This window comes from Flagellimonas marinaquae (assembly GCF_003992675.1).
Lineage (GTDB): Bacteria > Bacteroidota > Bacteroidia > Flavobacteriales > Flavobacteriaceae > Flagellimonas > Flagellimonas marinaquae.
In genome coordinates this window covers 115343-173013 of record NZ_RZMZ01000015.1, presented here as the reverse complement: position 1 = coordinate 173013, position 57671 = coordinate 115343, and the positions used below count along the sequence as shown (strand labels likewise).

The 57671-nt window shown below is 42.3% G+C and carries 57 protein-coding genes (2 of these 57 running past the window's edge); 31 read left to right on the top strand and 26 right to left on the bottom strand.

The genetic code is table 11. The features are described 5' to 3' along the window. A protein-coding gene (locus tag EO130_RS10140; protein WP_127141401.1) for a lysylphosphatidylglycerol synthase transmembrane domain-containing protein crosses the window boundary here: on the top strand, positions 1-197 show its end. 676 nt of this gene lie to the left of the window's left edge; 197 of the gene's 873 nt are visible here — the last part of the coding sequence; its start codon lies beyond the left edge, outside the window; the stop codon is at positions 195-197. Here the strand turns inward: EO130_RS10140 and EO130_RS10135 are convergent. The 5 genes from EO130_RS10135 to mazG form a co-directional block, all read right to left on the bottom strand. Next, complete coding sequence (locus tag EO130_RS10135; RefSeq protein WP_127141400.1) at positions 194-1852, bottom strand: ArnT family glycosyltransferase; 1659 nt, start codon at positions 1850-1852, stop codon at positions 194-196. The genes EO130_RS10140 and EO130_RS10135 overlap by 4 nt on opposite strands. After that, a complete protein-coding gene (locus tag EO130_RS10130) occupies positions 1849-2418 on the bottom strand; it encodes a phosphatase PAP2 family protein (protein WP_127141399.1) in 570 nt (189 codons plus the stop codon). Before EO130_RS10130 ends, EO130_RS10135 begins: the two co-directional genes overlap by 4 nt. After that, entirely contained in the window at positions 2418-2645 is a 228-nt protein-coding gene (locus EO130_RS10125) for a hypothetical protein (protein ID WP_127141398.1), read from the bottom strand. Before EO130_RS10125 ends, EO130_RS10130 begins: the two co-directional genes overlap by 1 nt. Positions 2646-2779: 134 nt before the next feature. Continuing rightward, entirely contained in the window at positions 2780-4147 is a 1368-nt protein-coding gene (locus tag EO130_RS10120; protein WP_127141397.1) for an MATE family efflux transporter, read from the bottom strand. Positions 4148-4225: 78 nt separating this feature from the next. Next, positions 4226-4999 carry a nucleoside triphosphate pyrophosphohydrolase gene (gene mazG, locus EO130_RS10115; protein ID WP_127141396.1) on the bottom strand — a complete coding sequence of 258 codons (774 nt, stop codon included), beginning with the start codon at positions 4997-4999 and terminating at the stop codon, positions 4226-4228. A 173-nt stretch (positions 5000-5172) separates the two neighbouring features. Between mazG and bglX the strand changes: the two genes are divergently transcribed. From bglX to EO130_RS10100, 3 genes are read left to right on the top strand one after another with little or no spacing between them, the layout of a single operon-like run. After that, positions 5173-7362: a beta-glucosidase BglX gene (bglX, locus tag EO130_RS10110; RefSeq protein ID WP_241244337.1), complete on the top strand. Its 2190-nt coding sequence runs from the start codon at positions 5173-5175 to the stop codon at positions 7360-7362. A gap of 9 nt (positions 7363-7371) precedes the next feature. Further along, positions 7372-8010: a GDSL-type esterase/lipase family protein gene (locus EO130_RS10105; protein ID WP_127141394.1), complete on the top strand. Its 639-nt coding sequence runs from the start codon at positions 7372-7374 to the stop codon at positions 8008-8010. Between the two features lie 12 nt (positions 8011-8022). After that, complete coding sequence (locus EO130_RS10100; RefSeq protein WP_127141393.1) at positions 8023-9600, top strand: beta-N-acetylhexosaminidase; 1578 nt, start codon at positions 8023-8025, stop codon at positions 9598-9600. A 3-nt stretch (positions 9601-9603) separates the two neighbouring features. Here EO130_RS10100 and EO130_RS10095 read toward each other — a convergent pair whose 3' ends face one another. Genes EO130_RS10095 through ruvX form a run of 3 tightly spaced genes read right to left on the bottom strand, consistent with a single transcriptional unit; the run spans position 9604 to position 11107 of the window. Continuing rightward, complete coding sequence (locus EO130_RS10095; RefSeq protein ID WP_127141392.1) at positions 9604-10047, bottom strand: DUF5606 family protein; 444 nt, start codon at positions 10045-10047, stop codon at positions 9604-9606. 55 nt (positions 10048-10102) lie between these two features. Beyond that, entirely contained in the window at positions 10103-10693 is a 591-nt protein-coding gene (gene def / locus EO130_RS10090) for a peptide deformylase (protein ID WP_127141391.1), read from the bottom strand. Positions 10694-10696: 3 nt separating this feature from the next. Continuing rightward, positions 10697-11107 carry a Holliday junction resolvase RuvX gene (gene ruvX / locus EO130_RS10085; protein WP_127141390.1) on the bottom strand — a complete coding sequence of 137 codons (411 nt, stop codon included), beginning with the start codon at positions 11105-11107 and terminating at the stop codon, positions 10697-10699. 100 nt (positions 11108-11207) lie between these two features. On the opposite strand from ruvX, the gene EO130_RS10080 reads away from it, so the two are divergent. Together EO130_RS10080 and EO130_RS10075 are read left to right on the top strand one after the other, a co-directional pair. Then, the gene (locus tag EO130_RS10080) at positions 11208-12023 is read left to right on the top strand and encodes a 2,3,4,5-tetrahydropyridine-2,6-dicarboxylate N-succinyltransferase (RefSeq protein ID WP_127141389.1); all 816 of its coding nucleotides are present in this window, start codon (positions 11208-11210) and stop codon (positions 12021-12023) included. 129 nt (positions 12024-12152) lie between these two features. Then, on the top strand, positions 12153-13226 hold the full coding sequence (locus EO130_RS10075) for a glycosyltransferase family 9 protein (RefSeq protein WP_127141388.1): 1074 nt from the start codon (positions 12153-12155) through the stop codon (positions 13224-13226). Here EO130_RS10075 and EO130_RS10070 read toward each other — a convergent pair. Beyond that, entirely contained in the window at positions 13185-13862 is a 678-nt protein-coding gene (locus EO130_RS10070; protein WP_127141387.1) for a class I SAM-dependent methyltransferase, read from the bottom strand. The genes EO130_RS10075 and EO130_RS10070 overlap by 42 nt on opposite strands. A 209-nt stretch (positions 13863-14071) precedes the next feature. On the opposite strand from EO130_RS10070, the gene EO130_RS10065 reads away from it, so the two are divergent. Continuing rightward, entirely contained in the window at positions 14072-14875 is an 804-nt protein-coding gene (locus tag EO130_RS10065; RefSeq protein WP_127141386.1) for a glycosyltransferase family 2 protein, read from the top strand. Here the strand turns inward: EO130_RS10065 and EO130_RS10060 are convergent. Next, positions 14857-15690: a glycosyltransferase family 2 protein gene (locus tag EO130_RS10060; RefSeq protein ID WP_127141385.1), complete on the bottom strand. Its 834-nt coding sequence runs from the start codon at positions 15688-15690 to the stop codon at positions 14857-14859. The genes EO130_RS10065 and EO130_RS10060 overlap by 19 nt on opposite strands. 66 nt (positions 15691-15756) lie before the next feature. On the opposite strand from EO130_RS10060, the gene EO130_RS10055 reads away from it, so the two are divergent. From EO130_RS10055 to EO130_RS10030, 6 genes are read left to right on the top strand one after another with little or no spacing between them, the layout of a single operon-like run. After that, on the top strand, positions 15757-16584 hold the full coding sequence (locus tag EO130_RS10055; protein WP_127141384.1) for a zinc-binding alcohol dehydrogenase: 828 nt from the start codon (positions 15757-15759) through the stop codon (positions 16582-16584). Beyond that, positions 16577-17137 (top strand): L-threonylcarbamoyladenylate synthase, encoded by a 561-nt coding sequence (locus EO130_RS10050; RefSeq protein WP_127141383.1) that lies wholly within the window; start codon positions 16577-16579, stop codon positions 17135-17137. The genes EO130_RS10055 and EO130_RS10050 overlap by 8 nt, the downstream gene beginning before the upstream one ends. Positions 17138-17139: 2 nt before the next feature. Then, positions 17140-18570, top strand: coding sequence for a CCA tRNA nucleotidyltransferase (locus EO130_RS10045; RefSeq protein WP_127141382.1), 1431 nt, complete (start codon positions 17140-17142; stop codon positions 18568-18570). Beyond that, complete coding sequence (locus EO130_RS10040; RefSeq protein ID WP_127141381.1) at positions 18567-19580, top strand: COX15/CtaA family protein; 1014 nt, start codon at positions 18567-18569, stop codon at positions 19578-19580. Before EO130_RS10045 ends, EO130_RS10040 begins: the two co-directional genes overlap by 4 nt. Positions 19581-19623: 43 nt before the next feature. Then, positions 19624-20127, top strand: a complete 504-nt coding sequence (locus EO130_RS10035) for an IS1096 element passenger TnpR family protein (protein ID WP_127141380.1) — start codon at positions 19624-19626, stop codon at positions 20125-20127. Positions 20128-20173: 46 nt separating this feature from the next. Continuing rightward, the gene (locus EO130_RS10030; RefSeq protein ID WP_127141379.1) at positions 20174-21232 is read left to right on the top strand and encodes a nucleoid-associated protein; all 1059 of its coding nucleotides are present in this window, start codon (positions 20174-20176) and stop codon (positions 21230-21232) included. On the opposite strand, the gene EO130_RS10025 is transcribed toward EO130_RS10030, so the two are convergent. Further along, positions 21229-22305 (bottom strand): hypothetical protein, encoded by a 1077-nt coding sequence (locus tag EO130_RS10025; RefSeq protein ID WP_127141378.1) that lies wholly within the window; start codon positions 22303-22305, stop codon positions 21229-21231. The two genes, EO130_RS10030 and EO130_RS10025, sit on opposite strands and share 4 nt — an antisense overlap. Before the next feature lie 78 nt (positions 22306-22383). Here EO130_RS10025 and EO130_RS10020 point away from each other — a divergent pair, with 78 nt between their 5' ends. From EO130_RS10020 to uvrB, 4 genes are read left to right on the top strand one after another with little or no spacing between them, the layout of a single operon-like run. After that, positions 22384-23280, top strand: a complete 897-nt coding sequence (locus EO130_RS10020; RefSeq protein WP_127141377.1) for an ABC transporter ATP-binding protein — start codon at positions 22384-22386, stop codon at positions 23278-23280. A gap of 11 nt (positions 23281-23291) precedes the next feature. Beyond that, a complete protein-coding gene (locus EO130_RS10015) occupies positions 23292-24125 on the top strand; it encodes an ABC transporter permease (RefSeq protein WP_127141376.1) in 834 nt (277 codons plus the stop codon). A gap of 29 nt (positions 24126-24154) precedes the next feature. After that, a complete protein-coding gene (locus EO130_RS10010) occupies positions 24155-25885 on the top strand; it encodes a T9SS type B sorting domain-containing protein (protein WP_127141375.1) in 1731 nt (576 codons plus the stop codon). Positions 25886-25935: 50 nt separating this feature from the next. Beyond that, positions 25936-27924: an excinuclease ABC subunit UvrB gene (gene uvrB / locus EO130_RS10005; protein ID WP_127141374.1), complete on the top strand. Its 1989-nt coding sequence runs from the start codon at positions 25936-25938 to the stop codon at positions 27922-27924. Positions 27925-28014: 90 nt separating this feature from the next. Here uvrB and EO130_RS10000 read toward each other — a convergent pair whose 3' ends face one another. The 5 genes from EO130_RS10000 to EO130_RS09980 all read right to left on the bottom strand — a co-directional run bounded on the left by EO130_RS10000 (position 28015) and on the right by EO130_RS09980 (position 31706). Then, positions 28015-28440 carry an Hsp20/alpha crystallin family protein gene (locus tag EO130_RS10000; RefSeq protein WP_127141373.1) on the bottom strand — a complete coding sequence of 142 codons (426 nt, stop codon included), beginning with the start codon at positions 28438-28440 and terminating at the stop codon, positions 28015-28017. A gap of 115 nt (positions 28441-28555) precedes the next feature. Then, positions 28556-28957 (bottom strand): TerB family tellurite resistance protein, encoded by a 402-nt coding sequence (locus EO130_RS09995; protein WP_127141372.1) that lies wholly within the window; start codon positions 28955-28957, stop codon positions 28556-28558. A 116-nt stretch (positions 28958-29073) separates the two neighbouring features. Further along, positions 29074-29409: a hypothetical protein gene (locus EO130_RS09990; RefSeq protein ID WP_127141371.1), complete on the bottom strand. Its 336-nt coding sequence runs from the start codon at positions 29407-29409 to the stop codon at positions 29074-29076. A gap of 347 nt (positions 29410-29756) precedes the next feature. Continuing rightward, a complete protein-coding gene (gene sucC / locus EO130_RS09985) occupies positions 29757-30950 on the bottom strand; it encodes an ADP-forming succinate--CoA ligase subunit beta (protein WP_127141370.1) in 1194 nt (397 codons plus the stop codon). Positions 30951-31067: 117 nt separating this feature from the next. Further along, a complete protein-coding gene (locus EO130_RS09980) occupies positions 31068-31706 on the bottom strand; it encodes an LON peptidase substrate-binding domain-containing protein (RefSeq protein ID WP_127141369.1) in 639 nt (212 codons plus the stop codon). Positions 31707-31878: 172 nt separating this feature from the next. Here EO130_RS09980 and lysA point away from each other — a divergent pair, with 172 nt between their 5' ends. Together lysA and EO130_RS09970 are read left to right on the top strand one after the other, a co-directional pair. After that, positions 31879-33117: a diaminopimelate decarboxylase gene (gene lysA, locus EO130_RS09975; RefSeq protein ID WP_127141368.1), complete on the top strand. Its 1239-nt coding sequence runs from the start codon at positions 31879-31881 to the stop codon at positions 33115-33117. Between the two features lie 98 nt (positions 33118-33215). Beyond that, positions 33216-33731 (top strand): thioredoxin family protein, encoded by a 516-nt coding sequence (locus EO130_RS09970; RefSeq protein ID WP_127141367.1) that lies wholly within the window; start codon positions 33216-33218, stop codon positions 33729-33731. Positions 33732-33754: 23 nt separating this feature from the next. On the opposite strand, the gene guaB is transcribed toward EO130_RS09970, so the two are convergent. Both guaB and EO130_RS09960 read right to left on the bottom strand, forming a co-directional pair. Then, a complete protein-coding gene (gene guaB / locus EO130_RS09965; RefSeq protein WP_127141366.1) occupies positions 33755-35227 on the bottom strand; it encodes an IMP dehydrogenase in 1473 nt (490 codons plus the stop codon). An 85-nt stretch (positions 35228-35312) separates the two neighbouring features. Beyond that, the gene (locus tag EO130_RS09960) at positions 35313-35813 is read right to left on the bottom strand and encodes a hypothetical protein (RefSeq protein ID WP_127141365.1); all 501 of its coding nucleotides are present in this window, start codon (positions 35811-35813) and stop codon (positions 35313-35315) included. A 278-nt stretch (positions 35814-36091) separates the two neighbouring features. Here EO130_RS09960 and EO130_RS09955 point away from each other — a divergent pair, with 278 nt between their 5' ends. Further along, positions 36092-38314: a TonB-dependent receptor family protein gene (locus EO130_RS09955; protein ID WP_127141364.1), complete on the top strand. Its 2223-nt coding sequence runs from the start codon at positions 36092-36094 to the stop codon at positions 38312-38314. A gap of 51 nt (positions 38315-38365) precedes the next feature. Here EO130_RS09955 and EO130_RS09950 read toward each other — a convergent pair whose 3' ends face one another. From EO130_RS09950 to EO130_RS09935, 4 genes are read right to left on the bottom strand one after another with little or no spacing between them, the layout of a single operon-like run. After that, complete coding sequence (locus tag EO130_RS09950) at positions 38366-39229, bottom strand: hydroxymethylglutaryl-CoA lyase (protein ID WP_127141363.1); 864 nt, start codon at positions 39227-39229, stop codon at positions 38366-38368. 21 nt (positions 39230-39250) lie between these two features. Beyond that, entirely contained in the window at positions 39251-39907 is a 657-nt protein-coding gene (locus tag EO130_RS09945) for a LysE family translocator (protein WP_127141362.1), read from the bottom strand. A gap of 5 nt (positions 39908-39912) precedes the next feature. After that, entirely contained in the window at positions 39913-40953 is a 1041-nt protein-coding gene (locus EO130_RS09940) for a quinone-dependent dihydroorotate dehydrogenase (protein WP_127141361.1), read from the bottom strand. 56 nt (positions 40954-41009) lie between these two features. Next, positions 41010-41429, bottom strand: coding sequence for a hypothetical protein (locus tag EO130_RS09935; protein WP_127141360.1), 420 nt, complete (start codon positions 41427-41429; stop codon positions 41010-41012). A 102-nt stretch (positions 41430-41531) separates the two neighbouring features. Here EO130_RS09935 and pepT point away from each other — a divergent pair, with 102 nt between their 5' ends. The 10 genes from pepT (at position 41532) to EO130_RS09885 (ending at position 52585) form a co-directional block, all read left to right on the top strand. Further along, complete coding sequence (gene pepT / locus EO130_RS09930) at positions 41532-42761, top strand: peptidase T (RefSeq protein ID WP_127141359.1); 1230 nt, start codon at positions 41532-41534, stop codon at positions 42759-42761. Positions 42762-42763: 2 nt separating this feature from the next. Beyond that, positions 42764-43354 (top strand): YdeI/OmpD-associated family protein, encoded by a 591-nt coding sequence (locus tag EO130_RS09925; protein ID WP_164732916.1) that lies wholly within the window; start codon positions 42764-42766, stop codon positions 43352-43354. 244 nt (positions 43355-43598) lie between these two features. Continuing rightward, positions 43599-44561, top strand: a complete 963-nt coding sequence (locus tag EO130_RS09920; protein WP_127141357.1) for a 5'-nucleotidase — start codon at positions 43599-43601, stop codon at positions 44559-44561. A 1-nt stretch (position 44562) separates the two neighbouring features. After that, positions 44563-46269: a site-specific DNA-methyltransferase gene (locus EO130_RS09915; protein WP_127141356.1), complete on the top strand. Its 1707-nt coding sequence runs from the start codon at positions 44563-44565 to the stop codon at positions 46267-46269. Between the two features lie 24 nt (positions 46270-46293). Beyond that, entirely contained in the window at positions 46294-46677 is a 384-nt protein-coding gene (locus EO130_RS09910; protein ID WP_206513146.1) for a four helix bundle protein, read from the top strand. Between the two features lie 5 nt (positions 46678-46682). Continuing rightward, entirely contained in the window at positions 46683-47558 is an 876-nt protein-coding gene (rhuM, locus tag EO130_RS09905) for a RhuM family protein (RefSeq protein WP_241244336.1), read from the top strand. Between the two features lie 117 nt (positions 47559-47675). Beyond that, positions 47676-48740: a Fic family protein gene (locus tag EO130_RS09900; protein ID WP_127141354.1), complete on the top strand. Its 1065-nt coding sequence runs from the start codon at positions 47676-47678 to the stop codon at positions 48738-48740. Between the two features lie 144 nt (positions 48741-48884). Beyond that, positions 48885-51524 (top strand): DEAD/DEAH box helicase, encoded by a 2640-nt coding sequence (locus EO130_RS09895; protein WP_127141353.1) that lies wholly within the window; start codon positions 48885-48887, stop codon positions 51522-51524. Positions 51525-51591: 67 nt separating this feature from the next. Continuing rightward, entirely contained in the window at positions 51592-51879 is a 288-nt protein-coding gene (locus EO130_RS09890) for a hypothetical protein (protein WP_127141352.1), read from the top strand. 142 nt (positions 51880-52021) lie between these two features. After that, positions 52022-52585: a PepSY domain-containing protein gene (locus EO130_RS09885; RefSeq protein WP_127141351.1), complete on the top strand. Its 564-nt coding sequence runs from the start codon at positions 52022-52024 to the stop codon at positions 52583-52585. Positions 52586-52678: 93 nt separating this feature from the next. Here EO130_RS09885 and EO130_RS09880 read toward each other — a convergent pair whose 3' ends face one another. Next, complete coding sequence (locus EO130_RS09880) at positions 52679-54076, bottom strand: M20/M25/M40 family metallo-hydrolase (protein ID WP_127141350.1); 1398 nt, start codon at positions 54074-54076, stop codon at positions 52679-52681. After that, a complete protein-coding gene (locus EO130_RS09875) occupies positions 54073-54957 on the bottom strand; it encodes a PPK2 family polyphosphate kinase (RefSeq protein ID WP_127141349.1) in 885 nt (294 codons plus the stop codon). The genes EO130_RS09880 and EO130_RS09875 overlap by 4 nt, the downstream gene beginning before the upstream one ends. Before the next feature lie 181 nt (positions 54958-55138). On the opposite strand from EO130_RS09875, the gene EO130_RS09870 reads away from it, so the two are divergent. Then, the gene (locus tag EO130_RS09870; RefSeq protein WP_127141348.1) at positions 55139-55840 is read left to right on the top strand and encodes a hypothetical protein; all 702 of its coding nucleotides are present in this window, start codon (positions 55139-55141) and stop codon (positions 55838-55840) included. Here EO130_RS09870 and EO130_RS09865 read toward each other — a convergent pair whose 3' ends face one another. Together EO130_RS09865 and EO130_RS09860 are read right to left on the bottom strand one after the other, a co-directional pair. Beyond that, positions 55841-57004, bottom strand: a complete 1164-nt coding sequence (locus EO130_RS09865) for a sigma-54-dependent transcriptional regulator (RefSeq protein ID WP_127141347.1) — start codon at positions 57002-57004, stop codon at positions 55841-55843. Between the two features lie 10 nt (positions 57005-57014). Continuing rightward, positions 57015-57671: the 3' portion of a DUF6268 family outer membrane beta-barrel protein gene (locus EO130_RS09860; RefSeq protein ID WP_241244335.1), read on the bottom strand. Its footprint extends 201 nt past the window's final position; the window shows 657 of its 858 coding nt (coding positions 202-858); its start codon lies beyond the right edge, outside the window; its stop codon occupies positions 57015-57017.

Sequence of the window (57671 nt, the reverse complement as noted above, 5' to 3'; positions counted from 1 at the left end):
TCGTATCCGTAATTCCTTTGACCATCGGAGGCATTGGAAGTCGGGAAGTTACTTTTTTATATGGGGCCAAATGGCTTGGATTGGATGAAAGCACATCGGTTGGGATCAGCTTTGCTTTCTTTTTGATTACCGCCCTGATTTCTCTTTTTGGAGTCATCTATCATTTTAAAAAGCCAAAACTGGAATCCGTGGCCTAGTCCAAATGCACCAAATGCATATGGTTCAATTTTTCCTCCCTTGTGTTAGGGTTCAAAAATTTGATTTGTAAACGGGTAATTCGGAATTGATCTACCGTAATTTGATTATCCCATGTTACACCTTTTTGCTTCAACTGTTGCAGTTCATCGTCCGTGGCATAGACCCAAACATCACTTTTGTTGGCAATTTCGTCCAGCGAGGTGATTTGAACCGGTTTTTTGTTATAGAAATCCAGCGACCATGAATATCGTTCCGAAATCTTATAAATCCTGTCCACCGGAATCTGTTGCTCCTGAACAATGGCCGCCATATTGGAGCCACCTTGATATTCGAGCAGCTTGGGATAAAAATGGGCATTCATAAACCCGTTCAACAATACCGAGCTCAACAGGGCAACAGTAGCAATTTTCGTGTATGGGGCATCTTTTTGTGGTATTAGATAACCCACAATCCCTATTGCCAAAAGTAACAGTACATAACTGTACCAGTGTTCCAATTTGAATACTAAAAAACTGATCAGTAGTATGAAGACTACCACCAAGCCCAATATAAAATATTGAATGCCCAGTATCACCTTCGCCGTTCTCTTTTGTTCCTTTTGATGCAACATATATAAAAATCCTGCCGATAGGATGGCGTATAGCGGCATGAGGATATTCATGTAGTGGGGCAGTTTAAACTGGGCAAAACTGATGAGCAGGAACAAAATCGAAATACCGCCCACGGTCAAAAACTCCATATTCGGACGGTAGGTGAACTTGGTTTTCCAAAAAGCCTTGACCTTCATCCAATACCCCAATACCGCAAGTACGGTCCACGGTAGAAACACCCACAAAAAGGTATGGAAGAAAAAGAAAAAGTCGCTACTGTTCTTCCCTATTCCCTCTCCGCTCATCCGTTCGAAGCTCTGCTCCCAAAAAATAAAAAAGATTCCGCTGCGGTTGTCCTTGCCTCGAATGACTTTCTCGGGATGCAAATCAAATTGATGGTAATAAGCGTACAGCATTGGGGAAATGGTCACCGCGAATACCAAAATTGCGACCAAAACCTTCCAATGCAGCAATGATTGCCACTTTCGGGTATACGCCAAATGACAGAGTAGTGATATCCCGATGACCACTAAGGCAATCTGCCCTTTGGTGGAAAAGGCCATGCCTGCCCCAAAGGCGCCCAAAGCGATGCTTTTTAGGGTGTTTTTCTCCACATAGGTAACCAGTTGCCAAATGGAAAAGATGGCAAATCCGGTCAGGACAGCATCAGTGCGTACATCGATATTGGCCAATACAATGGTCTGGGCCGTCATAAAAATCAAGGAGGCCAAACGTCCCACATCCTTGTTGTACAATAATTTTCCCAGGCCATAGCAGCTGTAGGCAGCCAACAATGTTGATAAAATACCGGGAATACGGTATGCCCAATCATGAATGCCAAATAATTTATAGGAAAGTGCGGCCAACCAATAATGCATGTGAGGCTTGTCCAGGTACTCTTCGGGTCCCTTGAACAGGCTCAAAAAATCATTTTCCTGCACCATGCGCATGGCCATTACAGCAAATTGGGCCGAATCGTTTTCCATTAAGGTCACGAACATCCCAATGATGTACACCAAAACAATCAGTGCCAAGTAAAACCAGTATCGCGTGGTGGATATCATACCCCTGTTTTTTGGAAAGCAAATATAGCCAACTTGGCCCACAACCATCCGAAAAGGGAACCTACCAAAGCGCCAGTAAAAACATCCAACGGATAGTGAACGCCAATGTAAATTCGGCTATAAGCTACCACGCAGGCCCAAAGCAATAATACCCAAGAAATGTACTTTACCTTATTCCTGAACATCACCGTAAAGAAGACGGCAGGACCAAACGAATTGGCTGCATGGGCGGAAAAATAACCGAACTGTCCGCCACAATAGTTTTTGACCAATCGCATGGCAGGACTTACTTCTGGATCGTGACAGGGGCGCAATCGGCCCACACCATATTTGAAAAAGTTGGACAATTGGTCCGTACAGGTAATCAACAAGGCGATGGACACCAAAATTATCCCTGTTCCCTTCCAGCCAAAGTTTCGATACGACAAATAGAGCAATAGCAGATAGAGTGGTGCGGAATTTCGGGTGGTAGTCATGAACATCCAAAAGCCATCCCATGTTTCGGTCCCCAATCCATTGAGGAACAAAAACAGTTCTTTATCGTATTGCAACAACTGTTCGATCATCAATCGTCGTATCTGGAGACTTCCCGATCATAAAAAGCGGTAGCGGCCTCGATCAAGCTTTCTGCTTCTTCCATTAAATCGGCCTCGTCCTCTTTGGAGAACTCTTCCATCCATTCCACCTCATCATTTTCCAAATTGATGATAAAGCGCGGATATTCAGTATGGACAATAAAAATGGCATCAGGGTAATCCGTATTATCGGCCAATAAAAATTTAGGTAGTTCCATGTATTCGTATTTTGATTCCTAATATGAAATCTAATATTTTAAATTTTTTAATGCGTCATGTTGAACTTGTTTCAACATCCCATATGGATTTTCATTTTATGATGAGACCCTGAGACAAGCTCAGGGTGACGAAACTATTGCTCAATCAATTTCTTGGTCAAGAAGTTAAATCGAAGATACAACATTACAGCCGATGCGGTTAGCCCGGACAACAATCCAATCCAAATGCCCGCGCTTTCAAAACGGGTATGCAGCCCCAAGTAATAACTGATCGGAAAACCAATCAACCAATAGGCCACAAAGGTGATGAAGGTAGGTATCTTCACATCCTGCAATCCCCGTAATGCTCCCAAAACCACAACTTGAAGGCCATCGGAAATCTGAAAAAAGGCCGCTACCAAAAGAAGCTCAGCTGCAATAATGATTACTTCTGCGTTATCAGCTTGGTTAACGATATCGTCCACATCCAAATAAATGGTAGGGAACCAATGTCTTCCCAACAAGAAAATAGCCGCGAAGGCGACTTCCAAAATCAAGGTCAAGAAAAATATGGATTCTGCAATGCGCTTTAATTCCTTGTGGTTACGTAGCCCTTTTTGATTGCCCACACGAACCATAGCCGCCACGCTTAGGCCCATACCCACCATAAAGGTCATACTGCTCAGGTTCAAGGCAATTTGGTTGGCGGCCTGGGCATTTTTACCCAACACCCCGCTCAACCAAATGGCTGCCGTAAAAATAGCCACTTCAAAAAACATTTGCAGTGCTGATGGAAAACCGAGGCTTATGATTTTTTTCATCACCCTATTCTCAATTTCCTTAAAATTGAAATGGGTCACATAGGATTCAAATTTCTTTTTTCGCTTCAACAGATACCAAATAAAGGCTACCATAATCACCCGCGAGGCCAAGGTGCCTATCGCAGCACCTACAATACCCAACTTAGGGAATCCGAAGGAACCGAAAATGAACAGATAATTCAACGTAATGTTCACCACATTGGCCAATATGGTTGCGTACATGGGGTATTTGGTCTGCGAGAGTCCTTCCGAAAACTGTTTAAATGCTTGGAAAATAATCAGTGGTACCAGCGAAAACGCGACCAAATCCAAATAAGGCAGGGCCAATTCCACCACTTCGGGGGGTTGTTGCATATGGTGCATCAACGGTTTGGCCAGTAAAATGAGTCCAAAAAGGGACAACCCCAATAAGGTGCAGAGCACCAAACCATGTTTTAGGGCACTTTTACCGGCAGCTTGGTCCTTAGCACCATCAGCTTCGGCCACCAAGGGGGTGATGGCCGTAGAAAAACCAATCCCAAGCGACATTGCAATAAATACAAAGCTATTTCCCAAAGAAACGGCAGCCAGTTCGGCAGTCCCCAATTGCCCTACCATGATATTATCCGCAAAAGCCACAAAGGTGTGCCCCAACATCCCCAAAATTACGGGATACGACAGTTTTAGGTTATAGGCAAACTCTTTGGTGTAGTTTTGAAACACAGCGAATACTTAAAAAGGATGGCAAATATAGATAGATTGACGACAATTTATGTGTCACCTTACTTCGATGACTTTAATTTATAATTTCTTAGCCTCCTCCCAGTACACGTCCATTTCGGCCAAGGTCATATCCTTCATGGATTTCCCGTTTTCCTTTGCCTTCTTTTCCAGATATTGAAAGCGTTTAATAAACTTTTTATTGGTCCGTTCCAGCGCATTTTCCGGATTGATTTTTAAGAAGCGGGCGTAATTCACCATGGAAAAAAGCACATCACCAAATTCGGATTCCATTTTATCCGCATCTTGCGTCCGCACCTCTTCCTGAAGCTCGGCCAACTCTTCTTTCAGTTTTTCAAAGACCTGCTCGGGTTTTTCCCAATCAAACCCCACTCCTGCCACCTTGTCTTGGATGCGGTTGGCCTTGACCAAGGATGGCAACCCATTGGGAACACCTTCCAATACACTTTTCTTCCCCTCCTTTAGTTTGATGTTCTCCCAATTTTGCTTCACCTCCTCCTCATTCTCTACTTTCACATCACCATAGATGTGTGGATGTCGGTTGATGAGCTTCTCACAGATGCCATTGGCCACGTCGGCAATATCAAAATCCTGCGTTTCCGAACCGATTTTAGCATAAAATACGATGTGCAGCAAGATATCGCCCAGTTCCTTCTTTACCTCTTCCAAATCATTATCGAGAATGGCATCGCCCAATTCGTAGGTCTCCTCGATGGTCAGGTGGCGAAGGGTTTGCATGGTCTGTTTTCTATCCCAAGGGCACTGCTCCCGCAACTCGTCCATAATGGTCAAAAGACGGTCAAAAGCGGCCAACTGTTCGGTTCTCGTATGCATTGTTTTGAATTTTGTTCAAAAGTACAAAGACCAGCTATTAGGGCGTCATCAAATTTTACCTTAGTTTAGAAGACTCGCTAGTTTCTTTTTAAACACGCACCTATAAAATGAGAACTCAACCTCAACATTTACTGCTCTTTCTTTTTTATTTTGCATTGTCGAACCCAACCATTATGGCCCAAAGGAAAACCATTTCACAAAAAGTGGATTCATTATTAAGTCTCATGACCCTCGAAGAAAAAGTTGGGCAAATGAATCAATATAGTGGTTTTTGGGATGTAACTGGTCCAGTTCCCAAAGTAGGGAATGCCGCCATAAAGTATGAGCACTTAAAAAAAGGATGGGTCGGCTCCATGTTGAATGTAAAAGGCGTTGAGACGGTAAGGGAACTTCAAAAATTAGCCGTAGAGGAATCCCGGTTGGGCATACCCCTAATTTTTGGATTTGATGTAATACATGGTTACAAAACCATAGCTCCAATTCCCTTGGCAGAAGCCGCGAGCTGGGACATGGAAGCAATAGAGAATTCTGCAAAAATTGCTGCGGACGAAGCCTCAGCAGTAGGTATAAACTGGACGTTCGCTCCAATGATAGATATTTCTCGCGATGCACGTTGGGGAAGAGTTATGGAAGGTGGTGGTGAAGACACCTATCTTGGCTCAGAAATTGCAAAGGCACGTATAACAGGATTTCAAGGGAACGATTTATCCCAACCCCATACTATTGCAGCCTGTGCAAAACATTTTGCAGCCTATGGTTTCGCCGAATCAGGTCGAGAATACAATACGGTGGATATCGGTACCTCAACACTGTACAATGCAGTTCTTCCTCCTTTTCATGCTGCGGTAAATTCAGATGTAAAAACTGTAATGAATGGATTCAATCTACTCAACGGAGTTCCAGTTACCGGGAGCTCGTTCCTTCAGCGCGATATTTTAAAGGGCAAATGGGGATTTGAAGGGTTTGTTATATCTGACTGGGCCTCTATAAGCGAACTGGTTGCCCACGGATATGCAGAGGATTTGGACCATGCTTCCGAACTGGCGGCCAATGCAGGTTCGGACATGGATATGGAATCTTGGGCCTACATTACCCATTTGGTTAAAAATGTAAGAGAGGGAAAAGTATCCGAAGACAAAATAAATGAAGCGGTTCGCCGCATATTGACCGTTAAGTTTGAGCTTGGCCTTTTTGATGACCCCTATCGCTATTGTAATGAACAAAGAGAACAGGAAAGGCTTTACCATAAAGATCATCAGGCCGGAGTATTGGACATGGCCAAAAAATCCATTGTACTGTTAAAAAATGAGGGCAATTTGTTGCCAATAAGTAAAAATCAACCAAAAATTGCTGTAATCGGTGAATTGGCCAATGACAACAATAGTCCATTGGGCAGCTGGCGGTTAGGGTCTGATGATAACACAGCAGTAACCGTTTTGGAAGGGTTAAAAAAGTATTCCAGCACTATTACCTATGCCAAAGGACCCAGAGTTTTTAGTCCTGATGCGAATTTTTTGAACGAAATCCAAGTAAATGAAACTGACACCAATGGAATGGAGGAAGCCGTAAATCTGGCCAAGCAATCCGATGTTGTAATCATGGTTTTGGGCGAACATGGTTTCCAAAGTGGTGAGGCACGAAGTCGTACCCAACTAGGGCTACCTGGACTGCAATTGGATTTATTGAAAGAGGTGTATAAGGTAAATAAAAATGTTGTTTTGATCCTGATGAACGGACGACCACTCACCATAACTTGGGAAGCTGAAAATATTCCTGCCATATTGGAAACATGGCAGTTGGGGACCCAAACTGGGAATGCCATTGCAGATGTGGTGTTTGGAGAATACAACCCAGGTGGGAAACTACCCATGACTTTTCCGAGGAGCGTAGGACAAGTTCCTATTTATTATAATCACTACAGTACCGGGCGGCCCGACCTTGAACCAAACGTGTTTTGGTCACATTACAGTGATGAAAAGAACGAACCTCTTTTCCCATTTGGTTATGGACTGAGTTACACCACTTTCGATTATTCCGATTTAGAAATTGACACTTCCCATGGAGAAAATATAGAAGTAACAGTCACGGTAACCAATACTGGAAAAAGATATGGCGAAGAAGTTGTTCAACTTTACATCCATGATAAGGTTGCCAGTGTGACTAGACCAGTAAAAGAACTGAAAGGGTTTGAAAAAATCAGTTTGGCTCCGAATAATTCTAAAAAAGTTATTTTTACACTTACCAATAAGGAATTGGGATTTTATAACAACGATTACGAGTTTGTAGTGGAACCTGGAGAGTTTGATGTAATGGTCGGCACCAATTCACAAGAAGGGCTCCAAGGCAGCTTTACTAAAAAATAAACCAATATAATGCGATATTTATTCGTACTATTTTTTGCATTTAACGTAGCTGCCCAAGCGCAATTGCCTTTTGAAGAAGAAGTAAAACAGATTCAACAACAAAGCGATTCCCTTTGGGACTCTTCACGACCAACCATTGTTTTTACCGGCAGTTCCAGTATTCGTTTTTGGAAAGATGTCCAAGAGCGGTTTCCCCAGCACCAAGTGCTCAATACGGGCTTTGGAGGTTCCCAATTTTCAGACCTTGAGCTCTACTTGGACGAATTGATACTGAACTACAAGCCCGTTAAAGTGTTTATTTACGAAGGCGACAACGATATTTTCGCCAAAAAGAGACCTCGGAAAATCCTTAAAAAGGCCGAAGCTATCCTAAATACCTTACAAGATAGAAATCCGAGCATGAAGATTGTACTGATTTCCGCCAAACCGAGCATTTCGCGATGGAAGTACCGCGGCAGGTATCGGAGATTGAACCGAAAACTTAACCGATTGGCGGCCGAGAAGGCAAATATTGACTTTGTGGATGTATGGTATCCCATGTTGGACAAAAGAAAAGTCAAACAGGACATCTTTGTGGAGGATGGCCTGCACATGAATGAAAAAGGATATGACATCTGGTACGATGTTATCAAAGAATACATAGACTAAAACTAAACAAACGTGATTTACAGATCTATTTTGCTGTTCGTTGCAGTACTCTGCATAGCAGCTTGCCAAACCGAAAAAAAGGAAATCAATCTTCCAAAGACAGACCTAGCCAGTGCACCCTTAATCCCCAAACCCATTAAAACCATTCCCACCGGGAGCGCTTTTGGCTTGGATGCCGGGACTGCCATTTATACTACGACAACGGACCCCGAGTTTGAAAAGGTAGGACAGTTTTTATCCGATCAGATCAAATCCAAAATAGGGCTGGCCCTGGCGGTTAACAACCCATCCGAAGCTACCTTGGAACGTTTGATCTACATCAACCAATCGGACAGTGTGGAACTGGAAAGCCCTGAGGCTTATCAGCTTTACATCAAAAAGGATTCTATTTTACTGAACGCCAAGACCGCTGCGGGTGCTTTCAGGGGGGTACAAACACTTCGCCAGCTTATCCCGGAAAAGAGCAACGATACGCTTACCGACCGACCTATGTGGGTGATTCCTTCGGGTAAAATCATCGATGCCCCTAAATTTGGCTATCGAGGTTCTATGCTGGACGTTGCCCGACACTTTTTCACTGTGGAAGAAGTCAAAAAATACATTGATGCTTTGGCTTATTACAAATTCAACACCTTGCATTTACATTTATCCGATGATCAGGGCTGGCGTATTGAAATAAAATCTTGGCCCAAACTCACCGAAGTGGGCGGTGCCAGCGAAGTAGGTGGTGGAGAAGGAGGCTTTTACACACAGGAGCAATACAAGGATATTGTAGCCTATGCCGCCGATAGACATATTACCATTGTTCCTGAAATCGATATGCCCGGACATACCAATGCGGCTTCTTTGAGCTATCCCTTTTTGCACTATGCAGGCGCCGAGACTCCACGAGTACGAACCGACATGAAAGTTGGCTACAGCTCGTTTGATGCCCAAAAAGATACCGTTTACAGTTTTTTGGATGATGTTATCGGTGAAATTGCAGATATGAGCCCTGGCCCCTATTTCCACATCGGGGGCGATGAAAGCCATGTGACCAAAAAGAGCGATTACATCCTTTTTGTGGAAAAAGTGGAGAAGATTGTCCAAAAACACAACAAAAGAATGATCGGTTGGAACGAAATTGCCCAAGCCGATATCGACGCCAGTTCCATAGCCCATTTTTGGAACGAGCCAGAGAATGCGGTAAAAGCTGCTGAGAACGGTTCCAAAATTATCATGTCACCAGCCAAGAAGACATACTTGGATATGAAATACGATTCCATCTCCGAGTATGGTTTAACATGGGCTGGATATATTCCTGTTGATGTGGCATACCAGTGGGACCCGGCAACTTATGTAGAGGGACTTCCAACTGAGAGCATCTTGGGCATTGAAGCACCACTTTGGTCCGAAACCATTAGCAACAGTACCGAATTGGAATATTTGGCCTTCCCAAGGGTCATTGGCTATGCCGAATTGGGATGGTCGCCCAGCGAACACCTCAATTGGGACGACTATAAAAAACGCCTTGCTGCACAGGTTCCCTATTTGGAAGCCATGCAAATCAACTATTATCCAACAAAGTTGGTAGATTGGAAAAAAGAGTAGTGTTTATTCTTCCTCTTCGGAGGCAGACACAGTAGGTTCTTCAGCATCCTTTTCCACTTCAACAAATTCAGTAATGTTGTTGTCGAGAAGGATGTTGTACCACTGTATAATTTTCTTGATGTCACTAGCATATACGCGGTCTTCATCATAATTGGGCAGTACCTCGAAGAAATATTCCTCCAACTCAATTTTGTCTGCCTTATGGCTGATGGAGGTTTTTTTGCCATCTTCTTTCTCCTTGATTTTTTGGAATACTTCCTTCAAGGGAATCTCTTCCTCCAAGGTATAAATGGCTATTTCGGACAAAACGCTCACATTGCTTCTTAAACCAACGGTTACACGTTTGCCATCCAATAAGGATTCGCCAACAAAGCCACCTCGGGTCTGGGTCAGTAATTTGTAAAGTCCTGGTTTACCTCCAATAGATAAAATCTTGTCTAATGCCATTCAAATAGTAATTTATGGGCGCAAAAATATGTTTTTATCGCAAACAGCGATTTTTTTAACGTCCTTTTTTGATATTTGGAAACCGCATCCGATAGTCCACGGTAATTTTTCCTTTGGAAATTTTGTCCAATCGGCTTTTCAACAAACGTTTTTTGAGTGAGGAAAGCTTATCGGTGAACAAAACCCCTTCGATATGGTCGTATTCGTGCTGAATGACGCGAGCCAATAGTCCGTCAAAGGTTTCCGTGTGGGAATTGAAATTCTCATCCAAATAACTAATGGTGATTTCGGGCTTTCGTTTTACATCTTCCCGAACATCGGGAATGCTCAAGCAACCTTCGTTAAAGTCCCACTCCTTTCCATTTTCCTCTTCGATCTTAGCGTTGATGAACACTTTTTTGAATCCATCGAGCTGTTTTTGCTCAGCTTCGGTCAAGTCTTCATCATCCGCAAAAGGCGTCGTATCCACCATAAAAACCCGAATGGGAAGTCCCACCTGCGGGGCGGCCAATCCAACACCATGGGCATTGTACATGGTCTCCCACATATTGATGATTAATTCGTCAAGTTTGGGATAATCGTTGGTGATATCCTTTGTTTTTTTTCGCAAAACGGGGTCTCCGTAAGCTACTATGGGTAAAATCATAAATCAAAATCTGTTTAAGTAGGCCTGCAATATGAGCGTGGCGCTTATTTCATCGACCAGGGCCTTGTCCCTTCTTTTCTTCTTTTTCATTCCGCTATCCAACATAGATTGAACTGCCATCTTGGAGGTAAATCGCTCATCTTGGCGCTCCACTGGAATAGAAGGAAACTTGACCGTTAGCTTTTTAAGGAATTCTTGAATCATCCCTTCGGACTCGGAAGCGGTGTTGTCCATCTGTTTGGGCAAACCTACCACAAAACGTTCAACGGATTCCTTTTGGGTATATTCTTCCAAAAAGTGCAACAAGTCCTTGGTATTGACCGTCGTCAAACCGGAAGCAATCAACTGAAGTTCATCGGTAACTGCAATTCCAGTCCTCACCTTTCCAAAATCCAAAGCTAAAATTCTAGCCAAAACAATTTTTTGGCAAAAATAACCTTAAAAATGTTATGCACTTAAAAATGGGAACCATAATTCTACCATCGGGCGTATCTTTGTCAAAACTTTAAGAAAAATGACAGAATTAAGAACGCTTATCGAGCAAGCGTGGGACAATAGGGCCTTGTTGGAAGAGGTAAAGACGCAAGAGGCGATACGTGAAGCCATCAACCTTATCGACCTTGGCGAACTGCGCTGTGCCGAGCCCACGGATGATGGATGGCAGATCAATGAATGGGTGAAAAAGGCGGTTGTGCTGTACTTCCCCATCCAAAAAATGGAAGTCTTGGAAGCTGGTATTTTTGAATATCACGATAAAATTCCTTTAAAAAAGGGGTATAAAGAAAAAGGGGTCCGCGTGGTTCCCCATGCGGTGGCCAGGCACGGAGCCTATATTTCCAAAGGCACCATTTTGATGCCTAGTTACGTAAATATAGGAGCATACGTAGATGAAGGAACCATGGTGGATACATGGGCCACGGTGGGAAGTTGCGCTCAGATTGGTAAAAATGTGCACTTAAGTGGCGGTGTTGGTATCGGTGGCGTTCTGGAACCTTTGCAGGCTTCCCCAGTAATTATTGAAGATAATGCGTTTATCGGTTCCCGCTGTATTGTGGTGGAAGGTGTTCGCGTGGAAAAAGAGGCTGTTTTGGGAGCCAACGTGGTGCTGACGGCATCTACCAAGATCATCGATGTTACAGGCGATGAACCTATCGAACTGAAAGGCAGGGTTCCTGCTAGATCGGTGGTGATTCCCGGGAGTTATACCAAAAAATTTCCTGCGGGAGAATATCAAGTACCATGTGCACTGATCATTGGTAAGCGCAAGGAAAGCACCGATAAGAAAACTTCCTTGAACAATGCCCTGCGCGAGCACGATGTAGCGGTATAGTGTTCAAAATATCATATTTTAAGGGACAGCCAATGTTTAACAAATTTGTTTAACTTGCCTGTCCTTTTTCATTTGAAAAGGCACATATTCAACCTCTTGACTAGAAAGCTAATTACTAAAAACACCAAAATGCGGTTTTTGATCATTCAGCAAAAAATGGTTGGGGATGTGCTGGCCAGCACAATTCTTTGTGAACATCTCAAAATCCATTTCCCCGATTGCGAAATCCATTACGTCATCAACGAATCGACCGCGGCAGTCGCTGAGGAGAACCCCTTTATTGACAAGATTATCCTTTTTAAGAACGAGTATCGGAAAAGCAAGCTAGCTTTCTTCAAGTTTTTAAAATCCTTGAAAAAACAAAATTATTACGCCACCATTGATGTGTACTGTAAACTGGAGAGTAATCTAATCAGTTATTTTTCCAATGCCGAGCTAAAGATTTCCTATAAAAAATGGTACTCCAAATTTATCTACACCCACTTATTTTCATATTCCAATAACCCTAACACTACTTTGGGGCACGCGATTGAAAACAGGCTTGTATTGCTCTCTCCACTGATTCCAGAATTGGAACAACCGGATTTGGCACCAAAAATATATCTATCCAAAGCTGAAAAAGATCAGGCCAAACAACTACTGGCCAATCATCAAATAGACACTTCCAAGCCCATAGTTATGGTGGGCCTTTTGGGGAGTCAACCCAGCAAAACGTATCCGCTAGCATATTTGGCAAAGACGTTGGATTTCATTTCAGAGCAATATCAGGTAACCTTTTTGCTCAACTATTTGCCCCATCAAAGTGAAAGTTTGGCTGAATTTCTGGGTCATTGTTCGCCCAAGACGCGAAATAGCATCAAGGAAGAGGTGTTTTGTCCTTCCTTGCGATCGTTCATAGCACTTTTGGACCAGTGTGATGGGTATGTTGGCAACGAAGGTGGCAGCACCAACATGGCGAAAGCCCTTGGCATTCCCAATTTTTCCATTTTTTCACCCTGGATTTCCAAGACTGCCTGGCTTACTTTTAACCATGTTCAGAAAAACCAAGCCGTACATTTAGCGGACTTTGCCCCTGAGATTTTGGAAATGCCAAAAAAGGAAAGGAAAGCAGATGCCGAAGCTTTGTATCAACAGTTTAAACCTAAGATGTTTCTAAAACAATTAGACCGCTTTGTCCAAAACGAAGTTATCACGGACCAATAATACTTGGTAGGATTCCATCAAAACTTTCCATCCGTGCTCCAACATGTAAGCAATCACCAACTTACCTTTTCCCCCATTTGGCAGGTCGCAATCATCAATCAGGACAATGGTGTTTTCATGCAATTGGTCTGCTATCCGTTTAAATTCCTCCAAATGGTGTTCCTGGCTTTTCCGCTGAATTTCGACATCATGGGAACTATAATCGTAGCTATCCAAATAAAGTAAATCGACCGGTCGGTCAAAATCTTTCAGAAAATCCAACGAATCGGAATGATGAAGGGTTACCGTATCTTGCAGACCCTGTCGCTCCACCTCTGCCCTAGAGTTGGCAATGGATTCCGAATTAATATCAACAGAGTGCAGCACCGCTCCGTTCTCCTTGGCCCATTTTCCAAATACTATGGTGGCTGCTCCATTGCTCTTGGCGCCTTTTAAACCCTCTCTGGATGTTCCAGTCTCAATAATCACTTTAGCGTTAATCTTGTCCATCAACTCCATGGTCTTCTTAAAAGTGTCCCTCCTCTTTCGGAAATCATACCTAAAAGGCATGAAGGGATACAACGATTTATGTTTGATAAGCTTACCCACAAAGAAGGCAATGACACCCAAAGCAACTACGTAAAGAAATATATCCATCTAAAAGAATTTCACAATTTTTAAAGCAACCCAAGATACATTTTCTCGTCTTGATAATAAACCAAGAATTTTAGAAATGAGATTTTAACATAAATCGGGTAGGGAAATTGTCCAGTTGATTGTTTGTAAGAAAAAGTCACACCTAAACAATTTTTAACCTATTTTTTTGTTATAGCTTTGTAAAATACCAAAACACTACACCAATAAATATGGCTGAATTTAGCACCCCAAAGCAAAAATTATCAGCACTTATCATAACCTACAACGAGATGGGCTACATTGAAAAGTGTATCGATTCCGTTTCCTTTGCTGATGAAATCATCGTGGTCGACTCTTATAGTACCGATGGCACCTACGAGTATCTTTTGGAACACCCCAAAGTGACCGTGGTCCAAAATCCTTTCGAGAATTTTACTGCACAAAAATCATACACCTTAAAACAGGCCTCAAATGATTGGGTATTGTTTCTAGATGCCGATGAAGTGGTAACGGAAAGTCTTCAACATGAGATTCTAGAAACCATCAACCGGCGCGATGCAAAAGAAGCCTACTGGTTCTACCGCAAGTTTATGTTCCAAGATGAACCCCTTAACTTTAGTGGCTGGCAAACCGATAAAAATTATAGACTGTTCCGCAAGAGCAAGGCCCATTTTACGGACCGAAAAATCGTTCACGAAACCTTGGTGGTCGACGGACAATCTGGCATCCTACAGGAAAAATTGATACATTTTTGTTACAAAAACTACGAAGATTATAAAGGTAAGATGCTTAAATACGGACGGTTGAAGGCCAAAGAGGATTTTTATAAGGAACGGCACTTCAATTATCTTTTAATGACCGTAAAACCTGTCTGGAAATTCTTCAACCACTATATCCTGCGTTTGGGCATATTGGATGGCAAAAAAGGGTGGACCATTTGTTATCTAAATGCGCTTGGCGTACTGGAAAGGTTCAGGGAATTGAAACGATTGGAAAAAAAGAACGAACTGGCCTATTATTTGGTAATGCCGTAGTGCGTCCACACCAATTTCTGTGACCTTGTCTCCTTACGGATAGCCTGATTCTTAGCAATGGATTCCGGTGTTTTATAACCACGTTTGTGGTCTAAGTGTACACATACCGCGCTATAGCGAAGCTGCTTGGATTTTATCCCAAAATTGAACAGACGCTCCCCCAGTTCACGATCCTGCCCCCCATACTGCATGCGCTCATCAAAACCATTTACGTTCAAAATATCCTTTTTCCAACCCGATGAGTTATGACCGTTCCAACTGGCATTGGTCGGGGTAATCGTATTCAGCAGTTTGGAAATCATACCACTGGCAGTGAGCTTGTTGTTTTTAAAGGTTTTGGGAATACCTTTTGACTTGAGCCAATGAATATCGAAACAATTTTGCTCCTCAATATCCTCCAAAGTGATCATTTTGGAAATATTCATCGGTAACATATAGTAACCACCCGATATAAAATAGCCAGGCTCTTTATTGATGTAATGTACCTCAACAAAATCCTCTCTGGGTATACAATCGCCGTCCGTCATAATAATATAATCGGCACTACAAGCTTCTACGGCTTTGTTGAGAATCCTCGATTTTTGGAAACCATCGTCTTCCTGCCATACATGGATAATTCTGTAAAAGACCTTTTCGGACATCTCGTCCAGCAATTGCTTGGTCTTGGGACCCGAGCCATCATCGGCAACCACCACCTCAAAATCCTTGAAGATTTGGCAATTGAAGCCCCACAACACTTTCTTTAGCCACTCCTCGGCGTTATAAGTGCTGATAATAACCGATATTTTTGGTGATTCTATTTCCTCAAGGCTCATCTGGACAAAAATAGAAATATTAAATGTTATCTCATATCCTTAATTTTGTGATTCTAAACTTCCAGAATGAAGGTCAAGGAAATTCCAGTTTCACTTTTTCATCAAGCCAAGTTGTCGTGGCAATCGCAGCGAAAGCTCATCGCGAATAAAAGGCAAGTTCCCGTTATTGTTTCATTGGCCTCGATTCCATCAAGATTGCCCATTGTCCACCTTACCATCCGCAGTATATTGAATCAGGATGTGTTACCGGAAAAAATTGTGCTTTGGCTCCACGAAGATTTGAAAGGCCGCATACCAATACCACTTCAAACCTTGGTGGGCGACCTGTTTTCCATTAAGTACACGGACTATTTCAGCTCACACAGAAAATTGGTAGAACCTCTAAAACTATATCCCAACAAAATAATCGTTACCTGTGATGATGACATGATGTACCGAAAAAACTGGTTGTCCAAAATTTACCAGGCCCATGAAGACCATCCTGGACAAATTGTGGCCAACCAAACCCGTTGCATCAGCTATGCCGACAATGGGGAATTACTTCCCTACAAGGCATGGAAACCGAACGCATCGGGATGCAAGAACCCATTATTGACACTCCCCATTGGTGCTGGCGGTACCTTGTACCCGCCCGATTCCATGGATAAAACAGTGTTCAACAAGGAACTCTTTCTGAACCTCGCACCCAACGCGGATGACCTTTGGTTTAAGGTGATGGGACTCTTAAAAGGCACCAAGTCCATTCAGGCCAAAAACAGCGGAAAGGAGCCGATTCCCATTTGGGGCTCCCAGAAAGTTTCACTGAAAAAAGGGAATATCGGTATGGACAAAAACAGAACACAATGGCAGGCATTGACCGACCATTTTCAACTAAAATTCGAAAACCTTGATTGAAGAAATCAACAAATGCGTTAAAGTATTGCAGGATGGTGGACTCATTGTCTACCCCACCGATACCGTTTGGGGGATTGGTTGCGACGCTACCAACCCCGAAGCAGTACAAAAAGTATACGCCCTTAAAAAACGGGAGGTTTCCAAACCGCTCGTCTGTTTAGTAGCCAATCAGGCCATGCTGGAGCGCCATGTAAAGGAAGTTCCCGATGTAGCCTACGATATTATGGACTTCGCCACCAAACCCACCACCATTGTTTTTGACCAGCCCTTGGGTGTAGCAGATAATTTAGTGGCGGCCGACAACACCTTGGGCATACGGGTCGCTTCCGATAAATTTTGCCAATACCTCATCAATAAATTCAGAAAACCAATCGTCTCCACTTCGGCCAATATTTCGGGAAAAATTACCCCAAAACAATTCAAGGATATTGATGAAGAAATTTTAAAAGGAGTGGACTATGTGGTAAATTTGCAAAACGAAAATTATACCCCTTCCCCCTCCTCTATCATTAAGTTGAGCAACGACGGACAGGTGAAGGTGATACGGGAATAACAATGGCGAAGGATTTCCATAAAGAGGCAATACAACATCCTATATTTAAACTGATCGGCGAAGCTGCGGATGAACTGGGCACAGATGCCTACGTAATCGGAGGATTTGTCCGGGACTACTTTTTAAAACGTGGTACCCCAAAGGATATTGATATTGTAGCTATTGGAAGTGGCATTGAACTCGCAAAAAAAGTAGCTTCCAAACTAAAGGGCAAGCCAGAGATTTCGATATTCAAAAACTTTGGGACTGCCATGATCAAACACAAAGACCTTGAACTGGAATTTGTGGGAGCTCGTAAGGAAAGCTACAATCGGGATAGCCGAAAACCCATGGTGGAGGATGGCACCTTGGAAGATGACCAAAACCGAAGGGACTTTACCATAAATGCCATGGCGTTAGCGCTGAACCAATCCAATTTTGGTGAACTTTTGGACCCTTTTGATGGTTTGGCCGACTTGGATCGTCAAATTATCCGCACCCCTCTGGAGCCGGGCATTACCTATTCCGATGACCCTTTGCGGATGATGCGTGCCATTCGCTTTGCGGCCCAACTGCACTTTACCATTGAATTGCCTTCCTTACAGGCCATTGCCGAAAATAAGGACCGAATCAACATTGTTTCCAAGGAGCGTATCGTGGACGAACTCCATAAAATTTTAATGAGTTCACAACCATCCCTTGGCTTTAAACTGATGCACCAGACCGAATTGTTGCCGCTGATATTACCCGAGCTCACAGCTTTGGAAGGTATAGAAGAAAAGGAAGGACAGCGCCACAAGGACAATTTTTGGCACACCTTGGAAGTGGTGGACAATATTGCGGAAACCACCGACAACCTTTGGTTGCGCTGGGCCGCCCTGCTGCACGACATTGGAAAAGCCCCCACAAAAAAATTCCACAAAAAAATCGGTTGGACCTTCCATGCCCATGAATTTGTAGGAGCCAAAATGGTATACAAACTCTTCAAAAGGTTACGGATGCCATTGAACGAAAAGATGAAGTTCGTTCAAAAAATGGTATTGATGAGCTCCAGGCCCATCATCCTATCCGAAGACCATGTGACCGACTCTGCGGTGCGACGCTTGGTGTTCGATGCCGGTGAGTACGTGGAGGACCTGATGACCTTATGCGAGGCGGACATCACCACCAAAAACCCAAAAAAACAAAAAAAGTACAAGAACAACTTCAAGATAGTTCGACAAAAAATAGTGGAGGTCGAGGAAAGGGACCACATCCGAAACTTCCAGCCACCCGTTTCGGGCGAAGAAATCATGCAGACCTTTAACCTAAAACCCTCAAAAGAAATTGGAATCATCAAAGATGCCATAAAAGAGGCCATTTTGGAAGGCGAAATTCCAAACGAGTATGAAGCTGCCTACGATTTTATGTTGAAAAAAGGCAAAAAAATGAACCTTAAAGTCCACTCCGAATGAAAAAGAACAAAGCTGTTGTGTATTGGTTGCTAACGGGATGTTTTCTCATCTTTGTCATGGTTTTGGTGGGCGGCATCACGCGCCTCACCCACTCAGGGCTTTCCATATCCGATTACAAGCTCATCCAAGGTACCATTCCGCCCATGAACGAGCAGGAATGGGAAGAAGCCTTTGAGCTGTACAAACAATACCCTGAGTACCAAAAACTCAACTATCATTATGGTATTGAGGAATTCAAGGACATCTATTTTTGGGAATGGCTACACCGAGTCCTCGGCAGATTTATCGGCATTGTCTTTATTCTGCCCTTCCTATACTTTTTGTTCACTAAAAAATTGGATAGGTCAACCGTCAAAAAATGTTTGATTTTGCTCTTTATGGGTGGATTCCAAGGATTTTTGGGTTGGTATATGGTAAAAAGTGGGCTAGTGGACCGTCCCGATGTTTCGCACTACAGGTTGGCAGCCCACCTCACCACAGCATTCCTCACCTTCGCCTACAGCTTATGGGTGGCGTTGGACCTCATCTATCCCCAAAAAAAGGAAATCCACAAAGGCATCCGAAACCTCGTCAGAGCAGGATTGGTGGTGCTACTCTTACAGATTATCTGGGGAGCCTTTGTGGCAGGTTTGGATGCCGGCTTTATACACAACCATTGGCCTTTGATGAACGAGGGTAAATTGATGCATGAAACCGTTTACATTGAACAACAACCTGTCATCAAGAATTTTATCGAAGGAAAAAGTGGGGTGCAGTTCGTACACCGATATTTGGCTTATGTTGTGGTTGGGTTTATTGCATTGATTTGGTATAGGACTCGAAAAATTAATACGACGGTAATACAGGAAAATGGTTTAAAATCACTTTTGGTTTTGGTATTCGTACAATTTTTACTCGGTGTGCTCACCTTGATCTATGCCGTACCCATTTGGTTGGGGGTGGTGCACCAAATTGGAGCATTTTTCCTTTTGGCAGCGATGACTTTTACCTTGCACCGGTTCACCAAATAAGGGGTAATTATTGTACCTTTGAGCCCACTTTAAAATTTGATGGATGATTTATAAAATCAGGATAATACTTGATGCTGAGGAAGATATCTTTCGAGATATCGAAATTGAGGACCAGAGTAATCTGGAGGATTTTCACAACGCCATAACTCAAGCTTTTGGTTTTGAGGGCAGTGAAATGGCCTCCTTTTACACCTGTGACGAAGAATGGAACCAAGACGAGGAAATTGCCCTTTTTGACATGAGCGAAAACGGTTCCGATATCCGATTGATGAACGAAACATCCCTTGATGATGTTTTGACAGAGGACAACCCTAAACTCATCTATGTCTACGACTTTTTAAGTATGTGGACCTTTTTTGTAGAACTTGCCGATATCGTGGAAAAGGAAGACGGCCGGGTATATCCAAACCTTCTGTTCACCTTTGGTGAACTTCCAGATGCCCCACCAGAAAAGCAGTTTGAGGCCAAACCCAGCGATGATGAAGGTGATTTCGACGACCTCTTGGACCGCTATGATGACATGGATTTCGACGAAAATTGGAATTAAAACCTCTTCCAATCCAAGTTTTAACCCTTAACACCCTACCCAAAAAATGCTAAACCTATATTCTGCCCAAATTGAGAGCATATCGCTTCACCGTGTGGGCAACAAAAGTAAAAACGAATCCGCTTTCCTATCTGCCGAACCCTTTTCACTAAACGATGAAATGGCCGGTTTGCTCAAAGAATACTTCTTTAAGCCTTTTCGGGAAAAGGAGGAGAACTACTATAAGTTTAGCCACGAAGTGGATTTGGAGTTCAATGAGGTTTGCGCTGCGGTAACCGGTATTTTCGAAAATCCTTCCGACAACCACAGGCTTTCCAAAAAGATAACCACCCACCTTTTTGAACAATCCAACCACCCCCATATTAAAAGTGGAGAGGTGTATGTGGTCCACTTTTCGGATATGGTCATTGACAACCAAAAAACGGATGCTGTCGGGATTTTTAAAAGTGAATTGAAACACGATTTTCTTCAGTTTGAGGAAAAGGAACACAACTTGGAAATCTTGATTCGCCAAGGCATCAATATCAACAAACTGGATAAAGGGTGCATTGTTTTTAATGTGCAAAAGGAAGAAGGGTACAAAGTACTTTCGGTGGACAGCAATCGTTACGACGCCAAGTACTGGCTGGAAAACTTTTTAGGGGTGGTACCGATGACCGATGAGAATTTTTACACCAAAAACTATCTGAAGTTCTGCCAAAACTTTGCCAAGGACGTAGTGCTTCCGGCAGAGGACAAACAACAGGAGGTAATGTTCATGAACCGTGCAGTGAATCACTTTGCCAAAAACGACAATTTTGAGGAAACCTCATTTTTGAACGAGGTAATGGAAAACCCAGACCTGATTCCCGAGTTTAAGCACTACAAAGCGGAAAAAGGGCCCAAATATAGCATTGAGGACGTTTCCAATTTTGACATTGCCAATAAGGCTGTTAGCGATGTCCGTAAAAAAATAAAGAATGTCATTAATCTGGATACCAACATCCAGATAAAATTGGACTTTATCAACCCAGAATCCGCTGAAAAATTTGTGGAAAAAGGTTGGGATGAAGAACGCCAGATGTATTACTATTTGGTGTACTTCAACAAAGAACAGAAAAGCTAGAACTTTTTGTCGATAATCTGTTTCATACTCACGTCTTCGTAATTTCGCTTCACGAAGTCAAGTGCATGGATTAGTACTTCTCCCATAGTTTTGCTATCCCTAAAGTTGATATCCCCCGTAAGGTCCAACAACTGACTTTTAAGCAATTCTGTATTCTCGGATGGAGCAATGTTGTCCTCTTTGCAGACCTCCAACAGCCGTTTGAGCCTTCGGCCCCAACTCAATATCCGTTTGGCGATAATGGAGCGCTCCTCTACGATATATTGATTCACCGAATCCACCTTTAATTTGCTCTGCACCAAATCGACCATCACCTTGTTTTCTTTAAAAAATTGCGGACGGTACACCTTTATCTTCCCCTCGTAACATTGCTGGTCAAAATCGATGGCCCTTATCTTGTAGTTTACGCTATCAAAATCGTGGGTAGGGACGATGACATAATTGTAGGAGCGCATATCGCCCAATAGTCGAATCATGCATCGTTCGTTGAATTTTACGAACTCTTTGGCAATCTGCGCCTTATCGAATTCGGAACATTCCGGCAGGTTCTTCTTAAAAAACACATCCCCTGGGATACCTACGATATGCTCTTCGATGAGTGTATTTTCATAAATGACAAAGTTCAGGTTGTACGGCGATAGCATGTGTTCCAGTTCCAAGCCGTACACACGAGAGGCATCGGTTTTTTTTACATAGAACAGGGTGTAATTATCGTTCAAAATATTTCGCACTTTGATTCGGAAAGGTTTCGAGTTCCCAAAAGTGCAATAATCCACGTAGTCCACATTTAGATATTGGAAGATCTTATCACTACCATCCGACACAAAATTGGAATAGACCCGTTTCAGCGCCAAGTCGATTTCATCACGATCAAACTCTGGGTAAAAAACCCGTACCCAAAGGGTATCTTCGTCGTTGGCATCGTAAACGGCTACGCTTCCCGAAAAGCGGAGCAAGTCATCGTAATGGATGGGAATCTCTATCTTTCTGTTATAATATTCCAAGTATTCATCCAGCTCCTCGTTTATGGGATAAGCCGGTTTTTTCTTCGACATCAACTTTTCTTCGGACATTGTATTCGATTATTTTGTAACAATTTGCACTAATCATCGTCAAGTTAGTATAAACCATTCAAAAAACGATAGCATCTTTTGGAAACAATACTCACTGTAAACCATCTCACCAAAAAATTCGGTTACCTCACGGCTGTCAATGACCTTTCCTTTTCCATTGAAAAAGGAAATGTATATGGCATATTGGGGCCCAATGGAAGTGGAAAATCGACCACTTTGGGCATTATCTTAAACGTAGTGAACCGCACATCAGGCGAATTTAGCTGGTTCGATGGCAACACCTCCACGCACGACGCCCTTAAAAAGGTAGGCGCCATAATCGAGCGCCCCAATTTTTATCCTTACATGGATGCCATCCAAAATTTACGGTTGGTCTGCAAAATCAAAGATGTACCAGAAACCAAGATTCAGGAAAAATTGGAACTGGTAGGTTTGTGGGACCGGCGCAATAGCAAATTCAAAACCTATTCGTTGGGGATGAAGCAGCGTATGGCCATCGCCTCTGCCCTACTCAACGACCCCGAAATCTTGATTTTGGACGAGCCCACCAACGGGCTGGACCCACAAGGAATCCATCAGATTCGGGAAATCATCAAAAAAATTGCCAGTCAGGGTACTACCATTTTATTGGCTTCGCACCTGTTGGACGAGGTGGAAAAAGTATGTTCCCACGTCATTATTCTTCGAAAAGGCGAAAATCTCTATTCCGGTCCGGTAGACAGTATGTTGGCGAGCCATGGCTTTTTTGAGCTGCGCTGCGACGATCTGGACCAATTGCAGTCACTTCTTGAAAAGAGTGCCAGTTTTGGCAAAATCGAAAACTTCAACGGAACGCTCACGGCATACCTGAAAGAGGAAATGGACGCACAAAGTTTGAACAAGATGCTATTCGACCAAGGCATTGTGCTTTCCCATCTCGTGAAAAGAAAGGAAAGCCTAGAAGAGCAATTTTTAACCCTGACCAAGAACCAATAATCTAAAAACGAATGTTACGTCTCCTACAAATAGAATTCATAAAACTTTGGAACAATAGGGCCAGCAAGGTGCTGATCATCTCTTATTTTGTGCTCCTTACTTCCATCGCCCTTATTGCTGCCATAAAGTTTGATATTGGCCCAGTACAGTTTCACTTGGCTGATCAAGGGATTTTTAATTTTCCGTATATCTGGCACTTTAACACTTTTGTCACAGCATTGTTCAAACTGTTTTTGGCGATTGTTATCGTATCCATGATGTCCAACGAATACAGCAACAAGACCATCAAACAAAACCTTATCGATGGGTTGTCCAAAAAGGAATTTATCCTGTCCAAGGTGCTTACCGTGATTTCCTTTGCATTGATTTCCACGGTATTTGTGTTTGTGGTTTCCATGATTCTCGGTCTGGTATATTCCGACTATAATGAAGTTTCCATCATCTTCTCCGATATGGAATTTTTGCCTGCATTCTTTTTTAAATTAGTCGCCTTTTTTTCCTTCTGTCTATTCTTGGGGATTTTGGTCAAACGTTCAGCATTTGCCCTAGGATTCCTCATCCTCTGGACCATATTGGAGCAAGTCGTGTTTGGTCTATTGGGCTGGAAGGTGATGAGCTGGGAAGCCGCCAAATCGGTCAAACGATTTTTTCCATTGGAATCGATGGGCAACATGATCAAAGAACCGTTTACAAGGCTCTCTGCAGTACAAAACATCGGTCAACAAATCGGGGAGAACATGAAATTCGATTATCATGTGTATTGGTATGAGTTTCTGATCGTCATCGTTTGGACAGCCGTTTTCATCTATTTATCCTACGCATTATTGAAGAAACGTGATTTGTAGTATCTTGTGGGATGCACATAATCACGTGAATGCTAAACAGAATATATATATTCTTTGCCCTAATAATGGGCCTATCCGCCTATGCGCAGGAGTGCCCTGATATGGTGTTCCCGGCCGATGGCGCCACCAATGTCCCATTGAATGCCACCATTGACTGGGAATCTGTGGATGGGGTGCCTTCGTACAATATAACGTTGGGCACTACGCCGGGAGGGGACGATATTTTAAGCTCACAATTTGCAAGTGGTTCTTCCTATACCCCTCCATTGGGTCTTCCGGCCAATACCACCATTTATGTGACCATTACATTGTTCTTTTTCAATCAGCCGAACATTACCTGTCCCAGTACCACCTTTACCACCGAACCTTTGACGGCGATTCCCAATTGCACACAGGTGACCAATCCACCCGATATGGCTATCGATGTCAACCCCAACACCGCGATTTCTTGGGACTATGTGTACGGGGCTACCGGTTATTTATTGAGTTTAGGCACCTCACCTGGGGGAACAGAACTTTTGAACAATTTAGATGTGGGCAACACCCTTTCCCATAATCCCTCGGTTGAACTTCCACCACAAACCACCATTTATGCCACCGTAACGCCCTATAACATTTTGGGAGTTGCAGCAGGGTGCTCCTTTCAGCAATTTACTACGCGGGAGGCATCGGCCATACCCGACTGTACCACCATCATATACCCACAAAACGGTGAAACCAATGTACCGCTATCGCCGGTTCTGGAATGGTTTGCGGTACCCGGTGCTACTGGTTACGTAGTCACAATTGGTACCACGCCTACAGGAACCGATATTTTAAACGGTGCCGTTTTTAATACCAATTCTACCCCAGTGGTTAATTTTGAACCCAATAAAACCTTTTTCATTACCATAGTTCCGTTTAACGACGCTGGACAAGCGGAGGGTTGTGTCCAAACCAGTTTTACTACCCTTTTGGGTTGTGGGCCATACTTGGATTTTCAATCGGGTGAATATATCACCATAAATCCGGTCATTGATTTCCCGGACACCTTTTCCTCCTGCGAAAATGAGGGCCCACTTGTCATTACTTCGGATGATGTAGCTGAAGGGTATCGCTGGTACCAAATAGACCAATTTGGCAATGAGAATCTATTATCGTCCACCAACGAGGTAACCCTTACCGAAAATGGCACCTATCGTTATGAAGCCTATAACACCATAGTGCAAAATGGAAATTTTATAGAATGTCCAAGCTACCAAGTTTTTGAGGTGCTTTCATCCGAGCAACCCACGATTGACAACATCGTGACCCGAAGAACGGGTCAATCACTTCAATTGACGATTATTGCCTCTGGAAACGGTGATTATGAATATGCTATTGATAATATAAACGGCCCCTATTCCGATAGCAATGTTTTTACCAATGTGGCCTTGGGCAACCATACCATTTATGTTCGGGATAAAAATGGTTGTGGCATTACCGAAAGATTGTTTACCCAAGATCTGACCGTGGAAGGTTTCCCAAAGTTTTTTACCCCAAATGGGGACACCATCAATGATTATTGGCAGTTTATACAACCGAGGGGTTCTGACCCAATCATTTTTCAGAGCATCCGGATTTTTGATCGGTTCGGTATGTTTTTGAAGCAGATTTCACAAGATTCCCAAGGATGGGACGGAACGGTTCGGGGCAATCGGTTACCATCAGGCGATTATTGGTTCTTGGCCATAGATGAGGACAACAGAGAGTTTAGGGGACATTTTACCCTAAAGCGATAATCCCCTTCTTTTTGCTTCATTTTGGCAGAAGCCTTTAGTATTTTTATTCAATGAAATTTCAGGTAGTATCCGAATTTAAGCCTACGGGCGATCAACCCGAAGCCATACGCCAGCTGGTCCAGGGCATCGAGGGCAATACGCGGCACCAGACGCTGCTAGGGGTAACGGGTTCCGGTAAAACCTTTACCGTGGCCAATGTAGTGGAATCAGTACAAAAGCCTACGTTGGTATTGGCACACAACAAGACGTTAGCGGCACAATTGTATTCCGAGTTCAAGCAATTTTTTCCCAACAATGCGGTGGAATATTTTGTATCCTACTACGATTACTATCAGCCAGAGGCCTATATTCCCACAAGCGGTCTGTACATAGAAAAAGACCTTTCCATCAATGAGGATATCGAAAAACTTCGGTTGAGTACCACCTCTTCGCTATTGTCTGGAAGGCGTGACGTTTTGGTGGTCGCCTCAGTCTCCTGTTTATATGGCATCGGTAACCCTATCGAATTTCAAAAGAACGTAATCACCATCCACCGGGACCAAGTTATTTCCAGAACCAAATTCCTGAAACAATTGGTACAGAGCCTTTATGCCCGTACCACGGCAGATTTCAGAAACGGCAATTTTAGGGTAAAAGGGGATGTGGTGGATGTTTTCCCCGGATATGCCGACCATGCGTTCCGCATCCATTTTTTCGGGGATGAGATTGAGGAAATCGAGGCTTTGGACCCGTTCAACAACAAAGTAATCGAGATTTACGATACCTTAAATATTTATCCGGCGAACATGTTCGTAACCTCTCCGGATGTGCTTCAAAATGCCATCCGTGAAATTCAGGATGACTTGGTGAAACAAGTGGATTATTTTAAGGAGATTGGTCGGCCTCTGGAAGCCAAACGTTTGGAGGAGCGAACCAATTTTGACTTGGAAATGATTCGTGAACTGGGCTACTGTTCCGGTATCGAGAACTACTCCAGATATTTGGATGGGAGAAAGCCAGGCACCAGGCCGTTCTGCCTATTGGATTATTTCCCAGATGATTATTTAATGGTGGTGGATGAAAGCCATGTGACCATACCGCAGGTACATGCCATGTACGGTGGTGACCGTTCCAGAAAGGAAAACCTGGTGGAGTATGGTTTCCGTTTGCCTGCTGCCATGGACAACCGTCCGCTAAAATTTGAAGAATTTGAGGCCCTGCAGAATCAGGTGCTTTACGTTAGTGCAACACCGGCAGATTACGAACTGGAATTGAGCGAAGGGGTTTATGTGGAACAGGTCATCCGACCGACAGGTTTGTTGGACCCCGTGATAGAAGTTCGCCCCAGCGAAAACCAAATTGATGATTTGGTGGAGGAAATCCAACAACGGGTAGAACTGGATGAACGCACCTTGGTCACTACCTTGACCAAACGTATGGCGGAAGAGCTTACCAAATATCTATCCCGAATCGATATACGATGTCGTTACATTCACAGTGATGTAGATACTCTGGAGCGCGTGGAAATTATGCAAGACTTGAGAAAGGGACTGTTTGATGTACTCATTGGTGTAAACTTGTTGAGAGAAGGTCTGGATTTACCGGAAGTATCCCTGGTGGCCATCTTGGATGCAGACAAGGAGGGATTTTTGCGAAGCAATCGCTCCTTGACCCAAACGGTAGGTCGTGCCGCACGTAATTTGAACGGAAAGGCCATTATGTATGCCGATACCATTACGGAGAGTATGCAAAAGACCATCGATGAGACCAACTATCGTAGGGAAAAACAGATGACCTACAACAAGGAAAACAATATTACCCCTACTGCACTGAAGAAAAACCTAGATAGTGCCTTGGCCAAAAATTCAGTTTCCACGTATCATTTCCAAAAAGAAGAACTACGGGCTGCAGAACCGGACTTAAAGTACATTACGGAAGACCAAAAGGAAAAATTGATCAGGGAAAAACGCAAGGCCATGGAAAAGGCGGCCAAGGAGCTCAATTTTATGGAAGCAGCGAAGCTAAGGGACGAAATCAAAATGCTTCAGGAGAAGGAATAAAAAAACGCGCCCCCGCAGAGCAGGAGCGCGTCCCAAACTAACCAACTAATCCAACCATCATGAAACACCTATAGTTGGTGTTCTTCAGTCTTATGCGATTTCAATCAATCTTTTTGGTTTTGGCAATGCCTCTTGTTTTTTGGGCAAGGTCAGTTTCAATATTCCATCCTCGTATTTAGCATCGATTTTGGAACCATCTACCGTTTCTGGGAGGGTAAAGGCTCTTTTAAATGAACTATATGAGAACTCTTTGCGTGTGTAATTCTCATTTTTATCTTCATTTTCAGTTTTGATTTCACTGGAAATGGTCAATACATCATTATCGATTTCCACGGTAAAATCATCCTTCTTCATACCTGGGACTGCCAATTCCAATTCAAATCCTTCGGTGTTGTCCTTAATGTTGACAGCTGGCATGGTAGCGTTCCATTTTTCGGTTCCTCCGAACCAATCAGGTCCCATAAAATCGTTCATCAATGATGGAAAAAACAAGTTATTTCTTTTTACTATACTCATGGCGATTCAATTTTAGTTAAACGTTGTAATCACCCAGTATAAGTCAAATCATATACCAACATAGAATAACTGCCTTTTTGGCGGTTTTCAAAAGAAATAAGGTGTCATTATGGCATTAATTGTAATGTGCCCTGAAGATATTGATCAGCACATTGGGCGGGACAATCTTATCGGGGTAGCGATGCATCACTTCCAAAACCTGACTAATGGCCGCGGGTGGTAGGCCCATTCGTAGACCAATGTTGTAAAGTCGGTCAATTTCCTTTTTGTGCTGTTCATGGTCAATGTTCATAAGCAACATAAGTCGATGGAACTGCACTATGCGGTCGGCCTGTGTTTTTAAGCGCACCTTGGGCGGTCTTTCCTTTAGGAGTCCTTTAAAGGTATCCTCATCCACTCCGAGGCCACGGGCAACTTGAAGCAAAAAATCGTACTCCGATTGCTTCAGGGAATGATCTACCCTTGCAAAGGCGATCATCTCTGAAAGTATGCTCAATTTTTCTTCATGAGTTCCCATAGGACGGGGTTTTGGTTTGATGCTCCACTTACATAACTCCAAAACCTCCATTTTAGTACACAAAAAAGCCCTGAATTTCAGGGCTTTTAATTGCTAACTCAAACAATTTCCGTTTTCTATGCGGTAATTCGTACTGGAAGTTGATATACTCTGCCTGGGGCAACATTCTCCAATTGCACCTTTTTGTAGTTCAAGCGATTTTTTACAAAGCCATCCAACACCTCGTCTTCAGTTTCTACCGAGAGCACGATCAATTCGCCATTTTCGTTTACAATGAAACGAACTTCCGCACTCAATTCTTTGTAATCCACGTTGAATTGATTGTCTTTCAACATTTCGTAAATCTGTCCGGAAAGGCTTTTTTCTTTGGTTTCCTTTTCACCCTCTGTTGCAAATGCACCCATGGTCACAAACAACGCCAACGCTACTGTAATCGTCTTAAATTTTCTCATGATTTCTGTTTTTTGATTTTTATTGATGATTAATGATTTGTTAAAAAAGAACCTCATTCAAGAGCTCCTTTTAAAGACATCTCAAAAATAAGACGATTAAAAATCTAAAATGTTACAGAATATGAGGATTTAACAAATGTTTAATGCACCTAACCTTTACCTAATACTTGGATTTGGGGAGGTGTTCGTTTGATGATTTCTTGGATATTTCAGGAAAGCTCTCAAAACGAACGGACTATGAAACAAGCATAGTTTTTACCAGAAAAAATGCTGTGCTATTGCTTCTGGACACAAAAAAAGGCAATGCCTTTTTAGCATTGCCTTTCTGAAATTTATCTGGTTTGAGACTAGCTCAATACTTCCTCCACTTTGTCGGCAGCTTCTTTGAACTGTACCGCAGAGTGCACCGCCAAACCGGAATTATCAATAATTTCCTTGGCCAACTCAGCATTGGTACCTTGTAATCTCACAATAATGGGCACTTGGATAGCATCACCCATATTTTTATAGGCATCCACAACTCCTTGTGCAACTCGGTCACAACGAACGATTCCACCAAAAATGTTGATGAGAATAGCCTTTACGTTAGGATCCTTTAGGATGATACGGAAAGCTTCCTCTACCCTTTTGGCATCGGCAGTTCCTCCTACGTCCAAAAAGTTGGCCGGTTCTCCACCTGCCATTTTAATCAAATCCATGGTAGCCATGGCCAAACCGGCACCGTTGACCATACAACCCACGTTACCGTCCAAATCCACATAATTCAATCCTACTTCGCGGGCTTCCACTTCAATGGGATTCTCCTCGCGAAGGTCGCGCATTTCGGCGTAGGATTTTCTTCGGTAAAGTGCGTTATCATCAATGGTTACCTTGGCATCAACGGCCATAATTTTATCATCCGAAGTCTTCAACACCGGGTTAATCTCAAAAAGACTTGCGTCACTTTCCACATAAGCTTTATATAGGGACATCACAAATTTGGTCATCTCCTTAAAAGCCGTTCCGGACAAACCTAGGTTAAAGGCAATCCTACGTGCTTGGAAAGGCAATAATCCCAGTCCAGGGTCCACTTCTTCCGTAAAGATCAAATGTGGGGTCTTTTCGGCCACCTCTTCAATGTCCATACCTCCTTCTGTAGAGTACATGATCATGTTCCTACCAGTGCCCCTGTTGAGTAGCACGGACATATAAAACTCGCTGGTTTCGCTATCGCCAGGATAATACACGTCCTCGGCTACCAATACTTGATGTACTTTTTTACCCTCGGCAGATGTTTGAGGGGTCACTAGGTTCATCCCAATGATGCTGCCCGCCAATTCTTCCACTTCCTTCAAGTTCTTGGCCAGCTTTACACCACCGCCCTTACCACGGCCACCTGCATGTACTTGGGCCTTTATTACGTGCCATCCTGTACCGGTTTCCTCTGTAAGTTGTTTTGCGGCGTCTACCGCTTCTTTGGCGTTGTGCGCTACTATTCCTCGTTGGATCCTAACGCCAAAACTGGCTAAAATCTCTTTTCCTTGATATTCGTGAAGATTCATCTGTGAGTTTACTTTTGTTTGCTGACAAAAATAGAAAACACCGCTGACAAATTGAAGATGTTAAATGAATAATTACCTTTTCCGACGGAATTAAGGAGTGTTTTTACAAAGAAACAGCTATAACTTAAAATCTTTGAAGTCCAAAGGGTCAAAGTTTTTGAAGTGGCCATTCATTTCAATCACTTCCTTGGTACGATTTACTTTGTGCAATACGTGGGTAGTGGCTTCCAAATGGGCCTTGATAAAGTTTAAACGGTCGGTTTCCTTGGTCATAAGCAACAATTCATATTCCTGCTCAAAAGAAAGCCCCATTTTGTGGGCCAAGGAATAACTGTTGAATTGCTTGGGCGAGGTCTTAGTGAAAGGAACATCCATAATATCGTAAAGTTCCTCCACTTTTTGAAGCACTTCCGCTCTCAAGTTTTCGTCCGCATCGTTCTCCGTTTCCAAAAAGGCAACATCGCCGCCAGCGTAGAGTTTTCCTTCCAGTTGTTGTTCAAAGCTCAACACCTTAAAAATCTGTCGCGCAACACAGACCACGTCCATTTCTCCCGACTCGTAGGTATTCACCACTTCCACCAATTGAACTTCTGTCCCATATGAAATGGAATTATTGATATATACCGGAATACCAAAAGTAAGTGCCTCCCGCCTACAATCGTGTATCAATTGCTTGTAGCGATCCTCAAAAATATGAAGTGGCACCGTTTCACCCGGATAAAATACCGACTGCAATGGGAATAATGGAAGCTTCATGTTCAATGTTGAGATTTGTCTAAAAATACGTATCAAAAACCAAAGCTACAACTGCTGCCCAAAGTTGAAATGTTTCAAAACAAACAATTTGTTATATTTTGATAGATTAAATTAAATTTCTTGTAAGTAAGCACCGTAACAACTAGTTTTGTTCCAAATAATCTGTTTTACTATGAATGCTAAGGACTTACTTCAACTTACCGAAGAATTTGGTGCGCCCTTGTATGTGTATGACGCGGACAAAATCACGTCCCAATATAAAAAGCTGACCCATGCCTTTAAAGGTGTACCTCACCTAAAGTTGAACTATGCCGCCAAGGCTCTGAGCAATATTAGCATTCTTAGATTATTGAACAGCTTAGGCAGTGGCCTGGATACGGTCTCCATCCAGGAAGTAAAATTGGGGCTTTTGGCTGGCTTCAAGCCAGAGTCCATCATTTTTACGCCCAATGGGGTTTCTCTGGAAGAAATTGAAGAAGCTGCTGCGCTTGGGGTCCAAGTAAATATTGACAACCTTTCCATTTTGGAACAGTTTGGCAGCAAGCATCCCGATATTCCGGTCTGTATCCGAATTAACCCCCATGTGATGGCGGGTGGAAATTCCAACATTTCGGTTGGACACATCGATTCCAAATTTGGTATCAGCGTACACCAAATACCACATTTGTTGCGCATTGTGGAACTTACCGACATGAACATTAACGGAATACACATGCATACTGGCAGTGATATTTTGGATATTGATGTATTCCTCTACGCTTCGGAAATTCTTTTTGAAACCGCCAAAAACTTCAAGGACTTGGAGTTCATTGATTTTGGTAGCGGTTTTAAAGTACCTTATAAAGAAGGTGACATTCAAACCAACGTGGATGAGTTGGGCAAAAAACTGACCAAAAGATTCAACGAGTTCTGCAAGGAATACGGGCGAGAGCTCACCCTTGCCTTTGAGCCTGGTAAATTTTTGGTGAGCGAGGCCGGCTTCTTTTTGGCCAAGGTCAATGTAGTAAAACAGACCACATCTACAGTTTTTGCCAGTATTGATTCAGGCTTTAACCATTTGATACGGCCCATGCTATATGGGTCTACCCACGAAATTAGCAACATCTCCAATCCAAATGGCAGGGAGCGTTATTATTCGGTGGTAGGATATATTTGTGAAACGGATACCTTTGGCAGCAACCGAAGAATCAATGAAATCACCGAAGGCGACATCCTTTGTTTTAAAAATGCCGGAGCGTACTGCTTCACTATGGCCAACAATTACAATTCCAGATATCGGCCCGCCGAGGTACTTTGGCACAAAGGCAAGGGACACCTCATCAGAAAACGGGAAACCTTTGATGACATCTTGGCCAATCAAGTGGATGTGAAGGACTTGTTTGAGTCGCCCAAAACACAGGCGGTAAAGTAAGCACAAAGCCTTAGGGACTGTTAAAGCCCATACTTTTTTGGCACAATTTTCGTTAGTTTTGTATCAACAGGACGACCTTAGTGTCAAAAACAAAGACTATGCGCTCAATTTTTACCCAAATCAGTTTACTTTTTGTAGCACTTATCGGCTTTAACGCACAGGCCCAAGACATTAATTGGATATCTTGGGAAGAAGCCGTGCAGCTTTCCCAGACCGATGCAGCTCCCAAAAAAATCTTTGTGGATGTGTACACCGACTGGTGCGGATGGTGTAAAAAAATGGACAAGGATACCTTTCAAAACCCACAGGTTTCCAAATACATGCAGGATAACTTTTACATGGTAAAAATGGATGCCGAGGGCAAAGACCCCATCCAATACCAAGGTAAGACCTTCAAGTTTGTGCCTTCCGGAAGAAGGGGTTATCACGAATTGGCTGCAGCGCTATTGCAAGGTAAGATGAGCTACCCCACAGTGGTTTTTTTGGATGAAGATTTCAATATGTTGTCTCCCGTGCCCGGATACCAAAAAGTAGAGCCCTTTATGCAGATTGCCAAGTATTTTGGGGACAATATCTACAAGGACAAGGATTGGCAAAGCTACGCTGGGAAATAATTTCCCCAGCCTAGGCTTTATTCTTACCTACTATAATTCGGACTCTCTTTTGTAATGGTTACGTTATGCGGATGGCTCTCATGAATACCACTTGAGGTAATCTTGACAAATCGAGCGTTGTTTTTCAAGGCTTCGATATCCTTTGCACCACAATACCCCATACCAGCACGAAGACCACCGATAAACTGGTGCATGCTTTCCACCAATTCCCCTTTGTAAGGTACACGGCCTACAATGCCTTCGGGTACCAATTTTTTGATATCGTCCTCTACATCTTGGAAGTATCGGTCCTTACTACCTTGCTTCATAGCCTCCACTGAACCCATTCCTCGGTACGATTTGAATTTACGTCCTTCATAAATAATCGTTTCCCCTGGAGATTCTTTGGTTCCAGCCAACAATGAACCTAACATTACGGTATCGGCTCCGGCTGCCAACGCTTTGGGAATATCCCCCGTGTAACGGATTCCTCCATCGGCAATTACGGGAATTCCGGTCCCTTTTAAGGCAGCCGCTACTTCCAAAACTGCGGAAAATTGTGGAAAACCAACACCTGCCACAACACGGGTGGTGCAAATGGAACCAGGTCCGATACCCACTTTTACAGCATCGGCTCCGGCCTCTACCAAGTACTTGGCCGCTTCGGCAGTGGCAATATTTCCAACCACCACATCCAATTCTGGATAGGCCTCCTTGACCGATTTTAAAATACTCACCACACCTTTGGTGTGTCCATGCGCAGTATCAATTATGATGGCATCCACCCCAGCTTTCACTAAAGCACCTGCCCGCTCCACTGCATCGGCAGTCACGCCAATGGCAGCCGCTACGCGCAAACGACCATATTGGTCTTTATTGGCAATTGGTTTTTGGGTGAGTTTGGTAATGTCCCTGAATGTAATCAAGCCGATAAGTTCTTCCTTATCGTTGACCACGGGCAATTTTTCTATTTTATTTTCTTGGAGAATCACTTCGGCTTGCTGCAAGGAAGTTCCCTCGCCCACAGTAACCAAGTTTTCGGAGGTCATTACCTCTGCAATAGGCCTGTCATCATTTTTTTCAAAACGCAGGTCACGGTTGGTGACAATTCCGATCAGTTTTTTGTTATCATCCACAATCGGGATTCCACCAATACTGTGCTCCCTCATGCTGGCTTTCGCATCCCGCACCACAGAGTCCAACGGAAGCGTTACGGGGTCCATGATCATCCCGCTCTCGGCGCGCTTTACCTTGCGGACCTTCAAAGCTTGCTGCTCAATGGTCATGTTTTTGTGCAGAACTCCTATCCCCCCTTCCCTAGCCATGGCAATGGCCATACGGGATTCGGTTACCGTATCCATGGCCGCAGAAACAATGGGCACATTGATGGTAATATTTTTGGTAAATTTTGACTGGATATTGACTTCTCGGGGAAGTACTTCGGAGTAAGCTGGCACAAGAAGAACATCGTCGTAAGTAAGTCCTTCGCCAACAATTTTGTTTTGGTGAGCTTCCATTGCAATTACGGATTAATTGCGTGCAAATATACCACTAATTTATTTGATTGTCATAAAAGCACGTAAAAGTGAAGCACAAAAGAAATCAAACGACATACTTTTTACCGCTGTAACATTGTACCAACACCAAAATTGCAGCAGTTGAATAGGTCAAAGTCATCAAGATTCCCGAAAACACCACGATATACTTAAACCAACCAATACCCGACCACATCAGATAGATACCTCCAAACGTTAGTATGATGGACAGGAAGGGTTCGAGAGTCAAAAATAGTTTTAGCTTTTTGGGCGCCTTGGTTATCCAGACCAATCCACCCAACAAGAAAAATATAAGGGACATGGAAAGAATATGCGTATGGATTACCGTGAGCATCTCGCGATTGCCCTTTTTAAACTTCATGACCTCGGCTTCCAAATCATCCTCATTGCCCAAATAATTCTCCTCGACACCCAATGGAGTTGTTGCCTCAGTTTCCTGCACAAAAAGCAAGCCGGTAAAATAACCAACGGAAAGCACCACAACAAAAACAGCGATAAACAAGCGTAGTTCTTTGGGTAAGTTAGGCAATACTCCGTCGTACTTCATTTGGAAATAGTTTTCTTTGACGCATCAAAGATATCCATTTAGACTTAATCTAAATAAATTTAAAAGTAAATATCTAACCCTCTAGCCAAGGAATTGATCTTAATCAATTTGTTAGCGCATATCGATTATGCAAACTGCGACCAATAATCCATAAATCATCCATATGCTCCCTGTAGTTATCTTTATTTATTCTAAATAATATTTGTTTTCTCTAAAAGACCTCATAAATTTGCCGGCCTAAACTAGCTTATTATTTAAAATAAGTCTTAATTAATGTTATGCGCAGATTACCCCTTACCATTGCACTCTTGAGTTGTTTAGCTTTTTTTGGCCAACAAAACCCGATTCCAACCGATTCATCAACTATTCAATTGAGCGAAGTAGTCCTTTCCGCGAAGGTCATTTTCGGAAGTAAGTTTGCCGCCAAGAACAGGACAGGCTCCTCGTACTACCTTTCTCCTGAAGAAATCAAAAAATTTAATTATACCGATATCAACCGCACCTTACGCTCTGTGCCCGGGGTCAATATTTATGAAGAAGATGGATTCGGCCTAAGGCCTAACATCAGTTTAAGGGGAACCTCCCCCGAACGGAGTTCAAAAATCACCTTAATGGAGGATGGCGTCCTCATCGCCCCTGCTCCCTACAGTGCTCCTTCCGCCTATTATTTCCCCACCATAGCCCGTATGCAGGCAGTCGAGATTCTGAAAGGAAGCAGTCAAGTGCAATACGGGCCATATACCACGGGTGGGGCCATCAATATGATTTCCACTGAGGTTCCAGATGATTTTAGCATCTTTTTGAACAGTAGCTACGGAAGTTTCCAAAGTGGTCGTATTCATGCGCAACTCGGAGATACCCAGAAAAATTTTGGGTACGCCGTGGAATACCTCAACTACAATTCCAACGGATTCAAAAATCTTGAAAATGGTGATAATACTGGTTTCGACAAAAATGACCTCGTGGCCAAATTCAAAATCAATACCAATCCCGAAGCTCCTTTAGGGCAAGAGTTTGAGGTAAAATTCCAATATTCGGACGAAACCTCTAACGAAACCTATCTTGGCCTTACGCAAGAAGATTTTGATGCCGACCCTTTCCGCCGTTATGCAGGCTCCCAAAACGACCAAATGAATACGGAACATCTTCAGGTGATGGGGACCCATGCCTTAAAGTTTAGTGACCTATTCCGAATCACTACCATTGGGTATTACAACGATTTTAGCCGCAATTGGTACAAGGTCGACTTTGTTACCGTTGATGGGGAACGCCAAGGAATAGGCAACATATTTAGCGACCCTACCACTTTCAATAGCTATATTGACTTGGTGACAGGTGCTGTTGATAGTGATGGAGACGATTTCCTAAATGCCCGAAATAATAATCGCGATTATCTGTCCACCGGAGTTCAGACCAAATTGGACTACCACTGGAACGGCGAGAACACCTACCACGATTTAGAAGTAGGTTTACGCTACCATTACGACGAAGAAGATCGTTTTCAATGGATTGACGATTATACAATGGTGAATGGTAACATGCAATTGGTCAATGCGGGTATTCCTGGAACCAATGCCAACCGAATCAGTAGCGCAAGGGCATTTGCCTCTTATGCCATGTACAAAGTGAAAATCAATGATTTGACCTTGACCCCGGGACTTCGTTACGAGAATATTTCTTTGGAACGATTGGACTACGGTACCGATGACATCTCCCGCGAGGGTACGGATATTTCGGAGCGACAAAACAAGGTCGACGTGTTTATCCCTGGTATCGGGTTCAATTATAATTTCAATACACTTTCCGTATTTGGTGGAGTACACAAAGGATTCTCACCACCCAGCAATCAACCTGGGGAAAATCCAGAAGAAAGTATCAATTATGAATTGGGAAGCCGATTTTCTTTTGCTGGAATCTCTGGTGAACTAGTCGGTTTTTACAATGATTACAGCAACCTCTTGGGCAGTGATTTGGCTGCTACTGGAGGAACAGGTTCCTTGGACCAATTTAATGCGGGTGAGGTTCGGGTTCAAGGTCTGGAAGTATTGCTGAACTACAACTTTTTGGAAAACAACCAAAATCTAAAACTTCCCTTTACCTTTAGCTATACCTTGACCGATACGGAGTTTTTGAACAGTTTTGGTAGTGAAAATGACATCTGGGGAGAGGTGAATTCAGGAGATGAACTTCCTTACATTGCAAAACACCAGTTCAATGCTGCCCTGTCCCTTGAGCATCAAAATTTTGAAATCAACCTGAGTGGAAGGTACAACGGTGCATTTAGAACTTTGGCAGGTAGTGGCCCTATTCCAGCCAATGAAAAGGTGGCATCCAACTTTATTGTGGACCTTGGCGGACGATACCGATTCAACAAGCATTTGGCCCTCACTGCGAATGCCATCAACTTATTGGATGAAACCTATGCAGTGGCAAGGGTTCCTGCTGGTCTAAGGCCCGGACATCCCTTCGGGATTTATGCAGGTATTGAACTTCGATATTAATAGTTGTTCTTAAAAAATCAGTAAACAGAGGCACTCTTCGGGGTGCCTTTTTTAGTGATACACCGAAAACAGCTCGGTTGCCTTGTTGAAGGCTGCCTCAAACACCATCCAATTGACACCGGTATCTGCCTTTTCCGCGGTAAAATAGGACAGCATTTTTTCGGTGGGCATGTTACCAGTGAGCTCATCCTTGGCCATGGGACAACCACCAAAGCCTTGCACGGCTCCATCAAAACGACGACAGCCTGCTTTGTAGGCCGCATCCACTTTCTCGTGCCATTTAGTGGGCGTAGTATGCAAATGGGCCCCAAATTCAATATCCGGATATTTGGGAATCAAATTGGAAAACAGATAATCAATCACTTCTGGAGTGGAGCTACCAATGGTATCGGACAAGGAAAGAATACGTGTTCCCATAGCGGCAAGTTTTTCGGTCCACTCCCCTACTATCTCCACGTTCCAAGGATCTCCGTAGGGATTTCCAAACCCCATGGAGATATAAGTGACCACTTCCTTGCCATGTTTATCCGCTAATTCCAAAATACCCTTCAAGGTTTCCACGGATTGGTCAATGGTTTTATGCGTATTCCGCATTTGAAAGTTTTCGGAAATGGAAAAAGGAAAGCCCAAATAATCAATGGCTTCGTGCTCGCAGGCATCTTGCGCCCCACGAACGTTGGCCACAATGGCCAACAATTTGCTTTGGGTGCGGGTGAGGTCCAATAGTCCCAACACTTCTGCAGTATCCTGCATTTGGGGAATGGCTTTGGGTGAAACAAAGCTTCCAAAATCTATGGTATCGAAACCACAGCCCAGCAACGATTGGATGTATTTTGCTTTTTCCTTCGCAGGAATATGGGTCTTGATTCCCTGCATGGCGTCCCGAGGACATTCTATGAGTTTTACCTTTGGCATAAGCTTCCGTAAAAATAGCACTTATTTATCCGATACAAATAGATAAATGGCAATCCCTACAAAAACAATGATCTGCATCCATTTTAGGTAAAGTCCGGCCTTTTTATGGTGTTTTAAGTAATTGGAAATGGAGCCGGCCAATAGCGCAATCGTCCCAAAAACAATAGTGGCCGAAAGCATAAAAAGCAGTCCCAACACATAAAATTGCACCACGGTATTCAATGTTTCACTGAACAGAAATCCAGGAAAAAAAGCCAGAAAGAATATGGTCACTTTGGGGTTGAGCACATTCATGGTAAAACCGGTCCAAAACAGGTTTCTTCCAGTTTTTTTGGCACTTTTACCCTCTTCCAATTGAATGGACGCATCACTTTTGTACACTTTCATCGCCAAAAACAACAAGTAAAGGGCACCAAATAGTTTGATGATAAAAAAGAGGGCATCGCTTCGCTTAATCACTTCCGATACTCCAAATGCGAGCAAAGTGGTATGCACCAAACAGCCTGAAACGAGACCAAAAACCACGGTCATGCCCGATTTTGTTCCATGACCCATACTCTGGGTAAGCACAAAGATATTATCCGGTCCAGGAGAAAGGGCCAAGGCAAGAGCAGATAGGAAGAAACCTATCAATATGGGATAATTGATGGTCTCCAAAACTAACGACAGGCTTTGCATAATTCCTACGCCATTTTTTCTAAAATGGCCTTGTTTATTTTTTTGATCAGTGCCGGACCTTCATAAATGAACCCGGTATACAGCTGCACCAGATCGGCCCCAGCGTCCAACTTTTCGAGCGCATCTTCGGGAGAATGGATGCCACCTACTCCAATAATCGGAAAAGCCTTTCTGCTGTTTTCCGATAAAAAACGGATTACCTCTGTACTTCGATGTGATAAGGGTTTTCCGCTAAGTCCGCCCATTTCCTCCGTTAGCGTAAGATGGGATTTCAGATTGTTGCGCGCGATGGTCGTGTTTGTTGCAATGACCCCATCAATTTTTGTATCGGCCACAATCTCGATAATATCCAATAGCTGGTCATCTGTCAAATCGGGAGCTATTTTCAATAAAATTGGCTTCTCTTTCCTTTGATTGCTCTTAGCTAATTTCTTATTATGATTTTTCAGCTTTTTGAGCAGCTTCGTCAATGGTTCCTTGTCCTGAAGTTCCCTAAGTCCGGGAGTATTTGGAGAACTCACATTGACCACAAAATAATCCACGTGCTCAAAGAGGGCCTCAAAACAGATCAAATAATCCTTTAGGGCCTCCTCATTGGGGGTTACCTTGTTCTTTCCAATATTTCCACCAACAATCACGCGATGCTTTTTCTTTAACTGTTCCACCGCGTCAAAAACACCCTTATTGTTAAATCCCATTCGGTTGATAATGGCTTGGTCATCCAACAAACGGAACAAACGCTTTTTGGGGTTGCCGGGCTGTGGTTTTGGGGTCACTGTCCCAATTTCCACAAAGCCGAAACCAAAATCGGAAAATTCATTGTACAATTTGGCATCCTTATCAAAACCGGCGGCAAGACCCACGGGATTTTTAAACTTTACCCCAAACACCTCTCGCTCCAATCGGGGGTCGTTCACCACAAAAAGTTTTCTGAACAACCCGCCCAAACCCAATAATGAAAATAGTTTAATGGTATTAAAAGAAAAATGGTGCACGGTCTCCGGATCAAACAGAAAAAGTACCGGGCGAATCAGGTATTTGTACATTAAAAATGGATTTTGGACAAAAATAAAAACTCTTCAAACAGTTATTGACATTTAGTTCAATTTTCGTCAACAGACCTATTAACGTAGATAGGACGCAAGCTCAATTGACTGCATAGCTTTACATATCTTTGATATTGTTTCTCGTTGAAAGTACCCAACAAACGCATATCGATCATACGAACATTATTTGCCATACTATCAATGTAGGATTGGTACTTTTTGGACACTTCCATAAGTACTTCGGGCGGGCTTTCTTCGTTCTGCTTCATCAAGTATGCGGCCTTATCCTTAAAGATATCGTTCCTTACCTTTAGTTCGGCGCTCCAGTTTTTCAGATTTTCTTGTTGTTCCTCCGTAAGTTCAAACACTTTGATGATGGTTTCATCGTCACGTCCGCCTACGCCCAAAATACAGTCCATTTGGGCCATTCCGTAAAATCCGGAAATCAAAAAAAGAAAAGAGATGATCGCTTTCAATTGAGGTTTGTATTTATGATGGTTGAAAGATACTTATTAATACTTTTGAATTGTAAACTGGCTTTGAATAAGCAGTATTTTTGATGAAACTCAACTCAGACCATGGAAAAATTATTGTCTCGTTTTTTGGAATACGTTACCACCGATACGCAAAGTGATCCTTACTCCCAAACTACCCCAAGCACAGAAAAGCAATGGGACCTGGCCAAAAAGTTGGTCATGGAACTGCACCAGATAGGCATGCAAGAGGTTTCGATTGACGAGAATGCCTATATCATGGCCACTTTGCCCAGCAATATCGATAAAAAGGTACCTACCATTGGTTTCATTTCGCATTTTGATACCTCTCCTGATTTCTCGGGCAGAAATGTAAAGCCTCAGATTATTGAAAATTATGACGGAAAGGACATTGTGCTGAACCAACTGAACCATATTGTGCTTTCTCCAGATTACTTTGAAGACCTGAAGGCTTACGAAGGCCAAACCATAATCACTACGGATGGCACTACACTTTTGGGAGCCGACGACAAGGCAGGCATTGCCGAAATTATCACGGCCATGGAATATTTGATTCAGCATCCTGAAATAAAACACGGTAACATCCGGATCGCCTTTACGCCCGATGAAGAAATTGGCCGTGGCGCCCATAAGTTTGATATCGCAAAATTTGGTGCCGAATGGGCCTATACCATGGATGGCAGTCAAGTGGGCGAACTGGAATATGAGAACTTTAATGCGGCCAAGGCCAAAATAACCATCACTGGGAAAAGTGTTCACCCAGGTTATGCCAAAAACAAAATGGTGAACGCCATCGGTATAGCGAACGATTTTTTGACCCACCTGCCCCCTAGTGAAGTTCCCGAACATACCACAGGCAGGGAAGGGTTCTTTCATGTACACAAAATCAAGGGAGAAATTGAAAAGGCAGAAATAGACCTCATCATACGGGACCATGACGCAATCCACTTTCAAGCGAGAAAAGATCTATTGAACGACATCAAAGCAAAGCTCAACAAAAAATATGGGGAATACATTAGCCTTACTATCGAGGACCAGTACAAAAACATGCGCGAAAAGGTAGAACCTGTTTTCCATATTGTGGAGATTGCAGAAGAAGCCATGAAGTCTCTTCAAATTGAGCCCATCATCAAACCTATTCGCGGAGGTACCGATGGTTCGCAACTGAGCTTTATGGGGTTGCCCTGTCCCAATATTTTTGCCGGCGGACATAATTTCCATGGCAAGTACGAGTATGTTCCTTTGGAAAGTATGCAAAAAGCGGTGATGGTCATTGTGAAAATTTGCGAACTTACTGCCATTCAAATCAAGTAGTTATGGACAGGTCCGAAAAGCTGGAAACGTACTACGAGAAAGAGCATCCGTTTAAAAAAGGGATTGCCTTCCTCAGAGAATTAGCACTGAAAACAAAGGCAAAAGAGGACTTCAAATGGAGTATTCCCGTGTATACGCTCAACGGGAAAAACGTTTTTGGCATTTGTAAGTTCAATAACCATTTTGGGGTTTGGTTTTTTAACGGTGTATTCCTGAAGGACCCTAAAAAGGTATTGGAAAATGCCCAAGAAGGCAAAACAAAAGGCATGCGGCACTGGAAGTTCCAAAGGTTGGAAGAAGTGGACGGCCAAACCGTCTTAGCCTACATGAATGAAGCATTGGACAACCAAGAAAACGGGATGGAGCTAAAAACCGAGAAAACCAAAAAAGTGGTCATTCCCACCTTGTTACTTTCCGAATTTCAAAAAGACCCTTCGCTGCAACAAGCTTTCAAAGAGCTATCCCCTTACAAGCAGAAGGAGTTTTGCGAACATATCGCAGAGGCCAAACAGGAAAAAACAAAACTGCGAAGATTGGAAAAAATACTTCCTATGATCAAGGAGGGTATTGGCTTGAATGATGGGTATCGGTAGCAATCAGTTATCCATTAACTCAAATAGGGTATCCATCAATTAGGCATGGATTTTTCTTTCAAATTACATTAACTTGACACTTTTCCAGGAAAACGACCGAAGAGTGAGTGATGAAAACAGGATGAATCCAGTCGATTCTTGAAACTCTTCACATAAAGAAGTTATTCAAAAGTTTAACCGTTGGAAACGTAAAATATTCATCCTAAGAATAAAAAGTTATTGATATCAAAAAAAGCGACCATATATGCCCGTAGACTTTTCAAAAATATTAGTGGTTGGTGTTTCTTCGAGAGCTCTTTTTAATCTCGAAGAAGAAGAGAAAATTTTTAGAGAACAAAATATTCGCGGATTTCGGGAATACCAATTCGCTAATGAAAATAAGCTGCTCAAAAAAGGAACTGCATTTCCTTTGGTTGAAGCCTTACTAAAACTCAATACCCACGTTGAAAAACCAATTGTTGAAGTTGTGGTAATGTCAAGAAATAGCCCTGAAACGGGAGTGCGAGTTTTAAAGGCAATCGAACATTACAATCTTCCTATTTCAAGATGGGCTTTTTCAGCAGGTGAACCTTTAGCCCCATTTATAAAAGCATTTAACGTTGACTTGTTTCTTTCTCGTGATGAAAAAGATGTTCAAAAAATTATTGACTCATCAGATTGTGCAACAGCTTTAGTATATGACCCACCGGAAAACTTTAAACCAGAAACAGACCGAGTAAAATTTGCTTTTGATGCTGACGCTGTTGTTTTCTCTGAGGAATCTGAAATTATATTTAAGGAAAAAGGTATTGAGGCATTTTGGAAACACGAAAAGGAAAATGAAGATGTGCCTCTAAATGATGGCCCTTTCGCGGCTTTATTGAGAAAATTATCTTATATCCAAGATTTTCTCCCAGTTGAAAAAGAACTGTCCCCATTAAGAATTGCAATAGTTACTGCAAGAAACTCACCCAGTCATATGAGAGTGATAAAGACTTTCCGAAAATGGAATGTATATGTAGATGAAGCTTATTTTATGGGTGGTTGGCCTAAAGCACCAGTTTTAGAAGCTATCGGAACACATATCTTCTTTGATGACCAAGACAGCCATTTAAGCGACTCCAAAACAAAAGTTCCTTGTGGTAAAGTATTGTATAAAACCAATTCCATTCTCAAAAATTATGAGAAGGAAATTATTGTAGAACCCAAAAAAGAAAAAAAGAAATAATATGCCAACACTCCATTGGATAGGAAAAGAAAAAGTGGTGAGCCACCACCAAGATGTGCCATACCGAGTATTGGAACACAAATACACTTGGAATGCGGAATTAGAGATTGATGATTTCGAATTGCAGATTGATGATTCTAAAAATCATAAGTCCTCAATCATAAGTCCTCAATCGAGCGGAGCGATAATACACGGAGACAACCTTGAAGCACTCAAAAGCCTACTACCCGAATACGAAGGAAAAGTAAAGTGCATCTACATAGACCCACCATACAACACAGGCAACGAAAGTTGGGTATATAATGACAACGTAAACCACCCCAAAATAAAAAAATGGTTGGGCGAAGTGGTAGGTAAAGATGGTGAAGACCTGACCCGACACGACAAATGGCTCTGTATGATGTACCCTCGCCTAAAATTATTGCATAAACTCTTGGCTGATGACGGGGCAATTTTTATAAGTATTGATGATAATGAACAGGCTAATTTGAAATTGATTTGTGATGAGATTTTTGGAAGCTGGAACTATATAGCAACCTTCCCTTGGAGAAAAAGAACTGCAAAAAGTGATGTTCCAAATGGAATTTCACAAGATTATGAATGGATTATTTGTTATTCAAAGAAGAATTTTTTTGCAGGAATTGAATCAACAAGAAAGTATAGAAGCTCTGATGATTACCCGAATGATAGATGGCGTTTGACTGATTTAACAAAGCAAACAAGTGCAGAAGAACGTCCAAATTCAGCATTTGATATGGTTGACCCTAAAACAGGTAAGAGTTACCCATTTAACCCCAAAAGAACTTGGGCTGTTACAAAAGATACTTTTCAAGATTATTATGATAAGGGAAAAATTGTTTTTCCTGATGATTATGATTTTCTGAATATTTCGATTCCCTCCTATCGTGTCTTTGAAAGTGAAGACAAGGCAAAAGCCCTAAAGAAGTACGGCAGAGATTATATTTTGAAAGCAGTTTCTACCAATTTACCAAAAGAAGTAGGAATGACACAAGATGGCAATAAAGAGATTGTTGAACTGTTTGGTAGTAAAATATTTTCATTTCCTAAGCCGAGTTCTTTGATTCAATTTTTAGTTGGAATATTAAATGACAAAAACTCTATCATCCTCGACTCTTTCGCAGGTTCAGGCACAACCGCCCACGCAGTGTTGAACTTAAACAAACAAGACGGTGGAAATCGTAAATTTATTTTGGTAGAAATGGAAGATTATGCCAATGATATTACGGCAGAGCGAGTAAAACGAGTAGCCATAGGCTACGGAAAAGGCAACAAAAAAGTAGAAGGTACAGGCGGAGCATTTGATTTTTACGAACTCGGCTTGCCTCTTTTTGACGAAAACCAAAACTTGAACGAAGAAGTCGGCTTGGCGAAAATCAGAGAATACATTTGGTTTTCGGAAACACGCTCAGGAATTTCAGATTTAGGATTTAGGATTGATGATTCCAGTAATCCAAAATCACAAATCAGCAATCATCAATATGAATTGGGCGTGAAAGATGGCACAGTTTATTACTTCATTTATGAAAAAGACAAGCTCACAACTCTGGACTTTGATGCTTTGGAACTCATAAAAACCAAAGGCGAGCAATACATCATCTATGCAGACAATTGCTTATTGCCAAAAGAATTTATGGCGAAGAAGAATATTATTTTCAAAAAAATACCAAGAGACATTACTCGATTTTAGATTAAGGGTTTTTGATTTCGGATTATGAAAGAACAGATACAAAGTAGAACAAAGAAAATGGCACTTGAGGTAATTCAATTATCAGAGTATTTACCGAACAAGTCAGTTGGTTGGACTTTTTCAAATCAAATTATTAGGAGTGCTACTTCTGTTGCTGCAAATTATAGAGCCGTTTGTAGAGCAAAGAGTGATAAAGATTTTATTTCAAAAATGGAAACGGTAATTGAAGAAGCAGATGAAACTTTGTTTTGGCTAGAAATGATTGAAGACTCTGGAGTTCTGAATGAGGATTTTGGATTGCAGAATTTGAAAATTGAAACCAATGAATTGATATCGATTTTTGTGGCATCCGTAAAAACTGTAAAACATCGTCTTAATCAAAAACCATCTATCCCAAATCTAAAATAAAACAGATGAGTGATTTAACACCAAAACAGAACAACTTTATTTTATACACAACACCAGAAGGTGAGGTAAAATTGAATGTGCTGTTGGAAAACGAAACCATTTGGCTTACCCAAGAGCAAATGAGCCAGCTTTTTGACCGTGAAAGAAGTGTGATTACCAAGCACATTGGCAATGTTTTCAACGAAGGCGAGTTGGAAGAAAAAAGCAATGTGCAAATTTTGCACATTAGTGGTTCAGACAAACCCGTCAAGTTTTATAATCTTGATGTCATCATTTCAGTTGGTTATCGAGTTAAATCACAAAGAGGAACGCAATTTAGAATTTGGGCTACCAAAACCCTGAAAGAATACATTATCAAAGGTTTTGTTTTAGAAGACAACAGATTGAAACAAGGCGAAGCAGTTTTTGGCAAAGATTATTTCAGAGAATTATTGGAGCGTGTCCGTTCCATTAGAGCCAGTGAACGCAGAATTTACCAGCAAATCACCGACATTTTTGCAGAATGCAGCATTGATTACGACCCAAAAGCCGAAATCACCAAGAATTTTTATGCAATGGTACAAAACAAGTTTCATTTTGCCATTACAGGACAAACAGCGGCAGAAATTATCTTTGCAACTGCCAATGCAAAAAAGGAAAATATGGGTTTGACCACTTGGAAAAATGCACCAGAAGGCAGAATCCTAAAATCAGATACTACCATAGCCAAAAACTACCTTCAGGAAAAAGAGATAAAACAATTGGAACGCACAGTAACGGGCTATTTTGATTATATCGAAAACCTGATTGAGCGAGAAAACACTTTTACAATGGAAGGTTTGGCAAACAGTGTAGATAAGTTTTTGAATTTTAATGAGTTCAAAATTTTAGAAGGCAAGTGAACAAAGTTTCGTAAAGAGGCTATTTCCAAAGCAGAAGCAGCCTACGACGAATTTAATAAGACCCAAAAAATTATTTCTGATTTTGATAAACACATCAAAAAATTAAAAAAATAAGTTATGGAAGAAATCAAAATACAAAACCTGCCACCAAGCGTAGATTGTGAGTCTGTAGCTATTTTAAAGCAACTAAACAAAGCATCTCGGGCTTTGGGGCAACTTAAAGGTGAAGTTTCTAAAATTCCAAATTCTCAAATTCTACTCGATACGCTTACGCTGCAAGAAGCAAAAGACAGTAACGAAATCGAGAATATTGTCACTACGGATGATGAAATGTACCAAGCCAGCATTGATGAAACGGTGGCTTCGGTTACGGCAAAAGAAGCCCTCAATTATTCCAATGCCATAAAATTGGGGTTGGAAATTGTTCGCACTAAAGGTTTGCTGACCATTAACGATATTTCCGGAATTCAACATATTATTTCACCCAATCACCCCATCCGTAAGATTCCAGGTACGGTTTTAAAAAATCCTAAAACGCAGGAAGTAGTTTATACACCGCCACAGCACTATGGCGATATAAAAACGTTGCTTGATAATTTGGAGCGTTACATCAACGTACCAGAATTTCACGATATAGATGTTTTGATAAAAATGCCTATCATCCATTTTCAGTTTGAAAGCATTCACCCTTATTTAGACGGCAATGGCAGAACAGGTCGTTTGCTGAATATCTTGTATTTGGTTCAGCAAGGTTTGTTGGATATTCCTGTACTTTACTTAAGTAGTTACATTATAAAAAACAAAAGCGATTATTACCGCCTTTTGCAGGAAGTACGTACCAAAGGTAGTTGGGAAGAATGGATTGTGTGGATGCTAAAAGGTGTTGAATTGACTGCCAAAGAAACCATTTTAGTAGTTAACAAGATAAAAGTGCTTATGGATGACTACAAAAAGGAAATTCGCAGCAATTTCAGTTTTTACAGCCACGATTTAATCAATATTCTTTTTAAGCACCCTTACACCAAAAACAGTTTTTTGGAACGTGAATTGAAAATTCATAGAAACACTGCCTCAAGCTACTTAAACACCCTTGCAGAAGCAGGATTGCTTACCAAAGTGAAAGTGGGAAATAGAAATTATTACTTGAATGAACCCTTGCTTAAAATTTTAAAAGAAAGATGATGGTTGAAACAAAGTATGCACAAGAAATGGTGTTTTGTTGTGCATAGAAATAAAGTATACACAAGAAATATGGTTTTGTTGTGCATAGAATTAGGGACTGCACAAGAAAATAACAAATGTTGTGCACGTTAAAATTTTAGAAATATGGAATTAAAGAGCTACCAACAGAAAGTAATTGAAAATCTTGAAGAATACTTGACCTACGTTCAAGAGCAAAAAGATTTAGGCAAAGCCTTCAACCAGTATTGGGAAGATAAAATAGGTCCATACAATCCATTGGATGGCACAGGAATGCAGCCCTACAAAAACAACATCCCAAATGCGGCACATGTGTGCGTGAAAGTGCCAACGGCAGGTGGTAAAACCTTTATTGCCGTAAATGCTTTGCATTCCATTTTTCAGGCTTATGATTCCAGTAAACCAAAAGCCGTGATTTGGCTTGTGCCTTGGAGTAACCTTTTGCAACAGACTGTTGATGCACTTTCCAATCCAGAGCATCCGTACAGACAAAAACTCAATATACTTTTCAATCACCGAGTAGAAGTCTATCAAAAAGAAGATTTATTGCAAGGCTCAAACTTCAACCCAACGGTGGTAAAAGACCAGTTGAGTATTTTCGTAATGAGCTTTGCCAGTTTAAGAGCAAGAAACAAGGACGACAGAAAGGTTTATCAAGAAAATGGTCAGTTAGAAGCATTTGTATCACAATTCAAAAACAGTGAACATATTTTGGACGGTGTTGACGACACGGCATTAATTAATGTATTACGTTATCTCAACCCTGTCTTAGTCGTGGACGAAAGCCACAATGCAGAAAGTGATTTGAGTGTGGATATGCTCAAGAACCTGAATCCATCTTTCATTCTCGATTTAACGGCTACACCAAAAGAAAATAGCAATATAGTAAGTCTTGTTCCTGCTATAGAATTGAAAAAAGAACACATGGTAAAACTTCCTGTAATCGTTTACAACAACCACGATAAAACGGAAGTCATAAATAACGCTTTGCACTTGCAACGCAAGCTGGAGAACCTCGCCAAAAAGCAAGAAGCCGAAGGGGGTAAATACATCAGACCCATTGTGCTGTTTCAGGCTCAACCCAAAACCAATAACGACAATACAACTTTCGAGAAGTTGAAAGAACAGTTGTTGAGTTTGGGGATTCCCGAGAATCAAATCAAAATCAAGACTGCCAACATTGACGAATTGAAAGGCATTGACTTGATGAGCAAGGAATGTGAAGTCCGCTACATTATAACCATCAACGCCTTGAAAGAAGGTTGGGACTGTCCATTTGCTTACATCTTAGCTTCATTAGCCGACAAATCTAGTGCAGTAGATGTGGAGCAAATTTTAGGTCGTGTATTGCGCCAGCCTTATGTGCAAAGGCACAAATCATTTCAATTAAACCTTTCGTATGTTTTAACGGCATCTGTCAAATTCAACGAGACTTTACAAAGCATTGTCAAAGGCTTGCAAGAATCAGGATTCAGCGAAAAAGATTATCGCAAAGTCGATAAAATGACCGAAGAAGAAAAGAAAACAGTTACGGCTGACCCTGTTGAATCGTTTCTTTTCCCTGAACAACAAACGCAACAAGAAGAAGATGAAAACATCGACACCAATCGAGTAACGTTTGACCCAAATGCAGATGAAGAAGAACCTGAAACAACAACGGTAATTGATGAAATTGAAGCCATTGCGGAAGAACAAAACCGACAGTTAGAAGAACAAATAAAAGAACAGGAACGACAGCCTGTTGACGAAAATATTTTTCAAGAAATGGGTGATATAGTAAAACGCTACAAGGTTAAAGAAGCCTACAAGGAGTTTATAGATAAAATCGAGTTTCCACAATTCTTTATCAAGGTAACGGCAAGCGACATTTTTGGAACGGACGAAGAATTACTTAACCGTGAATCTTTGCTCAAAGGCTTCAAGCTGTCAGATGAAGACATCAAAATTGACTTTGACCAAATCTCTTCTGATTTGTATAAAATTGATTTGGAAGAAGCCAAGAAAAACGAGTACAGGCCATCATTTACAAAAATTGAAGACAACTTGGTAAAAGACCCAATTGCGGAATACATTTTGGCAAAACCAAAAGAAAACCAGATAACCGACATCACACATCAAATGATGCAGATTATCGGAAACATGTACCCTATTCCAGACCAAGAAATCAAAGTCTACATTGGTCGTATTCTAAACAGTATGAGTACTGAGCAATTAAGAGATGTTTTGGTGCGTAAATGGAGCTACACTGACAAAATCAAGGTTCACATTAGAAAATTATCAGATTCATATGCCGAAGGTCGATTTATGGATTTAATCAAGTCGAAACGTATAAACGTCAAAGGAAATTGGAATTTAAGTAAGGAGATTGTTCCAGGAAATACGGGTTCTTCGATTGGTAACTCACTTTACGAAAAAGAAGGCTCAATGAACAACTTTGAAGAACGAGTAGCAATGGAACTCGGAACATCTTCAAACATTGAGTTTTGGCATAGGAATTTAGAACGTGGAAAAGGATTTTACATTAATGGATTTAAAGCCAACCACTACCCTGATTTTATTATGCGGACAAAATCGGGCAAGACAATTTTAGTAGAAACGAAAGGTGACCATTTGGACAATGCAGATAGTGCAGCAAAATGCCGACTTGGAAACGAATGGGAAAAGCAAGCAGGAAATGACTTTGCCTATTTTATGATTTTTGACAAAAAAGAAGTGGACGGAGCTTATACGTTGGACAAAGCAAAAGAATTGATTGGTGGAATGTGAATTTTTTATTTAAAATCAAATTTTTCTACAATGAAACTTTATCTTTAATTTCACAAAAATTATCGCCATGACCATAAGCAAAAGACAAACTATCATCCTATTATCCATTTTGGCATTGCTCGCCCTACCCTTTACCGCCATGCAGTTTTCACCGGAAGTGCAATGGTCTTTGTTCGATTTTATAGTGGCAGGCGGATTGTTGTTGGCTTTGGGCCTTTCCATTGATTTGGCCCTCAGAAAAGTCAAAGCATTACCTAAACGAGTTTTGGCCATCGCAGTTTTTGTTGCTGTTTTTTTATTGGTCTGGGCAGAATTAGCCATAGGTGTATTTGGAACTCCCTTCGCCGGAAGTTAGGATATCGCTACCTCTGAATCGTATACAACCACGCGTTTTCTAAAATTTTTGTTAAATACCTAGTGTCCACCTCAATTTGGATAAATCCCCCTATTTGCGTTCCATAAAATTTATGGATATTTAGGGTTTTTAACGGGCAAGAATGGGCAAACGGAAGAAGCAAGCCAAAGTATTACGCATATTTAGAAAAGTACATCGAACCACAGGGGCTCTACTATTCATTTTTTTCTTTTTCATTTCGATTTCAGGTCTTTTTTTGGGCTGGAAAAAAAACTCCAATGGATATATCCTTCCCAAAACACAAAAGGGAACTACAGCCGACCTTAAGCAATGGTTGCCCGTTGATAGTTTACACACCATTGCCTGTACCACCTTGCACAGTGAGGTTTCACCAGACCTTTCCTTGGAAATAGACCGAATCGACATGCGCAAGGAAAAGGGATCGGTAAAGTTTGTTTTTGTGGACTCTTTTTATGAAGTACAATTGGACGGAGCCACAGGTAATGTGCTTTCCATCGGCAAACGAAGGTCCGACTTTCTAGAAAACATTCATGACGGGTCGTTGGTAGATGACTATCTAGGTTTGGAGGGATATTTTAAACTGATTTACACCTCAGTCATGGGAGTTTCCCTATTGATCTTCACGATCACTGGGTTTTGGCTATGGTATGGTCCCAAGCGTATGAGAAAAGCCAACAAGGCCTAAAACTCCAAGAAGAACCGTTCTCGATACTCGTTTTCTACACTTTTTGCGAAAACCAACTCGAACTGACGAATTTTTGTTCGAAATCTACCCTGTTTATCCTTTTATCTTTTTGGTTGGTATGGTTCCGTACTTATCGATAAGGTACACCAAACTGGCCATAGTGGCCGCTCCCAATTCCAGTTCCCGCTTGTTCACGTGCTCAAAGGTGTCGTTTTCGGCATGATGATGGTCAAAGTACCGTTGGGAATCCGGACGCAATCCTGCCAAAACAATCCCCTCATCTTTTAGTGGTCCAATATCGGCTCCACTTCCCCCTTCGTAAAATAAATGTATCAGATACGGTTCGAACAACTCCTTCCAACCCTGAATCTGTTGTACATTTTCGGGAGTGGCATCAATTGAAAAGCCTCTGGGCGTGAATCCGCCAGAATCACTTTCCAAGGCAAAGATGTGCCTTTCATTTTTGCTACGTGCTACCTCGGCATATTTGTTTCCGCCGCGCAATCCGTTCTCCTCGTTCATAAAAAGTACCACACGCAAGGTTCGCTTGGGACGGTACCCAGTCTCCTTCAAAAGACGAAGGACATCCATGCTCTGCACACATCCAGCTCCGTCATCATGGGACCCATCTCCCAAATCCCAAGAGTCCAAATGCCCTCCTACCACCATGATTTCTTCAGGATATGTACTTCCCGTAATCTGTCCAATCACATTGTACGATTGCACATCTTCCAGTTGCTTACAGTTTTGTTTGAAGTAAAACTTAGCGTTGGGGTTCAGTTTTAAAGTTGTACTCAACAGTTCGGCCCCGTTGGTACTAATGGCCGCGGCAGGAATTCGTTGATTAACAGGAGTGTCACCATAACCCATGGAACCTGTATGCGGATAATCGTCCAACCGAAGGTTCATGGACCGGACTATAACTCCAACGGCCCCATATTTAGCAGCCTCCGCCGCACCAGAATAGCGTTGGTCCACACATCCGGAATAGGAGGCAAAAGTATTAATGAGCGTAGGGTCCATAGGCCTGTTATAAAAAACAATCTTACCTTCAATTTCATTTCTACCCAATTTTTCGAGGTCTTCAATACCCTTCACCTCCACTACGTTGGCCTTAAGGCCACCATCTGGGGTAGCCACCGAACCCCCTAGCGCACAAATCGGCACATTGGTCGTTAGTCCCGGTTTGGTTTCAAAATAGGCAAACTCAGGAATGCCCCTGACCCATTTGGGCACCATAACGGGCTGTAGCCATACCTTATCCAAACCCAAGGAGTCCAACTGCGCCTTGGTATAGTCAACGGCCTGCTGTGCCTGAACGGAGCCAGAGAGTCGCCCACCAATTTGATTGGACAGATAATTGAGCCAATCGTAGGCCTTGCCATTGGTCAATGCCTCATCGTAAATCGCCTTAATCTGTTTTTCGTCCTCGGTCTGGGCAAAAAAGAAGGTGCTGACCATCAACATGGCCAAAAATAGAACAGTTCTCATGTAGTTTCTTTTTCCAATTCCTGTTTAAAGATTTCTAAATTAGCCTTTATTTCATCGTCCAACTCAGGTTCCTCGATATCTTTGTACTTTTTTAACGCTTCCATAAGAATGGTTGCCACAATGACCCTGGCCGCCTTTTTGTTATCGGCTGGAACCACAAACCATGGGGCGTGCTCTTTCGAAGTCTTGCCCAATGCCTCTTCATAGCAGGCAACGTATTTGTTCCATAGTTTACGTTCTTCCAAATCGCCTGGAGAAAATTTCCAGTTTTTCTGCTTTAAACGGATGCGCCGTAACAACCGATGGCGTTGCTCTTCTTTGGATAGATGCAGAAAAAACTTAAAAATTATGGTACCATTCTCGGCAATGTGTTTTTCGAAGGCATTGATCTGTTCGTAGCGTCTTTCCCAAAAAGCCTCATCAATATCATCCACCGAATCAATTTTCGGAATGTTCTCTGCCATAATATATTCGGGATGAACCTTGGTGACCAACACATTTTCGTAATGGGTTCGGTTAAATACGGCAAATTTGCCTCTTTCCGGCAGGGCTATATAATGCCGCCAAAGGTAATCGTGCTTCTTCTCTTTGGTGGAGGGCACCTTAAAACTATGTACCACCACTCCCCTCACGTTGAAATCCTTGAAGACCTCACGAATCAAACTGTCTTTGCCTGCTGTATCCATTCCCTGCAAACAGACCAGGACCCCATATTTTGCATGTGCGTAAAGCGTATCTTGGAAATCGCCAAGGTCTTTTCTAATATCCTTTAATTGTTCTTTGAGTTCGTCCTTGGATGCACCAAAATCCTGATAGGTAGCTATTTCCGATAATCGGACTTCTCCCTTGACCCGATAATCTTCTGTATTGATTTCTTTCATAGGTTTGAATATAGTCCTTTTTGATTATTCCTTCAACCCTTACACAAAAAGTGCAGTTGGTCGATGGTTTGACCTCTTATACCTCAAGATCGGGATTTAATCGATCTATTTGTCCATCCGAACGATGAAAATGTAACTTTATGAAAATCAATGACGCCACGTCCCAAATCAGTATAGCGTTATGGAAAATAAAAAGAGTATCCTACTTATGGCCCTTGCTATGGGCCTATGCTTTATGACATCCTTCACCAAGCCGGCCAATGCCTGCCAATACGCCAGTTCCAATTTGGAATATATCAAAAGTAAGATTCAAGATGCAATCAAGGCCGACGCCTTGCCAATGGCAAAGTACCATGCCTACAAAGCACTCAACGGTATTGAAAAGACCCGGGAGAACTTTTTGGATTGCGGTTGCGAAGGAGCTTTGGAAAGTTTGGAAAATACCCTATCCCATTTAAAGGCGGCGACCAAATCCAGTGATTTGAAAAAATCAAAATCCGCTTTGCACAAAGCCTTGGAAACGGCTACTATCGGAGGGAACGTGCTTAATGCTTTTGCACAGGAGACATCCAGTGAGTATGGCAGCAATGTGCTGGTGTTGAACACCAAGAATGTTATTGATTTCCAGGATGGCTCGCTTTTGACACAGGGGTCAACAGTAAAAAAGCAGGTACACCAGTGTTTACTTGGGTTTGAATCCTCGTTGGATAAGGTCGTGGCGGAAGTGGAGTGCAACGAAGCGCACCGATTTATCACCAATATTTATGAGGAATCCCGTTTAATTTTATTGAACACTGAACTTTCCCAGCATAAAAAGGAATACCATCAAAGAGTGAAAACCTTGACGCAAGAGGCCCTGCAACAACTGGGCGATTGCAACTGATTACTTGCTGGCAAAGAGTTTTACATCCTCCTCGGATACTTCCTTATCACCTAGAATGATGAGGCGCTCGACCACGTTTCGCAATTCCCGAACATTACCTGTCCAGTCATAACTTTTGAGCAAATCGATGGCCTTTTTGGAGAAGCTCTTTTGGGTCGTTCCTTGTTCGGAAGCTATCTTTTTGGAAAAATGTTCGATCAATAACGGAATATCGTCCCTTCTATCGTTCAAAGAGGGTACTTTTATTAAGATGACCGCCAAACGGTGGTAGAGGTCCTCGCGGAATTTTCCATCTTCAATTTCTTTCTTTAGATCTTTATTCGTGGCAGCAAGTACGCGAACATCCACTTTGATGTCCTTATCGGAACCGACCCGGCTGATCTTGTTCTCCTGCAATGCCCGGAGTACCTTGGCTTGTGCAGAAAGACTCATATCCCCTATCTCGTCAAGGAATATGGTACCCTTATTGGCAGCTTCAAACTTTCCGGCCCTATCTTTTACTGCCGAAGTAAACGCACCCTTTACATGGCCAAAAAGTTCGCTTTCTATCAACTCCGAGGGGATGGCAGCGCAATTGACCTCAACAAACGGGGAAGATGAACGTGGGCTCTTTTGGTGCACCCAGTGAGCCACCAATTCCTTTCCAGTACCGTTGGAACCAGTAATGAGCACCCTTGCATCCGTTGGGGCCACTTTTTCTATCATTTCTTTAATGGCTTCGATTTCCTTGCTCTCGCCGATCATTTCATAATTTTTGGAGACTTTTTTCTTGAGTACCTTGTTCTCCACGGCAAGTTCTTTTCGTTCCAATGCATTGCGCACTGTGGTAAGCAAACGGTTCAAATCCGGTGGCTTGGAAATATAGTCATACGCCCCCAGCCTCATGGTATTTACCGCTGTATCCAAATCACCGTGACCGGAAATCATGATAAAAGGAATCTCGGGTTTTATCTTTTTGGCGGCCTCAAGCACTTCCACCCCATCCATTTTTGGCATTTTGATATCGCACAACACTAGGTCAAAATCCTCCTTTTTGATAACCTCCATACCGGCAAGGCCATCCTCGGCCTCTACCACATTGTAGCTATCGTTTTCTTCGGCCAATATTTTGACCAATACCCTTCTAATTGCTGATTCGTCCTCTATTACCAGTATTTTTGACATATGCTGCTTTTTAAAATATTCCGATTTTGAAGCCCGTTCTAATATAAAAATTCCAATCGTTATTGAATAAAAACACCTCGCCACGATCTTTGTCCCTTAATTTACCTTCTTGGTAGACACTGCTTCCGGCAATCGCGAAAAAGGACATACTCTTGGATAGGTTGTATTGATAGCCTAGACTTCCCACCAAGGTATTGAAGGAAATTCGGGAAGCTGCCAATCCATTGTCCAAAATAATATCGTTTTGAAGGTTCAAAAAGTAACCATCCAAGAACAGTGCCAATTCCAAACTGTGCTTTTCGTTTAAATGATATTTTAGATTGGATTTTGGGACCCCCATAACAAAAGACCAATCTGGGTGAAACCTTCTATAATAATGGACGAGGGGCAGTGGAACAGGAATCCCCGTGGTACTGTTATACGTTAGCCCCAAAACTATCCTGAAAGGCTTGTCGGCCTTTGGCTTTTCCTTCCAAAAGGCTGCCGAGGCATTCATAAAAAAATCGTCCCGCAATACTCCATCCAATAAATTGGAAGCTATCCTTGGGGTTAAAATGGCCACTAAATTCCAATTCTCGTTCCATTTTTTGACCATTCCCAAATTAAAGTCGATAACATGGAACCTGATCATCTCCTTTTTGTCAAACGGCAATTCTGCGGAATATCC

Bases quoted from the DNA above. Each gene is read 5' to 3' on its own strand.
- EO130_RS09865 (WP_127141347.1), bottom strand. From the start codon at position 57,004: ATGTCAAAAATACTGGTAATAGAGGACGAATCAGCAATTAGAAGGGTA.
- rhuM (WP_241244336.1), top strand. From the start codon at position 46,683: ATGAGTGATTTAACACCAAAACAGAACAACTTTATTTTATACACAACA.
- EO130_RS09940 (WP_127141361.1), bottom strand. From the start codon at position 40,953: ATGTACAAATACCTGATTCGCCCGGTACTTTTTCTGTTTGATCCGGAG.
- pepT (WP_127141359.1), top strand. From the start codon at position 41,532: ATGGAAAAATTATTGTCTCGTTTTTTGGAATACGTTACCACCGATACG.
- EO130_RS09955 (WP_127141364.1), top strand. From the start codon at position 36,092: ATGCGCAGATTACCCCTTACCATTGCACTCTTGAGTTGTTTAGCTTTT.
- EO130_RS09970 (WP_127141367.1), top strand. From the start codon at position 33,216: ATGCGCTCAATTTTTACCCAAATCAGTTTACTTTTTGTAGCACTTATC.
- EO130_RS09875 (WP_127141349.1), bottom strand. From the start codon at position 54,957: ATGAAAGAAATCAATACAGAAGATTATCGGGTCAAGGGAGAAGTCCGA.
- EO130_RS10060 (WP_127141385.1), bottom strand. From the start codon at position 15,690: ATGAGCCTTGAGGAAATAGAATCACCAAAAATATCGGTTATTATCAGC.
- EO130_RS09920 (WP_127141357.1), top strand. From the start codon at position 43,599: ATGCCCGTAGACTTTTCAAAAATATTAGTGGTTGGTGTTTCTTCGAGA.
- EO130_RS09995 (WP_127141372.1), bottom strand. From the start codon at position 28,957: ATGGGAACTCATGAAGAAAAATTGAGCATACTTTCAGAGATGATCGCC.
- bglX (WP_241244337.1), top strand. From the start codon at position 5,173: ATGGCCCAAAGGAAAACCATTTCACAAAAAGTGGATTCATTATTAAGT.
- EO130_RS10070 (WP_127141387.1), bottom strand. From the start codon at position 13,862: ATGGATATATTTCTTTACGTAGTTGCTTTGGGTGTCATTGCCTTCTTT.
- EO130_RS09990 (WP_127141371.1), bottom strand. From the start codon at position 29,409: ATGAGAAAATTTAAGACGATTACAGTAGCGTTGGCGTTGTTTGTGACC.
- EO130_RS10035 (WP_127141380.1), top strand. From the start codon at position 19,624: ATGATTTATAAAATCAGGATAATACTTGATGCTGAGGAAGATATCTTT.
- EO130_RS10010 (WP_127141375.1), top strand. From the start codon at position 24,155: ATGCTAAACAGAATATATATATTCTTTGCCCTAATAATGGGCCTATCC.
- lysA (WP_127141368.1), top strand. From the start codon at position 31,879: ATGAATGCTAAGGACTTACTTCAACTTACCGAAGAATTTGGTGCGCCC.
- EO130_RS09895 (WP_127141353.1), top strand. From the start codon at position 48,885: ATGGAATTAAAGAGCTACCAACAGAAAGTAATTGAAAATCTTGAAGAA.
- EO130_RS10040 (WP_127141381.1), top strand. From the start codon at position 18,567: ATGAAAAAGAACAAAGCTGTTGTGTATTGGTTGCTAACGGGATGTTTT.
- EO130_RS10055 (WP_127141384.1), top strand. From the start codon at position 15,757: ATGAAGGTCAAGGAAATTCCAGTTTCACTTTTTCATCAAGCCAAGTTG.
- EO130_RS09980 (WP_127141369.1), bottom strand. From the start codon at position 31,706: ATGAAGCTTCCATTATTCCCATTGCAGTCGGTATTTTATCCGGGTGAA.
- EO130_RS09880 (WP_127141350.1), bottom strand. From the start codon at position 54,076: ATGAGAACTGTTCTATTTTTGGCCATGTTGATGGTCAGCACCTTCTTT.
- EO130_RS09900 (WP_127141354.1), top strand. From the start codon at position 47,676: ATGGAAGAAATCAAAATACAAAACCTGCCACCAAGCGTAGATTGTGAG.
- EO130_RS09885 (WP_127141351.1), top strand. From the start codon at position 52,022: ATGGGCAAACGGAAGAAGCAAGCCAAAGTATTACGCATATTTAGAAAA.
- def (WP_127141391.1), bottom strand. From the start codon at position 10,693: ATGATTTTACCCATAGTAGCTTACGGAGACCCCGTTTTGCGAAAAAAA.
- EO130_RS09945 (WP_127141362.1), bottom strand. From the start codon at position 39,907: ATGCAAAGCCTGTCGTTAGTTTTGGAGACCATCAATTATCCCATATTG.
- EO130_RS09925 (WP_164732916.1), top strand. From the start codon at position 42,764: ATGGACAGGTCCGAAAAGCTGGAAACGTACTACGAGAAAGAGCATCCG.
- EO130_RS09950 (WP_127141363.1), bottom strand. From the start codon at position 39,229: ATGCCAAAGGTAAAACTCATAGAATGTCCTCGGGACGCCATGCAGGGA.
- EO130_RS10015 (WP_127141376.1), top strand. From the start codon at position 23,292: ATGTTACGTCTCCTACAAATAGAATTCATAAAACTTTGGAACAATAGG.
- EO130_RS10030 (WP_127141379.1), top strand. From the start codon at position 20,174: ATGCTAAACCTATATTCTGCCCAAATTGAGAGCATATCGCTTCACCGT.
- EO130_RS09960 (WP_127141365.1), bottom strand. From the start codon at position 35,813: ATGAAGTACGACGGAGTATTGCCTAACTTACCCAAAGAACTACGCTTG.
- EO130_RS10130 (WP_127141399.1), bottom strand. From the start codon at position 2,418: ATGATCGAACAGTTGTTGCAATACGATAAAGAACTGTTTTTGTTCCTC.
- EO130_RS09910 (WP_206513146.1), top strand. From the start codon at position 46,294: ATGAAAGAACAGATACAAAGTAGAACAAAGAAAATGGCACTTGAGGTA.
- EO130_RS10065 (WP_127141386.1), top strand. From the start codon at position 14,072: ATGGCTGAATTTAGCACCCCAAAGCAAAAATTATCAGCACTTATCATA.
- EO130_RS10095 (WP_127141392.1), bottom strand. From the start codon at position 10,047: ATGGCATTAGACAAGATTTTATCTATTGGAGGTAAACCAGGACTTTAC.
- EO130_RS10000 (WP_127141373.1), bottom strand. From the start codon at position 28,440: ATGAGTATAGTAAAAAGAAATAACTTGTTTTTTCCATCATTGATGAAC.
- EO130_RS10080 (WP_127141389.1), top strand. From the start codon at position 11,208: ATGACAGAATTAAGAACGCTTATCGAGCAAGCGTGGGACAATAGGGCC.
- EO130_RS10075 (WP_127141388.1), top strand. From the start codon at position 12,153: ATGCGGTTTTTGATCATTCAGCAAAAAATGGTTGGGGATGTGCTGGCC.
- EO130_RS10025 (WP_127141378.1), bottom strand. From the start codon at position 22,305: ATGTCCGAAGAAAAGTTGATGTCGAAGAAAAAACCGGCTTATCCCATA.
- EO130_RS10045 (WP_127141382.1), top strand. From the start codon at position 17,140: ATGGCGAAGGATTTCCATAAAGAGGCAATACAACATCCTATATTTAAA.
- EO130_RS09915 (WP_127141356.1), top strand. From the start codon at position 44,563: ATGCCAACACTCCATTGGATAGGAAAAGAAAAAGTGGTGAGCCACCAC.
- EO130_RS09870 (WP_127141348.1), top strand. From the start codon at position 55,139: ATGGAAAATAAAAAGAGTATCCTACTTATGGCCCTTGCTATGGGCCTA.
- uvrB (WP_127141374.1), top strand. From the start codon at position 25,936: ATGAAATTTCAGGTAGTATCCGAATTTAAGCCTACGGGCGATCAACCC.
- EO130_RS10135 (WP_127141400.1), bottom strand. From the start codon at position 1,852: ATGATATCCACCACGCGATACTGGTTTTACTTGGCACTGATTGTTTTG.
- EO130_RS10125 (WP_127141398.1), bottom strand. From the start codon at position 2,645: ATGGAACTACCTAAATTTTTATTGGCCGATAATACGGATTACCCTGAT.
- guaB (WP_127141366.1), bottom strand. From the start codon at position 35,227: ATGGAAGCTCACCAAAACAAAATTGTTGGCGAAGGACTTACTTACGAC.
- mazG (WP_127141396.1), bottom strand. From the start codon at position 4,999: ATGCATACGAGAACCGAACAGTTGGCCGCTTTTGACCGTCTTTTGACC.
- sucC (WP_127141370.1), bottom strand. From the start codon at position 30,950: ATGAATCTTCACGAATATCAAGGAAAAGAGATTTTAGCCAGTTTTGGC.
- EO130_RS09890 (WP_127141352.1), top strand. From the start codon at position 51,592: ATGACCATAAGCAAAAGACAAACTATCATCCTATTATCCATTTTGGCA.
- EO130_RS10105 (WP_127141394.1), top strand. From the start codon at position 7,372: ATGCGATATTTATTCGTACTATTTTTTGCATTTAACGTAGCTGCCCAA.